Raw genomic sequence first — 55531 nt, 5'->3', positions numbered from 1 at the left:
AAGCCGCCAGCGGACAGCAGCGGCGTGCAGGCGACGGGCGTGATCCTGCCCTTGACGATCAGCTCCACGGTCGACGCCGCCAGTGCCGGCGCGGTCGAGGGCAGCAATAGCAGTGAAGAAAAAACCAGGCAGTACTTGTTCATTCAGCGGATTCCAGTGATTAGAGGTAGATGATTTCAAGGGTGCCGGAACCATTGATGTGCACCACCGTGCGCAGGTCCATGGACTGGGTGGGGGCCAGGTACGCCTTGATACGCACGGTGCCGGCCAGGTTCTGCAGGGCAATGGGGCCGCGGGTGTTGCCGGCGCTGTCGGTAAAACCCATGAGGCTGTGGGCGGCGATGGGAATCTGCCGCGCACTGGAGGTGCTCCAGGCCTGGCCGCTGCTGGTGGAGTCGGTGCGGTAGAGCGTGCGGTAGGCGTCGGCGGTGAAGTCTGCCGGGTCGATGTTCAGGTAGTAGCGGCCGATCTTGTTCCCGCTGTTGTCCAGGTCCAGGCCATAGGCGGTTTCATCGGTGCCGCCGGTGGCCGTGCCGGAGCGGTTGTCGTGCATCAGCAGGGCAAAGGGGGTGGGCGCGTCGCAATTGACAGAGAACTGCAAGGTGCGGGTGGGCAGTGGGTTTTCGTGGGTGGGGCTCAGATCTTTCGCCAGCAACGTGCCGTAATCCACCAGGCCACCGTTGGACAGTTGAGGTTTGCACGCGGCGGGGGAGAAGTGGGCGCGCAGACTCACTTCGCGCGCGCTATGACGGCCATGGAACGTCCCGGAGGCTTCCCAGGTGGTGGCGTCCGTGACCCGTGTGGCGGCGATGTCGGCGAAGGCGCTGAAGGTCAATTGCACGGAAAAATGCTGGCCGTTGAGTAGCGTCTCGCCGTTGACCGGTGCGATGCCGTGGCCTGTGCGCCAGTTCAGCAGCGCGCCACGGGCCACCGGCGGCTGGCCGAGTGCGGGGATCAATCCCAGCTCCACGGCGGTGCCGTCCAGCACCGCGTCGCTGGCCTGGATCGCGTAGCTGCCATGCTCGGTGAACCGCAGCCGCTGCGAAGTGGCCGCCAGCGCCTGATAAAACAGGCTCATGTCGGTCGGCTGCGCGCAGCTCACATTCAGGCTGACGCGGCGCTCACCCAACGGGCGCTCAAGGGTGCTGTCCTGTTGTGCGATACGGCTCATCAGGCCGAAATCCAGCAGCGATTCATTGAGGTTCAGTTGGCACTCGTCCTCGGCAAGGGCGTTGCTGGCGACTATCAGCAGCATCACGCTCATGGCCAGGCGGGACAGGGTAGAAGCGGTATTCATGGTGAGGGTCCTCATGATTTATCGCAGCGTGCGGACGCGGTTTCGAAATACACCTGGGGGTCGCTCTTTTCCGGCAACTCGAAGCGCAGGGCGCAACGCGCCATGCCAGGGGCGCTGACCCACAATTGCGGTTGCTCCAGCACATTGGGCAGGAACACCTGGCCGCCATCCTGGACCAGGGTCACGAACTCCCCGCCAGCGGTACTGACGGACGCCCCGCGCGGCAGGGGGGTGCCCTGTTCGGTGCGCGCGTGCAGCAATACCCGACGTGTGCGGGTCACGCCAAATTCGACCCGATCCACGGCCCCGCGCCCGGCGGCGATCATTGCCAGGCCGTTGTTGATATCCGCATTGCGTGGCAGCGAGCGGGTCTGGACTTCCACCGGGCTGCGGCCGTAAGCGCTGACCTGCGGCACCACGGCCTGGCCTTGCCAGTCGGTCCACACCGGGCCGCTGGGGGTGCTCAGTTTGATGCCGCTGATGTCGCCCACCGATGCCACGGCGAAGGTGTCGCGCACTGGGTAGGGCGATAATGTGACGCCGCCGCCATGCATCACCAAACCGCCTCGGGCGCTGCCTTGGTAGCTCGAACGTTCGGCGTCGGAGCGGCTGTAGCTGAAGTCCAGTTGGCTATAGCGCGGCAGGGCGGAGAGGCCCAGCGTGGTTTCCACCTGTCGATCGCGGGTGTCGTGTTCGGCACTGACGCGGTAGCTCAGTTGATCGTCGATCTGCTCACTCAAACCCAGCCCGGTGCGGTGTTCGCCACCGGAGTTGCGCACCCAGCCGCGGGCCCGGCGGCTCTCGCCCAAGGGCACGCTGATGTTCAGGTACACCGCATTGTCTTGTTGCTGGCGGCCGCCCATCTGCCATTCGCCGCTGGCCGACAGCGACACCCCGCGCACGCTGGTGCCCCAGGAGACCAGGCCCCGGCTGCTGCTGTCGCCATCAAAGCTGCTGGAGCGTGAAGCCCCCGCACTGAACGCGCCCAACCACGGGTGGGACCATCCCAACGTCGCGCTTTGTTGATCGCGATAACGCGAGCGCCGTTGCTGAGTGGTCTCGGGTTCGTAGGTGGCTTCTTCCAGCTCCCGATAGCCCGCCGTGCGCCAGGAATTGGCCACGCTGAACGACCACTGATCATTCAGGCGCTGGGCCCATGACAGGTCGGTCTGCAGCCCGCGAACCTTGTCCCGTGCCTGGGTATCGGCGAGTTGGCTGGACAGCTGGATGTGACTGTCCAGCCACGGCAGCCAGCCCAGGCTCAACCCGCCCGCGCGGTATTCGCTGGACGCCAGCACGCCGCTGCCCAGGGACAGTTGCGGGTGCACGGCGCCGGTCCAGCCTGCGCTGACCACCCAAGGGTCACCGCCCTGGGCATTGCCGATGTTGCGCACGCGCCCCGCTGCGACCGAATAGCCCGGTGCTGGCAAACCAAGGCCGAGCATGGCCGCCGGGACGGTGAAACGCCGCTCGCCACCGCTGCTTTCGCGGACGGTGACTTCGACGTCGGAGCGCGAGTTCAAACGGCGCACGTCCGTCAGGGAAAACGGCCCGGCGGGGACCACTGTGGAGTGAATCAACGCGCCGTTCTGCCGCACCTCGACCTGCGCCGGGCTGTTGGCGATCCCCTCGATGGTCGCGCCCTGGCCCTGCTCTTGAAGGGCCTGTTCGGTGAGGACCTGCACCCCGGTGATCTGCGCGCCGGACAGCACTGGGTTGTAGAGGTTGATCTGCCCGAGTTGCAGCACGGCCTGGTGGCTGGCGAACGTGCGCTGGGCGTAGGCCTCCAGGTGCGTGCTGCGCGACAGACCGTCCTGCCAGGTCTGTACCTGGCGGCTGCGCACGATCCAGTCGCCGGCGTTGAAGCCGACTTCGGTATTGGCCGAGCCGAAACGGCTGTCACCGTCACCGAAGCGGTTGTAGAACCCGGTGAGGTCGTAATTGAGCAAACCGGCAACCCCACCGGTTTCATAGCCCGAGACGTCTTGTTGCGCAGGCCGCAACGCCTCGGTCGGCACCACCAGCGACACCGTCAGGCTGGCCGGGTCGGGCTCCACCAGGCTTTGTGGGTAGCGTTCCAGAAAGTCATGGCAGGGGCCGTCATCTGCGGGGACGATCAGGTTGGCGGCGTCCAGCAGGGCGCGGTCAAAACACAGTGCCCCCTGCTGATCAAACCCCACCTCCAGCCGCCCCCGGCGCTGGCCGTTGACCCGCAGGCTGACAGCATGTCGGCCTGCGGCAAAGCGCGGTGCGTCGAGCAACAGGCTGGCCAATTGTGGATCAATGCCCCGCTGGTGCAGGGTCGTGGCATCAAACCCCGGTCGTGCTTCGGCCCAGGATGCTGCGGGCCAGAGCACACACGCCAACAGCATGGCCGGGCGAGTGATGCGGGCAGGTGTGTCGGGCACGGCTTCGCCGTCACGGTCGCTAAATACTGTTTTCACGAAAGGCACTCAAGTGATGGGCGTCTGTGCGCCCTGGTGACGGTCTTCGAGCCGTCACTTCGTTATGCAGGCGCCGGGCGCCTGGTGTATGCCGTCAGGTCAGAGGGGCTTCGTAGGCGGCTACCGCAAAGCCATACACCGTGGCCGGTTGCAGCCGTACGGTGCTGGCCGGGCCGCCGGTGGCCGGCATGCTCAGGGTTTCTCCCGGCAACACGTAGGTGCGCGGCAGCATCGCCTTGCCATCACCGGGCAGCAGGCGCAGTTCCTGGGCCAGGCGCACCACATACGGGCTGTCGTTGCGCACCTGCAAAGTGGCGCCGTGCTGCGACCAGCTCAGTAGCGTCCACGGTGTGCGATTGCGCGCCAGGCCTTTGGGATGAATGATCACCGGCAAGTTCTGGCGCACCGTCACGCCTACCCGTGCATGCCCGGCTTCAGTGGCCGGCCGGCCCTGGGGCATGCCTTCAAAGATTGCCCGCTTGAGTCGCTGGGTGAGCAACGGTTGCTGGCTTTGCAGGATGAAACGCACCAGTTGCGATTTGGACGGTTCGACCCGCGACAGTGGCGGCGTGACCACCAGTAACGACTCGGTGTCCTCGGGAACATCTTCCAGGGTGACGTGCAGCAAGGCGAGTTGGCTGTCGGTGTTGGTCACCGATACGGCGGCTTCGCCATCGGTTTCGTAAATGATCACCACGGAGGTGTCTGGGACCATGCCATCGGCCTGTGCATAAGTGGCCGGCAGCAACGTCAGGGCAGCCAGGCAGGCCGCGGTTTTCAACAATGTCGTCGTCATGACGGGGTTTCCCATAGGGGCAGCATAAAGAAGTCAGAGGTAGCGCAAATCCAGGACGATGGAGCCATCGAGCGGCACTTCCTGGTTCAGGGTCAGGTACTGGGCCAGGTTGATGGCGGTGTCGATTTGCAGTTGGGCGCTCAACTGGCCGATGAAGTCGGGCTGGCGATCACCGATGGGGGCAAAACCGACGTAGGTCCTGGGGGAGGCATTGGGGTGCGGTGCCCAGGTTTCGCCGTTGTCGCTGGAAGCCAGCGCTTGCATGGGTTGCGCATCGCCCAACGGGTTGCGATAAGACAGCGCCACCGACCCCAGGCGTTCGGCGGGCGCGTGGATGTTTCTGCCCAGGCTGTAAAGCCCGGGGCCCAAGGCGGACTCGGCTCGGTTGTCGATCCCAACCAGGGCAAATAGCATGGGCCTGGCGCACTGCACATTCAGCGCCAATGCCCGGCTGGGCAGTAGGGTGAACTCGCTGGGACTGAGGGTGTGAGCCGGGATTTTGCCGTGATCGACCGTGCCCTCGTCAGACAGCGTCACGTGGCAAGCGTCCGGCGTCAGCCGACCGGTCACCGTGATGTCGACAAACGACGCGGCAAAGGCCGCCGTGGCGTTCGTCAGTAAAAGGACTGTCGCCAAGAGGCGAGGGTAGGTAGTCATCGGTTTGCGCCACTGGCCGACGTGCAAACGGCCGAAACGGAAGAAATGCCCATGCCTGCCTGTTCCCGCCAGGCATGGGCGCCCAAGGCTTACAGGTACTTCACTTCCAAGGTGGCCGAGCCGTCGAGCGTCACCTCGTTGCTCAGGTCCAGGCCATCGGTGCGGGCGATGGAGGTGTCTACTACCAACTCCGTCACCAGTTCCTTGATGGAGGCCGGTTGGGTGGCGTCGTCCAGGGTGGCCAGCGCCATGTACAAGCCGGCGTCCCAGAACTTTTCGCTGTACCAGGTGTTGCCGCCATCCGAGGAGGCAATCGGTTGCATCTGTGCGCCGTCGGCAACGGCGTTACGCAGCATCAGCTTGTACCAGCCCAGCTTCTGGGTGCCGTTGATCAGGCCCAAGCCGTAGTCGGAAGAGGAAATGGATGAACCAGCACGGTTATCGATGGAGTGCAGGGCAAACTGAATGGGCGCATCGCACACCACCACCAGGGTCATGACATGGGTCCCGATGTGTGTAGGGTTGTCCGGACGCAGGTCTTTTGCGGAAATCTTGCCGTGGTCGATGATCCCGCCACTGCTCATGTTTGGCGTGCAGGCGCTAGGCACGATCAGGCCCTTGACGGTCAGGTCGACGGTAGACGCGGCGTAGGTGCTGGCGGAGCCGAGCAGCAGCAGGCTGGTGGTGAGGGTGGTTAACAGGGCTTTCATAGGGGCGAGTTCCTTTCGAGTGAGTCTGTGTGTGGCACTTACAAGTAGCTGACCTGGACCGTGGCGTGCCCGTCGACGGGCACTTCATCCGTCAGCGTCAGGCTATCGGCGGGGGCGATGTGGGTGAACAGGCGGATTTCAGCGTCGAAATCCTTCACCGCGATCGGCACCAGTTGGTTGCCCACCGCGACGGCGGTCAGCAGGGTGTGCGTCAGCAGGCTGGTTGGTAGCCACGTCACGCCGCCGTCTTGTGAGGTGATGGTGCGTACCGCGACACCATCAGCCACGGGACCATAGAGATGGAAAACCGTGCCGCCGAGCTTTTCGCCTTCCTGGGTCAGGCCCAGCCCATGCCAGTACTGGTGGTTGGCAGAGGAGCCGGCGCGGTTGTCGACGGTGGTCAGGGTGAAGAACGTCGGTGCTTCACAACGCACGCTCAATTGCATGGATTGGTTGGGCAATGAGGTGTATTGCCCGGCGTTGAGGTCCTTGACTGCCATTTTTCCGAAGTCGATTGTGCCGCCGCCGGAGATCAGTGGCGCACAGGCGCTCGGGGTGATGGTGCCTTTGACCGTGAGGTCGGTGTTGCTGTCGGCCATTACCGGCGGCGCGAACAACAGTGTCAACATGAGTCGGGAGGCAAAAGCGTTCATAGGCAAAGGGTTCTTTACAAGAGGGGTCTACGTAGCGTCGACCGGGTTACAGGTACTTCACTTCCAGTGTCGCTGAGCCGTCCAATGCCACTTCATTGGTCAAGGTCAGGTCTTTTGCTGGCGCGATAGCGGTGTTGAGTACGATTTCCACGGCTGCATTCTTGAGGGGGTGAGGTGCCCAACCGCTCTCACCGTTGAAATCGCCGAAGGCAAACAATCGATTCGGTTCTACCGCATCGTCCTCATAAAGCTCTGACCACCGCCCGTCAGTGAACATCGTCAGCATGATCGAGGGGATATCGGTGACGGGATTGCGCAGCGTGATGTAATACCGCCCCAGCTTCTCTGTTCCGTTGATCAGACCCAGGCCATAGGCACCGGCGCGCATTGAGGAGCCTGCACGGTTGTCGACGGGGTTGATGCCAAACAGCGTGGAGGCTTCACAACTCACGGTCAGTTGCAGGGTTTTGACCTCAAGCAGGGTTTGGCTCTCTTGACTCAGGTCTTTGGCGGAGATTTTCCCAAAGTCGACGGCGCCAGGCAGGTTGGGGGTACAGGCGCTCGGCGTGATCAACCCCTTTACTGTCAGGTCTACGGAGCTGGCGGCGAAGGCCGATGTTGTGCTGGCGAGTAACAGGGCGGTGCCCACCAGATTCAGGGACTTGTTCATTGTTCAGATTGTTCCAGTGCAAGGTCGGCTGTTTAAGGCGTGCGCAAGCCTTTACCAGTCCCGTTGAGGGGCAGGTTGCAAGGTGGCTTGGCGCGCTGTGTCGAGGCTGCCGCAGTGCGGCGAGCCCGTTCCCTCTGATCGGGGTGGGGCGCAATGTAGCGAGGGGAGGGGCCGCGAGAAATACAACTTTTACGACAATGCCGAGGGGGCCTGAAAGTCAATCGGGTCCATGTCGGAATAGATGCGAGATCATGTAGGAAAATTGGTTTTTCGTAGTTGTTGCATCGTCTTAGAAGTGGTCATGAAGATATTTTAGTCTGGCGATAACGGTCATATGAGTGTGCTTAGGCGCATCTCTGACTCTTGCGCCAGCGCCAACCGGGCGCTGGCGAACCGATCGCAACACTGAGGTGACCATGGAGACTGGCGTATCGTTGAGCGCAGTGCTTTCCCGTGAATTGACTCCCTCGACCGCGCTGCCACCACACTGGCAGCATTTGAAGGTGCTGGTGGTGGAAGACCACTCCGCCTACCGCGCCTTGATGGGGTGGTTTCTGCATAAACTGGGGCTTGGCCATCAGCTGGCCGTCGATGGGCTGGACGGCCTCGCGGCGCTCGCCGAATACCCCTACGATCTGGTGATCAGCGACTGCCAGATGCCCGTCATGGACGGCTACAGCATGAGCCGGGCGATTCGACGGCGCGAATGCGCGAATGCGTCGGCACGCGTACCGATTATTGCCTTGACCGGCAACTTGGTAGACGACGATCCGCAACGTTGCCGCGAAGCAGGCATGGACGCCTGGCTGCTCAAACCATTGACCTTCGATCAACTGCGTGAAGTGCTGGCACTGTGGCTTCCCGGCCCGCCCGTTGCTGCACCGGTTTATCGGCTGTCAGCGCGTTGGCCAACCCGTGCCGGGCTGATTGATACCTTTGGAGATGCCCAAGTGGTGAGCCAGATGCTGGCCAGCCTGCTCTGTGAAGCCCAGGAGGACAGCGCTGCCTTGTTTCAAGCCCGACTGGCCTCGGATGTCCCTTCGACTGTCGAACGCCTGCATCGCCTGGTGGGAAGCCTGGCGTTTCTCGGCGTGGCTGAACTGGAGGGGCGAGGCATGAGCTTGATCGATCAAGTCCATGCTCAGGGCATCAGGCAGAGCACGCCTGCGTTGGAAGCCTTTGAGCGGGAGCTGCGTGACTACCTCACGTACTTGGGTTCCCTGTGAAGCCATTGCTGTTTGTAGGAAAAATAAAGCCTGAATTGCAGTCTATGGATGTAGGGTTTTTCTTTTTATTTTGTAGGCCTGCATAGAGCAGCTACGAAACGTTGATCGCAACGCAAACGCCTGGATTTAGACGGTTGTTGAGGGCCGCGGGCGAGGGTATTTTGCGCTGAATCAAGTTGCCATCATCTGTGGGTGTTTATGCTTCGCGTGATTATTGCTGACGACCATCCCATCGTGCGTATCGGGCAGCGAGTGGTGGTCGAGGCCAATGGCAGGTGCAAAGTGGTCGGCGAGGCCGATGGGCCTGACCAACTGCTGCGTTTGCTGGAAACGACCCCCTGTGACGTGCTGGTGACCGATTTCGCCATGCCGGGTGGCCAGCAGGCCGACGGGTATGGCTTGTTGAGCCTGTTGCACCGCCAGTACCCGAAGTTGCCGGTGATTCTGGTCACGATGTTCGCCAACGTCGCCACGTTGCGCGCCTCCTTTGCCCATGGGGCCCAGGCGATTGTGGCCAAAAGTGCCTCGGCCAAAGAGTTGCCGCTGGCGATCAATTCGGTCAGCGCAGGCCAGACCTTTGTCAGCGAGTGCTTGCGGGTGCAATTGATACAGGCTGGAACCGGCGACCAGTCGCAACAGCCACAGTTGTCGGGCAAGGAACGGGAGGTGGTGCGCATGCTGGCCAGTGGGCTGACGGTCAGCCAGATCGCCGCTCGGGTCAATCGCAGCATCTCGACCATCAGCAAGCAGAAAAGTACGGCGATGCAGCGTCTGTGCATCTCTACCGATGTCGACTTGTTCGCCTATGCCCGCAGTTGCGGCATGGTGCCGTAGGTGCACCGGCATTCGCCGGATAAATGCCGATAGTGTTCAACCGCGCCAGGGCTTATCGTACCGAGCCCTGAACCTGATGGATGGAAGCTGCCCATGAGTGACGCCCACACCGCGCTGATCACCACGTTCTACAGTGCGTTTCAACGGCTGGATGCCGAGGCCATGAGTGCCTGCTACACCGAGGATGTACTGTTCAGCGACCCGGCTTTCGGCGAGTTGCGCGGGCGCGATGCCGGCGACATGTGGCGCATGCTGACCACGCGGGCCAAGGATTTTTCGCTGACGTTCGACCAGGTTCGCAGCGATGACACCACGGGCAGTGCCCGTTGGGTGGCGACTTACCTGTTCAGCCAGACCGGCAATATTGTGGTCAACGATATCCAGGCGCGTTTTGTGTTTCGTAACGGCAAGATCTGCGAGCACCACGATCACTTCGACCTGTGGCGTTGGTCGCGCCAGGCATTGGGCACCAAGGGCCTGCTGCTGGGCTGGACGCCGCTGGTGAAAAACGCCGTGCGCGCCCAGGCGAACAAAGGCTTGAAGGCATTCCAGGCCAGTCGTTGATAAGCTTGGCGCTCCTCTGGTGTGTTGAAGCTTGCCGTGACTGATCCCGCTGAACCCAAACCCTGGTACGTCTACCTGGTGCGCGCCGCCAACGGCGCGCTGTATTGCGGCATCAGCAATGACCCGCTGCGCCGGTTCGCCTCGCACCAGAGCGGCAAAGGCGCGCGGTTTTTCCTGAGCAGCCCGGCGGTGGCGCTGGTGTATACGGAGCAATGCGCGAGCAAGGGCGAGGCGCTGCGCCAGGAGCGGTTGATCAAGAAACTGAAGAAGAGCGCCAAGGAATGTCTGGCGGCGCAGGGCTCATTGATCTGACTGATAGGCTCCCATCACGCCACCAGAGCCGGTTGCACGCTAAGCTGCGGGTTCATTTACCCCGTGGACCCCAGCATGCCTGAGCTAATCCTGCACCACTACCCAACGTCTCCTTTCGCGGAAAAAGCTCGGCTGCTGCTGGGCTTCAAAGGTTTGTCCTGGCATTCGGTGCATATCTCGCCGGTGATGCCCAAGCCAGACCTGACAGCCCTCACCGGCGGCTACCGTAAAACCCCAGTGCTGCAAGTGGGCGCCGATATCTACTGCGACACCGCCTTGATCGCCCGCCGCCTGGAGCAGGAAAAAACCGCGCCCGCGCTGTTCCCGCTCGGCCAGGAAATGATCACCCAAACCTTTGCTACCTGGGCCGACAGCGTGGTGTTTGCCCACGCGGTGAGCCTGGTGTTTCAGCCGGAATCGGTGGCGGTGCGCTTCGGCAAACTGCCGCCGGAAGCGATCAAGGCGTTTCTCGCCGACCGCGCCGCGCTGTTCAGCGGCGGCACCGCGAGCAAGTTGCCAGCCGAACTGGCCAAGCACCAATGGCCAGCGATCATGGCGCGCCTGGAGCAGCAATTGCAGCGCGAGGCCGGGGACTTCCTGTTTGGCGAGCCGTCGATTGCCGACTTTGCCCTGGCCCACCCGTTGTGGTTCCTCAAGGCCACGCCGGTGACTGCGCCGTTGGTGGATGCTTATCCGGCTGTGTCTGCATGGCTGGGCCGCGTGCTCGGTTTCGGCCACGGCACGTCCAGCCAGATGACGGCCGAGCAGGCCTTGGAGATTGCGCGCGACGCCACACCGGCAGCGTTGCCGGACGAAGTGTTCGAGGACTTGAATGGCTTTAAGGCCGGCCAGCAGGTGAGCATCAGCGCCATCGACTACGGCGTCGACCCGGTCGCCGGCGAATTGCTGTTTGCCGGGCGCGAAGAACTGATCCTGCGCCGTACCGACCCACGCGCCGGCACCGTGCACGTGCACTTCCCTCGCTTTGGTTTTCGCCTTCAGGCGCACTAACTGAAAATATTTGCAAATAAACGTGAGGTAAACCGGCGGCCCATCCGTGTAGTGCTTGAAACTGCGATCTATTCGCATTAACAGCGTTTTCTACACGGGTTCTCACAGCATGAAGTCGACGGCGGGCGGTTTGGTTAAACAGTGGCTGGGAGCCTCGGTACTGGCGGTATCGGGGCTGGCCTTGCTGCCCCTGTGTGTGGCACAGGCGCAGGAGCAGCAAAGCGCCCAGTTCAAGTTTGCCCTGGCTGCCAAACCGCTGCCCCAGGCCCTGAGTGATTTCAGCCGGGTCACCGGTATCAGTGTGATCTACACCGATGAAGCGCCCTACGGCCTCAGCGCCCCGGCGGTCAGCGGGCAGATGAGCGCGACGCAGGCCTTGCAACGCCTGCTGGGCAACTCCGGGTTCACCTTCCGCCAGATCGACCCCCGCACCCTGGCGCTTGAGCCGCTGCCGACCGACGGCGCGGTCAACCTCGGCGCTACCACCATCAGTGGCATCGGCCAACCCCAGGACAGCACCAGCTACCAGCCGCCGCCCACCAGCTCGGTGATGCGCTCCCGTGCCTTGCTGCTGGAAACCCCGCAGACCGTCAACGTGGTCCCCGCCCAAGTGCTGCGCGACCAGACCCCGCGCAATCTGGATGACGCCCTGGGCAACATCAGCGGCATCACCCAGGCCAACACCCTGGCCAGCACCCAGGACGCGGTGATGCTGCGCGGCTTTGGCGACAACCGTAACGGCTCGATCATGCGCGACGGCATGCCGGTGGTGCAGGGCCGTGCGTTGAACGCCACGGCGGAGCGTGTCGAAGTGCTCAAGGGCCCGTCCTCGCTGCTGTATGGCATCCAGGACCCGGGCGGCGTGGTGAATATCGTCAGCAAAAAGCCCGAGCTGACCCAATCCACAGCCCTGACCGTGCGCGGCTCCACCTTCGGCAACGGCAAGAACGGCAGCGGTGGCAGCCTCGACACCACCGGGCCGATCGGTGACTCGGGCCTGGCCTATCGCCTGATCGTCGACCATGAAGACGAAGACTACTGGCGCAATTTCGGCACCCACCGCGAGTCGCTGGTGGCGCCGTCCCTGGCCTGGTACGGCGATTCAACCAAGTTGTTGTTCGCCTACGAACACCGCGAATTTCTCTCGCCGTTCGACCGCGGCACCGCCATCGACAAGTCCAACCACCCGCTGGACATCCCGGCCACTCGCCGTCTGGACGAGCCGTTCAACAACATGGAAGGGCGTTCCGACCTGTACCGCTTTGAAGCCGACCACGACTTGAACGACGACTGGAAAGCCCATTTCGGCTACAGCTGGAACCGTGAGACCTATGATGCCAGCCAGGTGCGTGTCAGCGCGGTAAATACCAACGGCACCCTGACCCGCAAGATGGACGGCACCAAAGGTGCGATCACCACCGACCGTTTCGCCACGGCCAGCCTGGAAGGCAAGGTCAATGTGCTGGGCATGCAGCATGACCTGGTGTTCGGCCTGGACGACGAGTACCGCAAGATCTACCGCGCCGACCTGATTCGCCAGAACTCGCGCGGTACGTTCAACTACAACAACCCGGTGTACGGCAACGAAGTCGCGGGCACTACCGTCAGCGCCGCCGACAGCGCCCAGACCGACCTGTTGCGCAGCGACTCGCTGTTCTTCCAGGACGCGATTCACCTGACCGACCAGTGGATCTTTGTGGCCGGTGCGCGCTATCAGATGTATGACCAGTACGCCGGCAAGGGCGTGCCGTTCAAGGCCAACACCGACGGCAACGGCCAGGCCTGGGTGCCGCGTGCCGGCCTGGTGTATCGCTACACCGATGAGTTGTCGTTCTACGGCAGCTACACCGAGTCGTTCAAACCCAACTCCACCATCGCCGCCTTGGCCGATGGCAGCACGTTGACCGGTGACCTCACGCCGGAGGAATCCAAATCGTGGGAGCTGGGCGCCAAGCTCGACATCCCCGGGCGCATCACCGCCAGCGCAGCGTTGTTCACTATCGACAAGCGCAATGTGTTGGTGTCGGTGGGGTCCCTCGCGAACACCGTCTACAGCATCGCCGGCCAAGTGCGCTCCCGTGGCCTGGAGCTGGACGCCAGTGGCCAGTTGACCGATCAGTGGAGCGTGATCGGCAGCTACGCCTACACCGACGCCGAAGACATCAAGGACAAGGACCCGACGCTGGAAGGCAACCGCCTGCAAAACGTGGCCAAGCACACCGGCTCGCTGTCGGTGGCCTACGACTTCGGCAACATTTTCGGCGGCGACCAATTGCGCGTGGGCACCGGTGCACGCTACGTCGGCGAACGCGCCGGCGACGCCGCCAACGACTTCAACCTGCCGGGCTACACCGTGGCTGACGCCTTCGCCACCTACGACACCAGGATCGACGGGCAGAAGGTCAAGTTCCAGGTCAACGTGAAAAACCTGTTCGACCGCGTTTACTACACCTCGGCGGCCAGTCGCTTGTTTGTGTCCATGGGCGATGCGCGGCAGGTATCGGTGTCCAGCACCCTGGAGTTCTAAAACCTGGCGAGCTCCCTATGGCAAGTGTGCTCCTTGTTGTGGGCAGGCTTCCTCTGGTGAGCGGGCTTCCTCTGGTGAGTGGGCTTCCTGTGGTGAGCGGGCTTCTTGTGGTGAGCGGGCTTGCCCCGCGTTGGGCTGCGAAGCAGCCCCAAAACAGACTCCATGGTGTTCCTGAAAGAACGCGACGGCATCATTAAGGGCGGCTTCGCCACCCAACGCGGGGCAAGCCCGCTCGCCACAAAGGTACGGAGCTGTTAGCGTTGCGGCCATTAATGGCTTTGCGGAACACAGTACTGATGCACTTTGGACGATGGCTGCACCTGCTGTGCCTGAGCGTTTTACTGGGCGGCTGCGCGAGTGTTTCGCAGCCTTCCACGCCTTCAACCCTGGATCAGCTGTTGGCCGATCCTGTCCTCAACGGCGCCACGGTTTCTATCATGGTGCGCGACGCCCGCAGCGGCAGTACCCTCTATCAGCACAACCCGCGCACCCGTCTGATTCCGGCTTCCAACCTTAAGTTGCTCACCACCGCTGCGGCGATGGATGTGCTGGGGCCGCAATACCGTTTTTCCACCCAGCTGTTGAGCAACGGCACCCGGCAAGGCGAGCGCCTGGCCGGCAACCTGTACCTGCGCGGCCTCGGCGACCCGACCACGCAGTTCGTCGACTACCAGGCATTGGCCGCCCAGTTGGCGAGCCGGGGCGTGCGCCAGGTACAAGGCGACCTGGTTTTCGACGACACCTGGTTCGACGCCGAGCGCCTGGGCGTGGATTGGGCGCAAGACGATGAAAGCACCTACTACGGCGCGCAGATTTCGGCATTGACAGTGTCTCCCAATGCGGATTTTGACGCGGGCACCTTGCTTGTCACCGCGAAGGCGCCCGTCGCGCTCGGCCAGCCAGTAAGCGTGATGCTGAGCCCGTCCACCGACTACGTGCAACTGAGCAACCGTGCCGTCAGCGGCCCCGGCAACAGCTACGCCATTACCCGCCAGCACGGTACCAACCTGCTGCAACTCAGCGGCGCGCTCGCCCCGGGCAAGCAAAGTCGGCAGTGGGTGAGTGTGTGGGAACCGACGCAACTGGTGGCCAATCTGTTTGAGCAGGCCTTGGCGCAGCAGGGCATCCAGGTGCTGGGCCGGCGCGTGATCGGTGGCGCCAGCCCCGCGACGGCGACAGTGTTGGCGGAGCATCAATCGGCGCCGTTACAGGACTTGATCACACCGCTGCTCAAGCTCTCGAACAACAACATGTCCGAAGCGTTGCTCAAGGCCATGGGCCGCAAAACGGCCAACGCGGGTACGGCGGCGGCGGGCGTGGTGGCGGTAGCGGCGTTCATGCAGCGCCAGGGCCTGGACCCGGCGACGCTCAGCCAGGTGGATGGCTCAGGTTTGTCGCGGCGCAATCTGGTCTCGTCGCAGAACCTGACCGACCTGCTGCTGGCTAGCGCCAAACAGCCCTGGTTCGATGCCTGGTACAACGCCTTGCCGATTGCCGGCAATGCCGACCGTATGACCGGCGGCAGCCTGCGCTATCGACTGCGCGGGACGGCTGCGGAAAACAACCTGCACGCCAAGACCGGCTCCATGGCCGGCGTATCATCGCTGAGCGGCTATATCACCGATGCCGAGGGACGGCGCCTGGTGTTTTCGATGATCAGTAATAACTACGTCAGCGACGCAGCCCCTGTCCGCGCCCTCGAGAACCGCATGGCGTTGGCGCTGGCCCAGTGGCACGACTAGCTCAGGGCTGGTAGCCCATCCGCCAACTCACGGCCTGGGTCGCCGCCAGCAAACGCTGCGCCGCCGGGCCATCTTCGTCGGCGTGGAACAGCGAGGTGGGGCCGACCACGGTCATCACCGCCGCCACGTGCCCGACCGCGTTGAATACCGGTGCCGACAGCGCATCCACCCCCGGCATCAGCAGGCCATGCACAAAGTGCAGGCCGCGCCGGCGGATTTGTTCACAGGCCATGGCGTAGGCCTGGTCGTCGGCGAGGGCATGGGCGGTGCCGGCCTGGATTTCACGCTCCCGCAACTCGACGGTTTCCCGCGACGGCAGGAAGGCACTGAACACCAGCCCGGTGGACGAACTGAGCAGAGGCAACACCGACCCCAATTGCGTCACCACCGTCACCGCGCGTACTGCCGGTTCGATCTGCACCACCGTCGCGCCCTGGTTGCCCCATACCGCCAGGAAGCAGGTTTCATTCAACTCGTCGCGCAGCTCTGCCAGGGGCATCGCGCCGACTTTCAGCACGTCCATGCTGCCCAGTGCGGCCAGGCCCACGCGCAATGCTTCGCGCCCCAGGCCGTAATGGTTGGTGGCGGCGTTCTGTTCGGCAAAACCCGAGGCGATCAGCGCCTGTAAATAACGATGCACCTTGCTCGCCGGCATCTGCACATGATCGGCCAGCCGCGACAACGACGTGGAGGGCGACAGTTCGGCCAGGGCCTTGAGGATGTCGGTGCCTACTTCGGCCGATCGGACTTTCTGTTTACCGGTGTCGCGGGGCTTTTCCATGGAGGGGCGAGAATCCGAGAGATGAATGGGCGTCTTTATAGCTTGACGGTCGATAGTGATCAAATTACGTTATGCGTAACTGGATTACGATAAAAACAACTTCCGCCTTGAGGATGATCCATGAACCTCGAATACCTGTCGGGCTTCGGCAATGAATTCGCCAGCGAAGCCCTGCCCGGCGCCTTGCCGGTCGGCCAGAACTCTCCGCAAAAAGCACCCTACGGGCTGTATACCGAACTGTTTTCCGGCACCGCCTTCACCATGGTGCGCAGCGAAGCCCGCCGCACCTGGCTGTACCGCATCCAGCCATCGGCCAATCACCCGGCGTTCGTCAAGCTGGAGCGGCAGCTGGCCGGCGGCCCGTTGGGGACGGTGACGCCCAATCGCCTGCGTTGGAACCCGTTGGATATTCCGAGTGAGCCGACGGACTTTATCGACGGCCTGGTCGGCATGGTGGCCAACTCAGGGGCGGAAAAACCCTCAGGCATCAGCATCTACACCTACCGCGCCAACCGCTCGATGGACCGCGTGTTCTTCAATGCCGACGGCGAACTGTTGATCGTGCCCGAGCAGGGCCGCCTGCGCATCGCCACCGAACTGGGGGTGCTGGACGTCGAGCCGCTGGACATTGTCGTGTTGCCCCGTGGCCTCAAATTTCGTGTCGAACTGCTGGATGCACAGGCGCGCGGTTACGTCGCCGAAAACCATGGCGCGCCGCTGCGCCTGCCGGACCTGGGGCCTATCGGCAGCAACGGCCTGGCCAATCCGCGTGACTTCCTCACCCCGGTGGCCCACTACGAAGACCTCAGGCAACCGACCACGCTGGTGCAGAAATTCCTCGGTGAACTGTGGGCGTGCGAGCTGGACCATTCACCACTGAACGTGGTGGCCTGGCACGGCAATAACGTGCCGTACAAATACGACCTGGGCCGCTTCAACACCCTTGGCACCGTGAGTTTCGATCATCCCGATCCGTCGATCTTCACCGTATTGACATCGCCCACCAGCGTGCACGGCCTGGCCAACCTCGACTTCGTGATCTTCCCGCCGCGCTGGATGGTGGCCGAGAACACCTTCCGTCCGCCGTGGTTCCACCGCAACCTGATGAACGAGTACATGGGCCTGATCCAGGGCGCCTACGACGCCAAGGCCGAAGGCTTCCTGCCCGGTGGCGCGTCGCTGCACAGCTGCATGAGCGCCCACGGCCCGGACGGCGAGACCTGCACCAAGGCCATCAACGTGGACCTGGCACCGCACAAGATCGATAACACCATGGCCTTCATGTTCGAGACCAGCCAAGTGCTGCGTCCCACTCAGTTCGCCCTGGAGTGCCCGCAACTGCAACCTTCCTATGACGCGTGCTGGGCCTCGTTGCCCGTCACCTTCAACCCGAACCGGAGATAACCCATGACGCAGCCAACCCCTACCCGCAGTTGGGTAGCCTCCGCCAATGGTCACCGTGATTTCCCCCTGCAAAACCTGCCGCTGGGTGTGTTCAGCATCAACGGCTCGGTGCCGCGCAGTGGCGTGGCGATTGGCGACGCGATCCTCGACCTGCACGCCGCCGTGGATGAGTTTGAAGGCGAAGCCCGCCGCGCCGTTGATGCGACTGCGGGCGGCCAGTTGAACGCCTTTTTCGAGCTGGGCCGTGGCCCGCGCGTGGCCTTGCGCGAGCGCCTCCTGGAGCTGCTCGCCGAGGGCAGCAAGCTGCAGGCCCGTGAAGCGCAGGTGCTGCACCGCGCCGCCGATTGCCAGATGCACCTGCCGGCGAAGATCAACGACTACACCGACTTCTACGTCGGCATCGAGCATGCGCAAAACGTCGGCAAACTGTTCCGCCCGGATAACCCGCTGTTGCCGAACTACAAGTACGTGCCGATCGGTTATCACGGCCGCGCCTCGACCATTCGCCCCTCGGGTGCTGACGTCCGTCGCCCCAAAGGCCAGACCTTGCCGGCCGGCCAGACCGAACCAAGCTTCGGCCCCTGCGCGCGCCTGGACTACGAACTCGAGCTGGGCATCTGGATCGGCCAGGGCAACGCCATCGGCGACTCGATTGCCATCGGCGATGCAGCCGAGCATATCGCCGGTTTCTGCCTGCTCAATGACTGGTCGGCGCGGGACATCCAGGCCTGGGAATATCAGCCGCTGGGCCCGTTCCTGTCCAAGAGCTTCATCACCAGCATTTCACCGTGGGTGGTCACGGCCGAAGCCCTGGAACCGTTCCGCAAAGCACAGCCGGCGCGGCCCGAAGGCGATCCGCAGCCACTGCCGTACCTGCTGGATAAGCGTGACCAGGCCGCTGGCGCCTTGGATATCGAACTTGAGGTGCTGTTGACCACCGCCGCCATGCGCGAACAGAACCTGCCGGCCCATCGCCTGGCCCTGAGCAACAGCCTGCATATGTACTGGACCGTCGCGCAATTGGTGGCGCACCACAGCGTCAACGGCTGCCAATTGCAGGCCGGCGACCTGTTTGGTTCGGGGACGTTGTCGGGTCCTGAGGCCGGGCAGTTCGGCAGCCTGCTGGAGATGACCGAAGGCGGCAAGAAGGTCATCGAGCTGCCTTCCGGCGAAGTGCGCCGGTTCCTGGAGGATGGCGATGAAGTCATCCTGCGCGCCCGCTGCAACCGTGAAGGCTTCGCCTCCATCGGCTTCGGCGAATGCCGTGGCACTGTGGTCTCGGCGCGCTAGGAGGGCAGGGCGATGGAACTCTATACCTACTACCGCTCTACGGCGTCCTACCGGGTGCGCATCGCCCTTGCGCTCAAGGGCCTGGTTTTCACTGCGGTGCCCATCAACCTGCTGGTGCCGGCGGGTGGCGCCAATCGCCAGCCCGAATACCTGGCCATCAACCCCCAAGGTCGCGTTCCGGCCTTGCGCACCGATGACGGCGAGCTGCTGATTCAGTCCGCGGCGATCATTGAATACCTGGACGAACGTTATCCACAGGCGCCGCTGCTTTCCAAGGACATGGCCACCCGTGCCCATGAACGCGCAGTGGCGTCGATCATCGGCTGCGATATTCACCCGCTGCACAACTCCAGCACCCAGAACCTGTTGCGTCAGTGGGGACATGACGAGGCGCAGGTGCTGGAGTGGATCGGGCATTGGATCAGCCAGGGGCTGGGTGCGGTGGAACAGTTGATTGGCGATAAGGGCTATTGCTTCGGCGAGCAGCCGGGGATGGCTGATGCCTTCCTGATTCCCCAACTGTATGCGGCGGAGCGCTTCAAGGTGCCGTTGGGGGCGTATCCGCGCATCGGCAGGGTGGCGGCGTTGGCGGCGCAGCATCCGGCATTTATCCAGGCCCATCCGGCCAATCAACCCGACACTCCTGAGTGATCGTGCCCACGCAGAGCGTGAGCACAATAATAAAAACAGGTACCTTGCGATGCACAATCAGATTGCCAGCTTTCGCGCGGCACTCGATGCCCGTCCGGTGTCGCGCTACCAGTGGTTGATTCTCCTGTTGCTGGCCTTGTTGCTGGTAACCGATGGCTACGATGCCCAGGTGCTGGGTTATGTGGTGCCGGCGCTGGCGTCGGATTGGGGGCTGGAAAAGGCCGCGTTCGGACCGGTGTTCAGTGCCAACCTACTGGGGCTGACCTTGGGCTCGTTGCTGGTGACACCCCTGGCCGACCGCTTTGGCGTACGCCGCATCCTGCTGGGCTGCGTGCTGATCTATGCCAGCCTCACGGTGTTGATGATCTTCGCCAGCTCGCTGACAACGCTGATGGCGGCGCGCTTTATTTGCGGTATCGGCATGGGCGGCGCGATGCCCAGTGCCATGGCGTTGATGTCGGACTATTCCCCGCCACGTTTGCGCACCTTGATGGTGACGTTGGCGGCGTGCGGCTTCTCGTTCGGCGGCGCAGCCGGTGGGTTTGTGGCCGCAGGATTTATCGACGGCTTTGGCTGGCAGGCGGTGTTTCTTGCCGGCGGCGTGACGCCGTTGCTGCTGTTCCCTTTCCTGGTGTGGCTGCTGCCGGAATCCCTGCCGCGCCTGCTGCGCGATGCGCCGCCGTATGCACGCTTGCATAAGGTCACCGCGCGCGTGTTGCCTGGGTGGCGTGCGCCGCTGGAGGGCGAGGAAGAAAACCGCCACGAGCAGGGCAGCCCGTTGACGGTGGTGGAGCTGTTTCGCCATGGCTATGCACGCCCGACCGTGCTGATCTGGGCGACCTTCTTTGTCAGCCTGATCCTGCTGTATTTCATGATCAGCTGGTTGCCGTCGCTGCTGCTGGAAAGTGGCCTGGCGTTGAGTGAAGCCAACCTGGTGACCTCGATGTTCCTGTTCGCCGGCACCTTGGGTGCCATCGGCATGGCCTGGTTTGCCGACCGATTGAAGCGCAAGGTGCGGCTGTTGTCCGGCGTGCTGGCGGCAGCGGCGGTGTGTACCGTGCTGCTGGGGCTGAACCACGACAATCCGCGCTATCTGGTGGCCTGTGTGTTTGCCGCCGGGTTTTGCATCATCGGCGGGCAACTGACCCTTAATGCTTTCGCCAGCAATTTTTATCCGGCGCATGTACGCGCCACCGGTACGGGTTGGGCATTGGGTGTAGGGCGCTTCGGCTCGATCCTGGGCCCGTTGCTGGGCAGCATGCTGCTGGCGATGCATATTCCGGTGCAGCAGATTTTCTTCTTCTGCGCGATTCCGGCGGTGATCGCGGCGTTGTTGATCATTCAAGTGCGCTCGCCCGCGCCTGACGCGCCGAAGAGCTCTTTGCACGGCGATATCCTCAAGGTACCGGCCAATCACTGAAGATGTTGCATCTACATCGAGCAGGATCACTGTGGTGAGCGGGCTTGCCCCGCGCTGGGCTGCGTAGCGGCCCTAAAAATCGTGGGAGCGCTTCGCACTCCAGCGCGGGGCAAGCCCGCTCACCACATAAGCCCGCTTGCCACAGGGAAATAGGCGCTTGAGAGCAGTGGGTTCAATGCACCACGGAGTTGGGCGGCAGGTGCCCCAGGCGTTCAGTCAGGCGCAAGCGTTGGATCGGGTCTTCGCTGAGCATCAGCGCGTGTTCAAGGTCGAAGCGCTCGGCGTTGGGGCAGTCCAGGCGTTGATACAGGCTGGCCCGTGCGAGGTAATCGGCAGCGCTGGCATTGCCCAGTTCCAGCACGCGCTCGGCGTCGATCAGCGCGGCCAGGGGGTTGTCATTGGCCAGGTGCAACTGGCGCAGGTTGCGGGACAGCCGTTGCAGGATCGAACGGGGTTCGGCGGTGTGCAAGTGGTCGACCTGCAACTTGAGGTTGGGGCCATACTGGCGTTGCAGCAGCTCGCGGCAATCGTTGGGGTACAGGCGTCGTCCGCCGCAGGGGTCCAGCAGGTGATCGGCACCGGGCACCCGCAGCAGGAAGTGGCCGGGAAAGTTGACGCCGACCATGGGAATGCCCAGGCGTCGCGCCAGCTCCATGGCAATCAACCCCATGGCCAGGGGCTGCCCGCGTTTGCGTTGCAACACCTTGTCCAGCAGGGCGGCGGCGGGGCGCAGCGGGGTGAAGTCATCCTGGGCGAAGCCGAGGTCATTCATGCGTCGCAGCAAGGGTTGGCCCAGTTCATCCGCCGGCAGCAGGGGCATGCCCAGGCTGACCTGTTGCTCGAGCAGTTTCAGGTCCTGCATGATCAACGCCGGCTGCACCGCCGGGTCATGCTCGGCGGCGATCCACAGCGCGGCTTCAAACAGCGCGGGGGGCGAACGTTCCAGGCAGGCGAAAAAAGCGTGACGGGGATTCATTGCATTCTCCGGCGAATGCCCCCGTTTTAGCCTTGCTGGGAATTTTCGTCCAGTGGCTTAAGAAATATCCTATCCGCTTATGTCACAAGACCTACAAAACCGGACGGCTTATTCCAGCGCACTTCGGCAGTTTTCTGCCGCAAGCCTATACTTGGCGACACAAGAAGTGATTCGGGAGCTCGACGATGTTTGCTCTCATGCACAGCACCCGCCTTGAATCGCTGCACCTGAGCATCGACCCGGTGACGGGGTTGAAGGCGGTCATAGCCATCCACAACAGCCGCCTGGGCCCAGCCTTGGGTGGTTGTCGCTACCTTGCCTACCCCGACGATGAAAGCGCCGTGGCGGACGCCGCGCGCCTGGCCCAAGGCATGAGCTACAAGGCCGCCCTGGCCGGGTTGCCGGTGGGTGGCGGTACGGCGGTGATCCTGCGCCCCGCCCATGTGGAAAACCGTGCGGCGCTGTTTGAAGCCTTCGGTCGTTGCATCGAGCAACTCGACGGTCGCTACATCACCGCCACCGACAGCGGCACCTCGGTCGCCGATATGGACTGCATCGCCCAACACACCCGTTTCGTTACCAGCACCACCGCTGCCGGCGACCCGTCGCCCCATGCCGCCATGGGCGTGTTCGCCGGGATCCGCACCACCGCCATGGCCCGACTGGGCAGTGACAACCTCGAAGGCTTGCGCGTGGCAATCCAAGGGCTGGGCAACGTGGGTTACGCCCTTGCTGAACAACTGCACGCCGCTGGCGCCGAACTGCTGGTCAGCGACATCGACCACGGCAAGGTGCAGCTGGCCATGGAACAGCTCGGCGCGCATCCCATCGCCAACGACGCCTTGCTCAGCACCCCGTGCGACATCCTCGCCCCCTGCGGCCTGGGCGCCGTGTTCAACCGCCAGAGCGTCGGCCAGCTCCGCTGCGCCGCCGTCGCCGGTTCCGCCAGTGCACAACTGACCAACCTGCAAGTGGCCGACCAACTCGAAGGCCGCGGCATCCTCTACGCCCCGGACTACGTGATCAACTCCGGCGGCCTGATCTACGTCGCCCTCAAGCACAGCGGCGCCGAGCTGCCGACCATCACCGCGCACCTGTCCAATATCGGCACGCGCCTGACGGAAATATTCGCCCACGCCCAGGCCGAAAAACGCTCACCCGCACGGGTCGCGGACGAACTGGCCGAGCGATTGCTCTACAAATAGACCACGCATTAAAAAGGCCCTGAATCCATGATTCAGGGCCTGTTCAATTCGGGCTTTATTCCGCCGGTGCGTTCAGCAACTCGGACAACGCATCCGGTTGGCTCTTGAACGCCTTGGCAAACACATCGCGATTCTTCGCCATGTAGATCCCGGCTTCCTCCACCTGCTGTTCGCTCAGGGACGGCACGGCTTTTTGCAACACTTCTGCGAGCAACTCAGCGAGTTCAAGCATCTTGTCATGACGGTCAGCTTCGGCTTTATCCATGAACAAACGCTCCAGATCTCGGCTGCTGCGGTATACCACTTCGACGGCCATTCACCACCTCACATGCCTTCACGATAGTTGTCTTTTGCGACTACTGTATTTATATACAGCTAAAAGGGTAAGCCAAACCGTGGGGTTTGGGTAGCAGTTTTTTAATGTAGCCGGGAAATAGGGGTTTGCTACACCGGAAATTTCTGACAACTTGCCGGGGTTGCGCTGGAATTGTCCGGTGGCTTACTTTCACCGGGCGCTGCAAATGCAGCTAGCGGGCTTGGCGGCCCAACAAGGAAGCGCAACAACACCCCTATAAGACTGCAGGCGTTTTTTGCATTTGCATTCTTGTGTCATGGCGGGTTGCGCATGGACCCTTCGGGGTGCCGGGTTGTTCCTTACCGGTCCGCCAACCTTGTGCAATCCGTCACCCAACCTGCTTGGCGGCAGGCGGTGATGGTTTCTTAACTAAGGAACTAATCTATGAAAAAAATCACTCCCAACCCCCCGTCCACCGATTCGACGCTATTCAGCGTCACGCCTGAAGCTGACACAGAAACCTTACTGGCTAACGCCAGCGAAACCCTGAACAGCGCCCGTGAAATGGCTAATATGCTGGCATTCGACCTTGAAGGTCCGCAGCGAAGTCTGGTATTGGCCATTCACCAATTGGTTGAGATTGGCGGTCTGTTAGTCGACCAAGCGCTAGAGAAAGTCGCACCAGTTTGATGCCAAGCCCTCTGACCGTTCCTACGTTTATGGGAACGGTCAAAAAATAGTCACAAATGGCTTCGATTTTTCCTGTTACTCACTTCAGCGCTCGGAGCACGACAGTAAAAACTCCAGCGACTAGACTCCTTCTTCATCGACAACGGAGGCTTTTATGGACACTTCCTTTTCCTCAGGTATCCCCGCAGATACCGAAGAGCAGGCCGACAGCTATGACCGCTGGTTTCGCGCCAAGGTACAGGCCGCTCTTGATGATCCAAGCCCTGGCATTTCTCATGATGAAGTGATGGCAGAGATGCGCGCGTTAATTGAATCCAAACGCAAGAAAGGCGATGCTGATTGAGTGGGGTCCCGCAGCGCGGGTGCAACTCCGGCAAATTACTGATTACATCAGCGACCGCAATCCAGTTGCTGCGCTTGAGCTAAACCAAGCAATAGAAGCCTCCGTGCTGGCTCTTTCTCGTAGGCCCCATCTTTACCGCCCTGAGCGTGTCATCGGCACGCGAGAGATGGTGGTACACCCGAATTATCTGGTCGTTTATAAGGTGACAGACAACATTCGGGTCATCTCGGTTTTACACGCCCGCCAGCGATATCCTTGAAAAATCCGCTTCTCGGATGGGCAAAGTATCTACTCTGCTCATCCTCCCACGTGCCTCATGTCACCCCGCCATCATCTTATACCCGCCTCTGGCCTTTTTTCTGCATGCAGAACAACCGTCACGTCCAACCCGCATTATCCGGTCGAACCGACCTAAGGAAGCACCATCGTGAAATTTAATTGGGCCGAAAAGCTGCGCCATCAAGTTCATGGGCTGGCCGAGTCCCTGGGTAACCTGTTTGTCGAGTCGTTCCATTACCTGGCGTTGTTCGCCATCGGTGCGGTGACCGCCTGGGCAGCGGTGATGGAATTCCTGGGGATGCTGGAGAACGGGCACATCAAGATCGATGACATCCTGCTGCTGTTCATCTACCTGGAATTGGGCGCGATGGTCGGGATTTACTTCAAGACCAACCACATGCCGGTGCGTTTCCTGATCTACGTGGCGATCACCGCGCTCACGCGGCTGTTGATCTCCAATGTGTCCCACCACAACCCGCCCGACCTCGGCATCATCTACCTGTGCGGCGGGATTCTGCTGTTGGCGTTTGCGATTCTGGTGGTGCGCTACGCGTCGTCGGCGTTCCCGTCGGTGAAGGTCGAAGGCCCGCGTCGCAAGGGCGAGGCGAACCTGGAGACCGAGAAGGGCGAGCTTTAAAGCCCGACGCTGAAGGGCAGGGGGCGGGTCGGTGGCCGCTGCAGCAGTTTGTGGCTGTCGCCGTCCGTCATCACCGCCAGGATCTCCATGGCGCTGTGGCCCTGCTCGATGGCGATGCCGAATTGAATGCTTTGCACCAGGCGTTTGAGCCGTTGCGGGTCGTTGCGTTGTTCGGCACTGATCATGCGTTTGGCCACTACGCCCGTCTCGTCCGAGAGGGTGAGCATGATGCTGCCGTCGAGCCGTTGGATGCTCAGGTTGACGCGGTATTTTGGGGTGAAGGTGTCGGTGATGATCTGAAAAGGATTGTCCATGGTGCGTTACCGCCTGATAAGAACATGCAGTCATTGACGACCGGTGTCGTGATTAGTTCGCGTTGCCTGACCACCGGCCACTCCGTCGCTGAGGTTGTACAAATTCCGTTTACCTCATGAGCTGTACAGCAAAGGGCGTGCCGTACAGCGATCTGTCAAACAATGAGCTCCTTATGTGTGTGTGGGCTTGCTCCCGATAGCGGTGCATCAGTCAATGAATACTTGGCTGATGCACCGCTATCGGGAGCAAGCCCCCTCCCACATGGGTTCTATGTTGTTATTGAAATCGGTGATCCGTTTCAGGGCAACACGGAAAAAACGATCGCTGACAGCGCAATCAGCACTCCACCCAGCTGACCGCCAGGCCGCCCCGTGAAGTTTCTTTGTACTTGTCGTGCATGTCGGCGCCGGTATCGCGCATGGTGCGGATCACCCGGTCGAGGGAAATGAAATGCTTGCCGTCACCGCGCAGGGCCATTTGCGTGGCGTTGATGGCCTTGACCGCGGCGATGGCATTGCGCTCGATGCACGGCACCTGCACCAGACCGCCGACCGGGTCGCAGGTCAGGCCGAGGTTGTGTTCCAGGCCTATTTCGGCGGCGTTTTCCAGTTGCTCGGGGGTGGCGCCGAGGATGTCGGCCAAGCCGGCGGCGGCCATGGCGCAGGCTGAACCGACTTCGCCCTGGCAACCGACTTCGGCACCGGAGATCGAGGCGTTTTTCTTACACAGAATGCCGACGGCTGCGGCGGCCAGGAAGAAATTGACCACATCGTCGTCAGATGCGTCGGCATTGAACTTCATGTAGTAATGCAGCACCGCCGGGATGATCCCCGCTGCGCCATTGGTCGGCGCCGTGACCATGCGCCCGCCCGCGGCATTTTCTTCGTTGACGGCGAGGGCGAACAGGTTGACCCATTCCATGGCCGACAAGGTCGAGGTGATCACATTGGGTTTGCCGATTTCCAACAGGCTGCGGTGCAATTTCGCTGCACGCCGTGGCACGTGCAGGCCACCGGGCAGGATGCCTTCGTGGCGCAGGCCTTGTTCCACGCATTCGCGCATCACCGACCAGATATGCAGCAGGCCGCTGCGGATCTGTTCATCGCTGCGCCAGGCGCGTTCGTTGGCCATCATCAATTCGGAAACCCGCAGGCCGTGTTTGTTGCACAGGGCCAGCAGCTCGACGGCGCTGGAGAAGTCGTAGGGCAATTGCACATCGTTGGCCGGCGCGAGGCCCGAAGCCGCTTCAGCGGCTTCGATGATGAAACCGCCACCCACCGAATAATAGGTCTGCTCGCTGAGCAGGCCGTTGTCGCCGTAGGCGTGCAGGGACATGGCGTTGGGGTGGTAGGGCAGACTTTCGTCCAGCAGCAGGAGGTCTCTTTGCCAGTTGAAAGCAATTTCCTGTTGACCGGCCAGCAACAACCGTCCGGACTCGCGCAGCTGTTGGATTCGCGTGTTGATCGAAGTGGGATCGACCTGATCCGGCCATTCGCCCATCAGGCCCATGACGCAGGCGCGGTCGGTGGCGTGGCCGACACCAGTGGCGGACAGCGAGCCATACAGGCGCACTTCGACCCGGCGCGTTTCACTCAGCAGGTGCTGGTCGCTCAGGGCCCGGGCGAAGGTCGCCGCCGCGCGCATGGGGCCGACGGTATGGGAGCTGGAAGGGCCGATGCCCACCTTGAATAGATCGAAAACACTGATAGCCATGCTAAAGCCTTACAAGAAATGGAGTAGGAATCGCTGCCATGTTTTGTAGGACGAGCGCAATTGGCGCGATACTGAGCCTCTAGATCGGCACTGACCAACGAATTATCCTAAGACACCCTTTAGCAGGACTAAACTCTATGGCTCGCCCTCTCCATGGCCAGACTTATGTCTGGTTGCACGTGTTTTCCTGCGCTGCCCGGCATCTGTCGTTCACCCGCTGCGCCGAAGAACTGCACATCACGCCGGGGGCGGTGAGCCAGCAAATCCGCCAGTTGGAGGAGCGCCTGGGGTTTCGGCTGTTTCATCGACGGGCACGGGGGGTGGAGCTGAGTGCCGAGGGCCAGCGCCTGGCGGCAACGGTGGGGGAGGCCTACGGCAGCATCGACGCCGAGTTGCAGCGGCTGGATGCGGGGATGATCAGCGGCACGCTTCGCCTGCGCTCGATTCCATCATTTCTCGGCAAATGGCTGACCCCACGCTTACCGCGCTTGCAGCAGCGCTTCCCGGATATCCAACTGCGTATGGTTGCCGAGGACAGCAGCATCGCCCTGCACGAGGGCGACTTTGACCTGGCCATTGACCTCAACGACGGCAGCTACCCCGGCCTGTTATCCACAGCCCTGCTGGATGAGCAGATTTTCCCGGTCTGCGCCCCCAGCCTGTTGCGGGGCCGACCGCCCTTGCACGGGCCGGCCGATCTCGTGCATTTCCCGCTGCTGCATGACATTACCGCTTGGCGTGGGAGTTACGAGTATGCGGAGTGGGAGTTCTACCTGAATGCCATCGGCTATCACGTCGCCGATGTACGCCGTGGCCACACCTTCAACCGCAACCACCTGACCATCGAAGCCGCCATCGCCGGCATGGGCGTGGCGATTGCGCGACGCACCTTGCTCAACGATGAGCTGGAACGCGGTACCTTGATTGTGCCGTTCGGCCTCGCGGTGCCCAACTATAAACGTTATGTGTTGCTATATGCGCCGGGCGCCCTGAGCCATCCGGGCGTACGCGCGGTGCATGACTGGCTGGTGGAGGAAGCAGGGATTTTTCGCGCCTTGCACCCGCTGGGGGAGGGGCAATTGTGAGGATTGCGGGGCGTAAGAAGATGTAACTAACTCCCCACCCTAACAGCGTTTCTGCTCGTCGTCAGGGTTAATTTGTAATGTGGGATTTATCTTTGCAAAGGGGTTGAAATGTTTCTCTAGCTGCTCAATTGTGTAATCAAGAGGTCATGGTTTCACCACCCCGGTGTTGCAGTTTGTGACCTCTCGCGAGCTAGCTGAAATAAGGGAAGAACTATGCAAATCCAAGTCAATAGCGATAACCATATTGAAAGCAGCATCCGACTGGAGGAGTGGGTACGTACTACCATTGAGAGCACGCTCGAACGTTATGAAGAAGACCTGACCCGAGTGGAGGTCTACCTGCGGGATGAGAACGGCGATAAGCCCGGTCCCCACGATTTAAGTTGCCGACTGGAAGCGCGGCCAAAAGGCCATCAACCGCTGTCGGTGTCCGCCAAGGGCGATACCCTGGAACAAGCGATTGACAGCGCGGCCACCAAGCTGGATCACGCATTGGAACATCTGTTTGGTCGACTGCAAGGCAAGCCCCGCGCTGCCGCGAAAAACCAGCCCATCAACAAAGTGAACGAAGACGCGCTGGAACAGGAATTCCTGGAAAACGAAAACGCGGTCATCAACGGCTGACGTTCTTTTCACCCCCTGCAAACGGGCCTGCATCTGCAGGCCCGTTTTCGTTCAGGCGCCGCGTCGGAAAAAATACCGGCTCAACAGCGCCAGCCCCCCAGCCCCCAACCCGGCAAACAGCATCGCCCAACCGGCGCCGTGGCGCAGTGCCGCCTGGGCATCGTTGGCTGCCAGCCCCATCGACTCCAACTTTCCTGCGGCAATGTTCTGGCTGATGGCCGGCCACTCCATTGCCGTGGTGGCGGGCAGCATCTCGGCCAGCTGATGGCTGATCCCCAGCAACAGCACCAGGCCCATCAGGGCAATGTTGAGCGCCAGGGTGATCAGCCGCGCACTGAGGTCGATGCCGGAGGCCATGCCCGCGCGGTCGGCCGATACCGAGCCGGTGGTGGTATTGGTGGTGGGCGAGTTGGTCAGCGCCAGGCCTGCGCCGGCGATCACGCAACTGAGCAGCACCAGCCCGATACGTGGGTGCTCGGCGCCGTTGACGGCGGCCATGGCCAGAAAGCCCGCGCCCATCAGGCCCAGGCCGAGGGGGATGATGCGTTCGGCGCCATAGCGCAGGGCCAGGCGCTCGGCCAGTGGCGGTACCAGCAAGGTCGGCAGGGTATAGGCGAGCAGAGCGGCGCCGGTGGTCAAGGTGTCGTAACCCAGGCCTGCCTGAAAGTACAACGGCAGGTAGATCATGAACGGCCAGAAGCTGAAGTTCATGCCGATCGAACCCATCAACGCGCCGTTGAACCGCTGGATGCGGAACACCGAGAAGTCGAACATCGGGTGCGCACTGCGAAGCTCGACCGTGATGAACAGCAGCAGGCCGAGCACCGACAACGCCGCCCAACCGAGCATGGCCGGTGTGCCGAAACCGTGTTCGCTGCCTTGGGTGATGAAGTACACCAGGGCAAACACCGACAGGGTCAGGGTGAGCATGCCGGCGATGTCCAGGCGATGGGCGGCCGGGTCGCGGGATTCCTGCACGCTGATGCGCAGCAGCACCAGGGTGAACAGGGTGAGCGGCACATGTACGAGGAACACCCAACGCCAATCCGCCACCGCCAGGATCAATGCGCCGATCATCGGCCCGAAGCCCAGGCCCACGCCGGCAATCACGCCCCATATCGCAAACGCCCGTGCCCGTGCTGCCGGTTCGCGGAACAGGTGCGAGAGGATGGCGAATTGGCAAATCATCATCGCCCCGGCACCGATGCCCTGGATAAACCGCGCCGTGATCAGCAGCGAGGCATCCTCGGCCAGCCCGCAGGCCAGTGAAGCCAGGCCAAACACCCACAGGCACAGCACCAGCATGCGGCGACGGCCAAAGCGGTCGGCCAATGTGCCCGCTGCCATCAGCACGCTGGTGCAGGCCAGGGTGTAGGCGTTCATGATCCACTGGGCGTCCTGGAAGCCCGTGCCCAACTCCCGCTCGAGCGTCGGCAGGATCACCGGCACGCTGGAAATCTCCAGGCCGAACATCAGGGCGACAAGGCACACGGCCGTGAGGGCCAGCCCATTCCTGGCGGTACGCGGGGGGCTGGCGGTAGTTAACGTGGCGGCGGGTGGCATGGGATTCTCCTGTGGATGAAGTGTCGTGTTATTTTCAGGGGAATCTGTTTCGTTATTCGTGATAAGTTTTCCGCTAATAGGGGAATTCAGAGCGACAATAGAGCCATGACGACACCGCGTTTTGATGGCGTTGAGCTGTTTCTGCACATCGTCGAAAGCGGCAACCTGACCGGGGCCGCCGAACGGCTGAACCTCACCCGCTCTGCGGTCGGTAAGGGCCTGGCGCGATTGGAAGCGCGCCTGGGCACATGCCTGTTGCAGCGCTCCACCCGCCGCCAGCGTCTGACCGAGGACGGCCAGGCGTACTACGAGCATTGCCTGCGCGCGTTGGCGGAACTCGAGGCGGCCGAATCGGTGCTGGAAAGCGGCCGGCAACACCCACGCGGCCGCTTGCGGGCGAGTTTGCCACTGGCCTTCGGGCATCACTACGCGGCCCCGGCATTGTGGGGGTTGATGGCGCGCTATCCGGAACTGGAGATCGAGATCAGCTTCGCCGATCGGCTGGTGGACCTGGCACAGGAAGGCTTCGACGTCGCTGTGCGGATCGGCCCGCTGCCCGACACCGACCGCCTCAGTGCACGTCGCCTGGGCGAACAGGCCGTTGGGCTGGCGGCGTCACCGGCGTACTTGCAGCGCGTCGGGCCGATTGAATGCATCGAAGACCTTGCCGGCCATCGCGGCATTGCCTATCGCAGCACGACCTCGCAGCGCAATCCCGTGGCCTCGCCGTTGATGATGGACGACCTCCAGGCGGTGGCCGATGCCGCCATCGCGGGCGTCGGCCTGGCCTGGTTGCCGAGTTGGTTGATTGCGCACTATGTGCTGCGGGGGCAGTTGGTCGCAGTGTTGCCCGGCTATCGCGAGCAACCTGCGCCGATCCATGTGATCTGGCCGACAGCCGTGCATATGCCGGCCAAGACGCGTTGTGCAATCGACGCTCTGGTCGCCGCCACCCCCAGTTGCCTGGCGGGCAGTTAGAACGCGATAGAGGTCTGCACGTACAGCGTACGCGGCTCACCCACGTATTTGCCCTTGTTGTTGTCGTCGAACGAGCGGGTGAAGTACTGCGTGTTGAAGATGTTCTTCACGCCGACCGCCACATTCAAATCCGAAAGTTGCGGGCCGAAGTCATAGGCTGCGCGGCTGCTGAACAGCATGTAGCCGGGGATTCGACCGTTGGCGCCGTCAGCACTTTCTGCCTGAGTGTTGGCGTTGTCGGCGAACTGGCTGCTCTGATAGCTGCTGTCCACATTGAGTTTCCAGCGCCCTTCGGTGTAACCCACGCCAAGGGTGCCCTTGTGCTTGGACGAGAAGGGCACGCGGTTGCCTTTGTTCGGGCCGTCTTCGCGGATGGTGGCGTCGACGTAGGCGTAGGTAGCGTACACATCGAAACCGGCCAACGCCGGGCTCAAGCCATCGAGGGCGTAGTTGACGCTGGTTTCAATACCCTGGTGGCGCGTTTCGCCGCGGGCGATAACCGAATCGTTGGTCTGGTTGCTTTCATACTGGTTGTCGAAGTTGATCAGGAACGCGCCGATCTCTGCGCGCAAGGTGCCGTCGTCATAGCGGGTACCCAGTTCCCAGGTGCGGGCTTTTTCCGGTTTCACTTCACCGCTGGTCACACGGTTGGGCATCTGGCTGTACTGCACGCTGCCGAATGAACCTTCGGTGTTGGCGTACAGGTTCCAGTCGTCAGTCAGGTGATAGAGCACGTTCAACGCCGGCAGCGCGGTGTTGTAGTCGCCTTTGTATTTGACGTTGGTCAGGTTGTTGCTCTGCTGGGACTCGATCATCTCGTAGCGGATGCCCGGGGTGATGGTCCACTTGCCGATATCAATCCGGTCATCGACGAAGAACGCATTGGCTTCGGTGCCGCCGCGGGTGTCGCGGTCGTTGCGGCTGTCGGTGCTGGGGATTTGCTGGTTGTTGGCGGAAATCGGCGTGCGGTAGCGCAACTCGTGGCCGGCTTCGTTGATGTAGCGGTAGCCGACGCCCACTTCATGGCTGGTCGGGCCGAGGTCAAAGCCTTGGGCGAAACGGGTTTCCACGCCGCGCACCCAATACTCACGCGGGGACAGCGACAGGAAGGTGCCCTGGTCCAGGTAGCCGCTGCGCAGGGTCTTGGTGAAGAAGCTGTTGACGGTGAATTCGCGGCGGTCCTGCTCGTAGCGATAGCCGATGTTGAACATCGTACGGCGGCCCCAGAATTTGTCGTAGGGACGGGTGGACTGATATGGATCGGCCTTGTAGTCCGCGACGTTCAAGCCCCCAGGCATATCGGCCTGGCCTTCATAGTACTGCGCCATGGCGTTGAAGCTGTTGGCGTCGTCGAGCTGGTATTTGCCTTTGAGGATCAGGTCGTCGATGCGCGTGTTGCTGTTTTCGCGCCAGTCGCCGCCACGGGTGCCGGAATACAAAATCGCGCCGCCCAGGCCATTCTCGGCAGTGCCGCCGGCCAGCAGGTTGCCGGTGGTCTTGAAGCCGTCATGGCTGGAAGACGGGCTGGTCTCGGTCTGCAAGCCACCTTTGACGGTGGGTGCATCCGGGATCGCGCGGGTCACGAAGTTGACCACGCCGCCGACGTTCTGCGGGCCGTAGCGCACCGCGCCGCCGCCACGCACCACGTCCACGGCGTCCATGTTGCCCATGCTGATCGGCGCGAAGGACAGCTGCGGCTGGCCGTACGGCGCGAAGGGCACAGGGATGCCGTCCATCAGCACCGTTGAGCGCGAGGCCAGGCGCGGGTTGAGACCGCGAATGCCGAAGTTCAGCGCCATATCGTGGCTGCCGGTGCCGTTATTGTCCGGAGCGTTGACGCCGGGTATGCGGTTGAGCACGTCCTTGGCCTGGGTGGCGCCCTGGCGTTCGAACTCTTCGCGGCGGATCACGTCACGGGCGCCGGGGTGTTCGAAGACATTGGTTTGTGCCGCATCGCCGAGCCAGTCGCCGACCACGCTGGAGGTCGCCAACTCGACAGCCGCCGGCGCCGTTGCCGGTTGCAGGCTGTAGGCGTTGTCGCCTTCGGCGCGGGCTTGCAGGCCGGTACCTTCCAGCAGCTTCTGCAGGCCTTCGGCGGCGCTGTAGCTGCCGGACAAACCACGGCTTTGCATGCCCGCCGTGACTTCGGAACCGAAGGAAATCAACACGCCGGCTTCACGGCCAAACTGGTTCAGGGCTGCTTCCAGCGAGCTTGGGGCGATGTGATACGGCTTGGTATCGGCCGCCATCACGCAAGGCAGTACGGTCAGGCTGAGGCTGGCGCCCAGCAGCAGTTGGCGCAAGGTGCGGGCGAGAAGGGTGGGTTGCTGGGGCATGGAGGGCGGTCCTGAGAAGGAAGGATCAAGGTGGCTTTCCTTCTCTGTCACGCGAGGTGCGGAAAACGGCTCACGGTGGCTGAAAATAATTTATGCACGTGCCTGGACGCTCACCCAATAGCGGGTAAAACGCCGCACCTTGACCGGCAGGCTGACCTCCAGCAGGTCGAGGATGCGTTCGCTGTCGTCCAGCGGGTAGCTGCCGGACAGCAGCAGGTTGGCGACTTGCGCATCGCAAATGAGCTGGCCACGGCGGTAGCGACCCAGTTCGGCGAGAAAGTCCTCCAGGCGCATATGCGCGGCCATCAGCATGCCGTCGGCCCAGGCGCCGCTGTTGGCGTCGGTAGGGCGCGGAGTGTCCCAGCCTTTACGGGTGAAATTGACCTGGCGCGCCGCTTCGACCGTCAGGGGCAGGCCGCTGTAGGTGTTGGGCATCACCTCGACGCGGCCGTCCAAGACCGCCAGTTGGGTGTGGTCGTTGAACTGGCGCACATTCAGGCGCGCCGCCTGGCTGCTGAGCAGGCCCTGGCCGGTCAACACCTGCAGCGGCGTGCTGCCGGCATTGCCGGTGAGCAGGATCTCGCCTTCGAGCAGGCGGATCAGCCGTTGCCGGCCGTCGAAGTGCACATCCACGGCGCTGCCGGTATTGAGTTGCAACTGGCTGCCGTCGGCCAATTGCACCTTACGCCGTTGGCCGACGGGGCTGCGATAGTCGGCGCTCAACGGCGGCAGGATATGCTGCTGGCGCAGGCTCCAGGCGGCGGCCGAACCGGCGCCGAGGATCAGCAACAACTTCAGCGCCTGGCGCCGGCTGCTGGACTTAGGTGCGTTCAACGCCGCATGGACCAGGGGCGAGGGCATGCCGCGCAGGCGCTGGTTGACGCGCTGGATATGGTTCCAGGCGCGCTGATGTTCGCTATGGGCATTCAGCCATTGTTGCCAGGCCGCCTGCTGGCGTGGGTTGAGCGCGCCTTGCTGCATTTCCATCAGCCAGTGCACGGCCTGTTCGGCAACCTGGGTCGAGACATTCATAGGGCGAAATAGCAGCGCATGGCGGCTTTATTCAGGTGGCGTTTGACGGTGGCGATGGAGATGCCCAGTTCGGCGCCGATCTGCGCATACGTCAGGCCGTCGAGCTGGGCCAGCAGGAACGTGCGTTTGACCTGGGTGGGCAAGCCATCGAGCAACTGGTCCAGCTCCAGCAGGGTTTGCAGGATGATCGCGCGCTCTTCTTCTGATGGCGCTACCTGCTCAGGCATCTGCGCCAAGGCGTCGAGGTAGGCGCGTTCCAGGTCCTGGCGGCGGTAGAAGTTGAACAACACACGCTTGGCGACCGTGGTGAGGAACGCGCGGGGCTCGACCAGCGTCGGCGCCTCCCGTGCGGTCAGGACCCGGATGAAGGTATCCTGTGCCAGGTCTGCAGCACTTTCCGGGCAGCCGAGCTTGCGTCGCAACCAGCCGGTGAGCCAGTGGTGATGGTCGTTGTAGAGCACTTCGACAGTGTTGGACGGCTGCAACGCAAACACTCCACAAGCATGGGCATGCTTTAGAGAACAAGAATTGTTCGCATTGTAGGGCGCCGCCAACCGTTCGGCAATGCGTGAAGGCAGGTGTTTCATCCGTTCTGTTTTGCTTATGAGAATATTTATCATTAATATTGCGCGCTGATGAACCTGGCGCCTCCCGCATGAAAAGCAAAACCTCACTGCCTGCTTCCTATCGTCTCGCTGTCACATCGCGGGTGCTCGCCGCTGTGGTTGGCGGTTACCTGATGGCGTCCCTGGCCAGTATCTGCCTGGCACTGTGGATGCCTGTCTCCCGCGCCGATGCGGTGATCACCGGGATGATGAGTTCGTTCGTGTTCTACCTGTTGGCGGTGCTGTGGTGCTTCGCCTGCCGTACGGCATGGCGCGCGTGGTGCGGCGTGATGCTGCCGAGCGCGGCGTTCGCCACCTTGGCAGGCCTGGGCTTGTGGATGGCACGCACATGAAAGAGGGCTTTCGTCAGGCCATGGCCTGGTTGCATACCTGGGCCGGGCTGATCTTTGGCTGGCTGCTGTTTGCGATTTTCCTGACGGGCACCCTGGCCTATTTCAAGGATGAGATCAGTCACTGGATGCAGCCCGAAGTGCAGGCCCATCCCCTGGATGATGCGCGCAGCCTGAGTGTCGCCCAGGACTACCTGCAGAAGGTCGCACCCACGGCCGCACGCTGGTTCATCACCTTGCCGGATAGCCGCGACCCTGGCCTGTCAGTGATGTGGCAAGACAAAGTCGACCCCGGCAAACGCGGCAATTTCATTCAGAAAACCCTCGACCCCGTGAGCGGGCAGGCCGTAGAGGCCCGGGAAAGCATGGGCGGGGATTTCTTCTACCGCTTCCACTTCCAGCTGCAAATGCCTTACCCGTGGGGCCGCTGGCTGTCGACCATTGCAGCGATGGTGATGTTCGTGGCATTGATCACGGGCATCATCACCCACAAGAAAATCTTCAAGGACTTCTTCACCTTCCGCCCCCGCAAAGGCCAGCGTTCCTGGCTCGACGGGCATAACGCGGTGGGTGTGCTGGTGCTGCCGTTTCACCTGATGATCACCTACAGCAGCCTGGTGATTTTCATGAGCATGGTGATGCCGGCGCCGATCGTGGCCTCCTATGGCAACGACACCCGGGCCTTCTTCAATGACGTGTTCCCCGCCACCAACAACGCGCCGGCGCTGGGCCAGCCAGGCCAATTGCTGTCATTGCTGCCGATGTACGAGCAGGCGAGGGCGCAGTGGGCGGGTGGGCATGTCGGGCGGCTGGCGGTGAACAACCCGAGTGATGTAAACGCTTCGGTGAACCTGTTCCGTGCCAGCTCCGACCGCGTGGTGCATGACTTCGGCAGTACCGTGTCGTTCAACGGCAACACGGGTGAGTTGTTGCGGGTCAGTGCTGAACAATCGCTGCCGGCGGCGATCGGCGGCAGCTTCTATGGCCTGCACATGGGCCATTTCGCCGGTCCGGTGCTGCGCTGGTTGTACTTTATCTGCGGCCTGGCGGGCACGGCGATGATCGGCACGGGACTGGTGATCTGGCTCGGCAAGCGGCAACTCAAACATGCAAAAAGCGGCGTGATGCCGTTTGAACTGCGGCTGGTGGAAGTGCTGAACATCGCCAGCATGTCCGGGCTGTTGATCGCCATTGCAGCCTTCTTCTGGGCCAACCGTTTATTGCCGGTGGGCTTTGCCGAGCGCTCCGATTGGGAAGTGCAGGCCTTCTTTATCGCCTGGGGCCTGAGCCTGTTGCACGCGATCCTGCGCCGGGGCCGCCAGGGTTGGGTTGAGCAATTGAGCTTCGCAGCACTGCTGTTTGCCGCAATCCCGTTGCTTAATGCCCTGACCACGTCGCAGCACTTGGGCGCTTCACTGGCGACGGGCGACTGGGCCATGGCGGGCTTCGACCTGACCTGCCTGGCCAGCGGTGTGTTCCTCGCCTGGGCAGCCTGGAAGATGCAGCACCGCAAGGCCCCGCAGCCCAAGACCGAACGGGCGCGGCCGCTGCAGCTCAAGCAGGAGGCGAACTGAATGCTCCTCGCGCTGCTGATGTGTTACGCCGGGTTTACCGCCTTGTGCCTGTCCACCGACCGTCACCACGGCGAACTGCTGCACAGCAGGCCATCACCTCGGCGGCGTATTGCTTTGCGCGTCATCGGTTGGCTGCTGCTGACCGTCTCGATCTGGCCCGCCGTGGCTGTCGCCGATTGGGGCCAGGGTCTGGTGGAGTGGTGCGCGGTGTTGATGCTCAGCGCCCTGTTGCTGGTGCTGTTGTTGCCGTATCGGCCAAGGCTGGCCTTGATCCTGGCAGGCGTCGGCCTGCTGGCCTGCCCTGTTGCTGCCTTCGCAACGTTCTGAGCCGCCGCCATGATGATCGGCACCCCACCCGATTCCCAGGACAGCCCCCAGGCTGACGCGGCGGGTGGGCGCGCGCATTTCCTGCAGGTGTTCTTGTCCCAGCGTTCGCAGATGGAAGCGTTGGTGAGCCGCCGTGTCGGGTGCCGCGCCACGGCGGCCGACCTGGTGCAGGACCTGTTCCTGCGGTTTTGGCGTCGGCCATTGGTGCAGGTCGAAGAACTCAGCACCTACCTGTTGCGCTGCGCCGGCAATATCGCCATCGACCACCTGCGCAGCGAAGGCGCGCGGGTGCGCAGCAGTGAAGGCTGGCTGCCGGAACAGCAGGATAACCAGGGCTCCGAACCCCAGGCGGCGCTCGAGGCGGGCAACGACCTGCGGCATGTCGAAGCCGCCCTGCGCAGCCTGCCGGAGCGCACCCGGCAGATCTTCCTGCTCAACCGCATTCACGGGCGCAAGTACGCGCAAATCGCCAAGGCCATGGGCCTGTCCCAAAGCGCCGTGGAAAAACATATGATGCGTGCCCTCGAAGCCTGCAAAGCCAGCCTTCGCGAACCATCGCCATCGCGCACGCCAGGGAAAGCACCGTGAATCCGACCCCCACACCTGACCAGGAACAAGCCGCACTGGCCTGGCTGAGCCTGTTGCACGACCAGCCCAGCAGTGGCGACCAGGCCACGTTCAGCCGCTGGCTAAGGGCAGATTCTGCGCACGTCGAAGCCTATGCCCAGGCCCAGGTGCTCTGGGAGTTGAGCGAAGTGCCGGCACGCCAACTGGCGGATGAAGACGCGCTGGCATTGCAGGGTTACCTCAATGCGATGAACACCCCGACGCGCTCGCGGGTGGTGCGCTGGTCCGGCGCATTAGCCATGGCGGCGTGCCTGGTGTTGATGGTGTCCATGGGCGCCGGTTGGCAGCCTTCGCGGTGGATCGATGACTTCGGCGCCGATTACGTGAGCGCACCGGGAGAAGTGAAGACCGTCACCCTGGCCGATCAATCCCGGGTCACGCTGGATGCGGACAGCGCCATTGCCGTGGACTTCAGCGACGGTGAGCGGCATATCCAATTGCGTCGCGGTGCAGGTTTTTTCAGCGTCACCCACACCGGCGAGTCCTTTGTGGTCGAGGCGGGCGGCGGCGAAGCGCGGGTGCTGGGGACGCAGTTCGAAGTGCGCCTGCAACCGGCGGGGGCCGAGGTGACGGTGTTGTCGGGACGGGTGGGCGTGACCGCGTCGAAACAGGGCCCGCAGCAAATTCTGACGGCGGGCCAGCAAGTGGCCTACGCCGATGGCAGCGCCGATCCCTTGCACGCGGTCGACAGCGAATCCCGCCTGGCCTGGCGGGATGGCTGGCTCAACTACTACAAGGCGCCGCTGGCGGAGGTGGTCAAGGACTTGGGGCGTTACTACCCTGGCCGCATCCTGCTGCTCAACGAAGAGATGGGTGCCAAGCGCGTCAGCGGCAGCTTCCCGAGCAAAGACCCGCAGGCGGTACTCAACGCCTTGCAAGCGGTATTGGGGTTCGAGCAGCACAGCCTGTTGGGGCGGGTAATCGTGGTGCGCTGATTATTTCAGCGCGGCCATGATCGCGTCAGGGTTGTAGTCGCGAATCAGCGTCCCGTTAACGTCCACAAACGGAATCCCGCCACCACCCAGCGCCTCATACGCCTTGCGCGCCTGGGCGTCCTTCTCGATATCGACGGCCTGGTACGGAATGCCCTTCTGGTCCAGGAAGCGGCGGATCTGCTTGCAGTAGCCGCACCACTCGGTGGCATACAGCACCACCCGCGCCGAGGCTCGCGTCTGCTCCGGGACCACCTGGGAGGGGTTGAACAGCCGCTCGATCTTGCCCCAGTTCTGGATAACCACCACCACCAGCAACACCAGCAGGACTTTCTTGAGGACCCCGCCGAGCATCAGTTGCGGCGCTTGAGCTGGTCGGTCAGTTGGGTCGGCAGGCCCTTGATGATCAAGGTGCCGGCGGCCTCGTCGTACTCGATCTTGTCGCCCAGCAAGTGTGCTTCAAAGCTGATGGACAAGCCCTCGGCGCGCCCGGTGAAGCGGCGGAACTGGTTGAGGGTGCGTTTATCCGCCGGGATTTCCGGCGACAGGCCGTAGTCCTTGTTGCGGATATGGTCGTAGAACGCCTTGGGCCGATCTTCATCGATCAAGCCCGACAGCTCTTCAAGGCCCATGGGCTCGCCGAGCTTGGCCTGGCTGCTGGCGTAATCGACCAGAGTCTTGGTTTTTTCGCGGGCGGATTCGTCCGGCAGGTCTTCGCTTTCGACGAAGTCGCTGAAGGCCTTGAGCAGGGTGCGCGTCTCGCCCGGGCCATCGACGCCTTCCTGGCAGCCGATGAAGTCGCGGAAGTATTCCGAGACCTTCTTGCCGTTCTTGCCTTTGATAAACGAGATGTACTGCTTGGACTGCTTGTTGTTCTGCCACTCGGACACGTTGATACGCGCTGCCAGGTGCAACTGGCCCAGGTCCAGATGGCGCGACGGGGTGACGTCCAGCTCGTCGGTTACCGCCACGCCTTCGCTGTGGTGCAGCAGGGCGATGGCGAGGTAGTCGGTCATGCCTTGCTGGTAGTGGGCAAACAGCACGTGGCCGCCGGTGGAGAGGTTGGACTCTTCCATCAGTTTTTGCAGATGTTCGACGGCGGTGCGGCTGAACGTGGTGAAATCCTGGCCACCCTCGAAATATTCCTTCAACCAGCCGCTGAACGGGTGCGCGCCGGATTCGGCATGGAAGAAACCCCAGGCCTTGCCTTGTTTGGCGTTGTAGCTCTCGTTGAGATCGGCAAGCATGTTCTCGATGGCGGCCGACTCGGCAAGCTCGGAGTCGCGGGCGTGGAGAACTGCAGGTGTGCCGTCGGGTTTTTTGTCTATCAGGTGGACGATGCAATGACGGATCGGCATGGGCTTCTCGGCTGGTTGAAGGGGAGCGGTCGGCCTCCCCGAAAAGTCGCCCAGTGTACCGCACCCATTGGTCAAGACACGCGTCGAAGGGCATTTTGGGTGCTCTCGGACGAGGCATATGCCTTTTTTTCACGGTTTAGAGCGATAAAGCTGACCAAATGGGTAGGTAGAGGCGGATATTTCCCCGTCTCTGTGCTAGTTTTGCCCCGTCTTACGCCAAGTCTCGGCGATAAGCGTGCATTCAGCATCTGTCAGGTCGAACCAATCCCCGTTTCAAGCATCTATAACCCCGATCTCCGTGGTTATAGCCGGGGGTGCCAGGCCATGACGGTCGGGCTCGACGGCTGACACTGCACTCTGCAATCCATATGAATTTGATAGGGAAGGAACACCACAATGGCTATTACTAAAGACCAACTGATCGCTGACCTGGCTGAAGCAGTAGACGCACCGAAAACCACCGTGCGCGCTCTGCTGGACCAACTGAGCCAAGTTGTTGCTGACCAGCTGGAAAACGGCGGCGAAATCACTCTGCCAGGCGTTGGCAAACTGAAAGTGACCGAGCGTCCTGCCCGTACTGGCCGTAACCCTTCGACTGGCGCTGCCATCGAAATCGCTGCCAAGAAAGTTATCAAGCTGGTTGTGGCCAAAGGCCTGACCGACGCTGTTAACAAGTAAGACGCAGCAAAAAAAACCGTGCTCCGGAGCGATCCGGGCACGGTTTTTTGTTGCCTGGGATTTGTCTCTATCGCACCCAGCGCTGGCGCCAGATCTGCTGTTCGTTCTTGGTCTGGAAGGTCCAGGCCACGAAACGGCTCTGCTTCTGACCCTGGGACATTTCCACCACCTGGCTTTCCAGCACGCCGGCTTTTTTCAGGGCGGTCTCGATCGCGGGCAAGTTTGACGCTTTTGACACCAGGGTGCTGAACCACAACACCTTGTGGGCAAAGTGCGCACTCTCGGCGATCAATTGCGTCACGAAGCGCGCTTCACCGCCTTCACACCACAACTCGGCCGATTGGCCTCCGAAGTTGAGCACCGGCAATTTGCGCTTGGGATCGGCCCGGCCCAGGGCGCGCCACTTGCGCTCGCTGCCCTTGGTGGCTTCGTCCATGGACGCATGGAACGGTGGGTTGCACATGGTCAGGTCAAAACGCTCACCCGGCTCCAGCAGGCCCAGCAGGATGTGCTTGGGGTTTTCCTGCTGGCGCAACTGGATGACCTTGCTCAGGTCGTTGGACTGCACGATGGCCTTGGCGGCGGCCACGGCGATAGGGTCGACCTCCGAGCCGAGGAAGTTCCAGCGGTACTCCATATAGCCAATCAGCGGGTAGACGCAGTTGGCGCCCATGCCGATGTCCAGCACCTTGACGATTGAACCGCGCGGGATCTTGCCCTCGTTGACACTGGCCAGCAGGTCGGCGAGGAAGTGCACGTAGTCGGCACGTCCCGGTACCGGCGGGCACAGGTAATCCGCCGGGATGTCCCAATGCTGGATGCCATAGAAGGCCTTGAGCAACGCCCGGTTGAACACCCGCACCGCGTCCGGGCTGGCGAAGTCGATGCTCTCTTTGCCATAGGGGTTGATGATCACGAATTGCGCCAGTTCCGGCGTGGTCTTGATCAACGCCTGGAAGTCGTAACGGCCTGTGTGGCGGTTGCGTGGGTGCAGGGTAGCCTCTTTGCGCGGCGCGACGGGTTTGGCCGTGGCTGCGGTCTTAGGCTTCTTGCGTGGAGGTTTGGGCGTAGTGGGGGCGGTCATGATGATTCTGGTGTTGGCTCAAAGTGGCGGCCATTGTCACACATTCCCGAGGATAACTCGGTCAAATGTGGGAGCAAGCCCCCTCCCACATTGACCGCAAGCACAAAAAAAGAGACCCGAAGGTCTCTTTTTTCACACGGATTGCCCCTTAGAGGCTGGAAATCCGCGCATGTTGCTCCGCCAGCTTGCCCAAAGCCTGTTCGGCCTCGGCCAGCTTGGCGCGTTCCTTATCGATCACTTCAGCCGGTGCCTTGTCGACGAATGCCGCGTTGGACAGCTTGCCGCCCACCCGCGCCACTTCACCTTGCAGGCGCAGGATTTCCTTGTCGAGACGGGCCAGTTCCGCGCCCTTGTCGATCAAGCCGGCCATCGGCACCAGCACTTCCATCTCGCCGACCAGCGCGGTCGCTGACAGTGGCGCTTCGGCGCCATCCGCCAATACGGTGATCGATTCCAGCTTCGCCAGCTTCTTGAGCAGCGCATCGTTCTCGGTGAGACGACGCTGGTCTTCGGCGCTGGCGTTCTTCACGAATACCGCCAGTGGCTTGCCCGGGCCGATGTTCATTTCGGCGCGGATGTTGCGCGTGCCGAGCATCAGGGTCTTGAGCCATTCGATGTCGCTTTCGGCCGCCTCATCGATACGTGCTTCGTTGGCCACCGGCCAAGGTTGCAGCATGATGGTCTTGCCGTCTTTGCCGGCCAGCGGCGCGAGGCGCTGCCAGATTTCTTCGGTGATGAACGGCATGAACGGATGCGCCAGGCGCAGGGCGACTTCGAGCACGCGTACCAGGGTGTGACGGGTGCCGCGCTGACGTTCGATCGGCGCGTTTTCGTCCCACAGCACGGGCTTGGACAGTTCCAGGTACCAGTCGCAATACTGGTTCCAGATAAACTCGTACAAGGCCTGTGCGGCCAGGTCGAAACGGAACTGGTCGAGTTGACGGGTCACTTCGGCCTCGGTGCGCTGCAGCTGCGAGATGATCCAGCGGTCGGCCAGGCTAAGTTCGATGGCCTCGCCGTTCTGGCCGCAGTCTTCGCCTTTGTCCAGCACGTAGCGCGCGGCGTTCCAGATCTTGTTGCAGAAGTTGCGATAGCCTTCGACGCGGCCCATGTCGAACTTGATGTCGCGCCCGGTGGACGCCAGCGAGCAGAAGGTGAAGCGCAGCGCATCGGTGCCGTAGCTGGCAATGCCGTCGGCGAATTCGTCGCGGGTCTGCTTCTCGATCTTCTTCGCCAGTTTCGGCTGCATCAGCCCCGAGGTGCGTTTCTGCACCAGGGTTTCCAGGTCGATGCCGTCGATGATGTCCAGCGGGTCGAGGACGTTGCCCTTGGACTTGGACATCTTCTGGCCCTGGCCATCCCGCACCAGGCCGTGCACGTACACGGTCTTGAACGGTACCTGCGGCGTGCCGTCCTCGTTCTTCACCAAGTGCATGGTGAGCATGATCATCCGGGCAACCCAGAAGAAAATGATGTCGAAGCCGGTGACCAGCACGTCGGTGGAGTGGAATTTCTTCAGGAATTCGGTCTGCTGCGGCCAGCCCAGGGTGGAGAACGTCCACAGGCCCGAGCTGAACCAGGTGTCGAGTACGTCGTTGTCCTGTTGCAACGCCACGTCCGGGCCGAGATTGTGCTTGGCACGTACTTCGGCTTCGTCGCGGCCCACGTAGACCTTGCCCGACTCGTCGTACCAGGCCGGAATACGGTGGCCCCACCACAGCTGGCGGCTGATGCACCAATCCTGGATGTCGCGCATCCACGAGAAGTACATGTTTTCGTACTGCTTGGGCACGAACTGGATACGGCCGTCTTCCACGGCAGCAATCGCCGGCTCGGCCAGTGGCTTGGTGGACACGTACCACTGGTCGGTCAGCCACGGTTCGATCACGGTGCCGGAGCGGTCGCCCTTCGGCACTTTCAGGGCGTGGTCGTCGACGCTGACCAGCAGGCCTGCAGCGTCGAAGGCAGCAACGATCTGCTTGCGCGCTTCGAAACGGTCAAGGCCGGCGTATTCGGCCGGGATCTTGCCGTCGATGCTGCCGTTCAGCGTACCGTCCAGGTTGAACACCTGGCAGGCCGGCAGCACGGCGGCATTCTTGTCGAAGATATTCAACAACGGCAGGTTGTGGCGCTTGCCGACTTCGTAGTCGTTGAAATCGTGGGCCGGGGTGATTTTCACGCAGCCGGTGCCGAATTCAGGGTCGCAGTAATCGTCGGCGATGATCGGGATGCGGCGGCCTACCAGCGGCAACTCGACGAACTTGCCGATCAGTGCCTGGTAGCGCTCGTCGTTCGGGTTGACCGCGACGGCGGCGTCGCCAAGCATGGTTTCCGGACGGGTGGTGGCGACGATCAGGTAATCGTTGCCCTCAGCGGTCCTGGCGCCGTCGGCCAGCGGGTACTTGAGGTTCCACAGGAAACCTTTCTCGTCGTGGTTTTCCACTTCAAGGTCGGAAATCGCCGTGTGCAACTTGGTGTCCCAGTTGACCAGGCGCTTGCCGCGGTAGATCAGGCCGTCTTCATGCAAGCGCACGAAGGCTTCTTTCACCGATTCCGACAGGCCGTCATCCATGGTGAAGCGCTCGCGGCTCCAATCCACGGACGAGCCGAGGCGACGGATCTGACGGCTGATGTTGCCGCCGGACTGGTCTTTCCATTCCCAGATTTTTTCCAGGAATTTCTCGCGACCCAGATCGTGACGGTTCTGGCCAGTGGCTTCGAGTTGGCGCTCCACCAGCATCTGGGTGGCGATACCGGCGTGGTCGGTACCCGGCTGCCACAGGGTGTTGCGGCCCTGCATGCGGCGGAAACGGATCAACGCATCCATGATCGCATTGTTGAAGCCATGGCCCATGTGCAGGCTGCCAGTGACGTTCGGTGGCGGAATCATGATGGTGTAGGACTCGCCCGCGCCTTGCGGAGCGAAATAGTTCTCGGACTCCCAGGTGTTGTACCAGGAAGTTTCAATAGCGTGCGGCTGGTAGGTCTTATCCATGCGCGGCGGGACCCTAGTTGGCATATATTCAGGAAAGCCGGCAAGTATAACGGGGGATAGGGCGCAGGGCGAGGCGAAGGCGGGCTTAAGGTGCAGGCAATCAAATGTGGGAGGAGTTTGCCACCTCCCACAGGGGATCTATGGACGGTTTAAGACTGGTACTGGCTGAGCAGCCGCTCCATCCGCGCATCCATCCGGCGCTTGATCTCGGTTTCGATATGGGGGGCAAAGTCGTCGATCACGTCTTGCATGATCAATTGCGCAGCGGCACGCAGTTCGTTGTCCAGGTGCAGCAGCAGGGCGTCGGGGCCCTTTTCAGCCGCAGCAGGGGCAGCGTCCACCACAACGGGGGCTTCGACAACCGGTTCCGGGGCGACCTGCTTGCCGCCGACCATGTCGAACAACAGCGGAATCTGTACCTCGCCATCGGCCTGTTCGGTCAATAGCGGCGGTTGCAAGTCATCATCACCCAGCAACTGACGGATCGACTCGAGGTCGTCCAGCAGGTGGTCATCTTTTTTTGTCGGGTTGGGAGTGTCCATCATGTACTCAAAGTCGTTGTAGCCGGTGATCTTGCAAAGGATAGCCCTGTTCGCGGTAGAAACGGAAACTCTCCCGCGCGGCCTGACGAATAGCCGGATCTTCCACCACCACTTCCGCCACACGGGCGAAGGCCTTGGCAAAAGGCGGTACTTTCAGGTCCAGGTTGACCAGCAGGTCCTGGTGATTGCCGCAACTGTCCCCCAAACCCAGGACAACCTGGCCTTCGGGTTCTGATTCTGCGGGGCCGTGGGGCACGAAGCTTTCGCCCTTGAAACGCCACAGGCGGGCGTCGAGCTCGTCGCGTTGGGCGGCATCGCTGCAATGCAGGTAGATGCGGTGGCCCATGCGCCAGGCTTTTTCGGTGAGCTTGCAGGCGAAGTCCAGGCGCGCGAGCGGATCGGCGCTGGGCAATATATAGAAGTCGACTTGGGTCATTGCGGTTCCTGGGCTGCCGCGCCTGCCGCCGTCATAATGTAGGAGCGAGCTTGCTCGCGAAGAACCTGAGAACAATGCGTTCATCCAAGATGAACGCGTTATCGTTGACGCTCTTCGCGAGCAAGCTCGCTCCTACAGTTGACCGCGGCAGGCAGCTGGGCAGGTGTTTAGGCTTTGGCGCGGTCCAGCAGGTATTGGGTCAGCAATGGCACCGGACGGCCGGTGGCGCCCTTGTCCTTGCCGCCGCTGGTCCAGGCCGTGCCGGCGATGTCCAGGTGCGCCCAGTTGAAGTTCTTGGCGAAGCGCGACAGGAAACACGCAGCCGTGATGGTGCCGGCTTTCGGGCCGCCGATGTTGGCGATGTCGGCGAACGGGCTGTCCAGCTGTTCCTGGTACTCATCGAACAGCGGCAGTTGCCAGGCGCGGTCGTCGGCGGCCTTGCCGGCGCTGAGCAGTTGCTCGATCAACTCGTCGTTATTGCCCAGCAGGCCCGAGGTGTGGGAACCCAGGGCAACGATGCAGGCGCCGGTCAGGGTGGCGATGTCGATCACGGCCTGTGGCTTGAAGCGCTCGGCGTAGGTCAGGGCATCGCACAGCACCAGGCGGCCTTCGGCGTCGGTGTTGAGGATTTCCACGGTCTGGCCGCTGAGGGTGGTGACGATGTCGCCCGGACGGGCCGCGCCGCCGCTCGGCATGTTTTCGGCGCAGGCCAGAATGCACACCAGGTTGATCGGCAGCTTCAGTTCCAGCACGGCGCGCAGGGTACCGAACACGCTGGCGGCGCCGCCCATGTCGTACTTCATCTCGTCCATGCCCAGGCCCGGCTTGAGGCTGATACCGCCGGTGTCGAAGGTGATGCCTTTACCCACCAGGGCGTAAGGCTTCTCGGACTTCTTGCCGCCGTTGTATTGCATCACGATCAGGCGTGGCGGTTGGTCGCTGCCCTGGCCCACGGCATAGAACGAGCCCATGCCCAGTTCCTTGATCTTCTTCTCATCCAGGACTTCGACTTTCAGGCCCTTGAACTCTTTACCCAATGCCTTGGCCTGTTCGCCCAGGTAGGTCGGGTGGCAGATGTTCGGCGGCAGGTTGCCCAGGTCGCGGGTGAACGACATGCCATTGGCGATGGCCTGGGCGTGAGTCACGGCGCGCTCGACTTCAGCCTGGGCGGCCTTGATGGTCAGCAGGGTGATTTTCTTCAGGGCGCGGGGTTCGGTTTTCTGGCTCTTGAACTGATCAAAAATGTAGCCGCCGTCCACCAGGGTTTCGGCCAGCAGGCGGGTCTTGCCGTAGCTGTCACGGCCTTTTACGACGATTTCATCGAGTGCCAGTGCCGCATCGCTGCCGCCCAGGCCCTTGAGGGTGTTGAGGATGCCGCTGATGATCTTGCGGAACGGACGGTCGCCCAGTTCAGCGTCCTTGCCCACGCCCACCAGCAATACGCGGTCGGCTTTCAGGTTAGGCAGGCTTTGCAGCAGCAGGCTCTGGCCGACTTTGCCGGCCAGGTCGCCGCGCTTGAGAACCGCGCTGATCGCGCCGCCGCTGAGTTCGTCGAGCTGCCTGGCGGCTACGCCGAGCTTGCGGCCTTCGCCGATGGCGACCACGAGGGTGGCGGTTTTCAACGTTTCGGGGCTAACGCTTTTTACAACCAATTCCATTTTCGGGTCCCTTATATAAGGTCTGAGAGCCTGGCGTCTGTACGCAGGCTTTAAAGCGTGGCGGCTGTGTAAACCACCAGCGACAAAGGCCGCAGTTTGAACCTCGCCGACGGAGCCTGACAACCCTTTGTGCCTGCGCATGAGGTTGCGCAGTGACAGGCGCGGTCAATCACAGGATAATGCGCCATCTTTTTAGCCGGCCCGGTGCAAACGGGCTGACTCGGTATGCTTGCTTGTTTGGCCGCCTTAGCCTGACAACCCTGGAGTGTCTGGTTTGATCGTCTTCCGTTATCTGTCCCGCGAAGTCCTGTTGACCCTGAGTGCCGTGAGTGCGGTCCTGCTGGTCATCATCATGAGTGGTCGTTTCGTCAAATACCTGGCCCAGGCTGCCTCCGGCGCCCTGGACCCAGGCTCGCTGTTCCTGATCATGGGCTTTCGCCTGCCGGGATTCTTGCAACTGATCCTGCCGCTGGGCCTGTTCCTCGGCATCCTGCTGGCCTACGGCCGCTTGTACCTTGAAAGTGAAATGACCGTGCTCTCGGCCACCGGCATGAGCCAGCAGCGCCTGCTGGGCATGACCATGATTCCGGCGGCCGGCGTTGCGCTGATCGTGGCCTGGTTGAGCCTGAGCCTGGCTCCCCAGGGCGCGATGCAGTTCCAGTTGGTGCTGAACAAACAGGACGCGATGACCGAGTTCGACACCCTCGAGCCGGGCCGTTTCCAGGCACTCAATGATGGCTCGCGGGTGACTTACACGGAAACCTTGACCGACGACCGCGCCAACCTGGGCGGTGTGTTCATCTCCGAGAAACGGTTTGGCCAGGACAAGAAAGACCGGGGCATTTCCGTACTGGTGGCCGATTCGGGCCGCCAGGAAGTGCGTCCTGACGGCAGCCGCTACCTGATCCTGGAAAATGGCTATCGCTACGATGGCAGTCCAGGCATGGCCGACTATCGCGCGATCAAGTACGACACCTATGGCGTGATGCTGGCCCGCCCGGATATCAGCGACGAAGTCACCGACCGCGACGCCATCCCCACGGCGGACCTGCTCGGCAGCAAGGAACTGCGCTCCATCGCCGAGCTGCAATGGCGGATTTCCCTGCCGCTGCTGGTGTTTATCGTGACCCTGATGGCCGTGCCGCTGTCGCGTGTCAACCCGCGCCAGGGCCGTTTCCTCAAGCTGTTGCCGGCGATCCTGCTGTACATGGCTTACCTCACCATCCTGATTTCCGCCCGTGGCTCCCTGGAGAAAGGCAAGCTGTCGCCGGTCCTGGGCCTGTGGTGGGTGCACGGCATGTTCCTGTTGATCGGCCTGGGGCTGCTGTATTGGGAGCCTATTCGTTTGAAAATGATGAGCCGTCGTGGCCAGAAGGAGTTGGCTCGTGGCTAAGCTCGATCGCTACATTGGTAGCAGCGTCCTGATCGCCATCCTGGCGGTACTGGGCATTATCCTGGGCCTGGCCTCGTTGTTCGCCTTCATCGATGAAGTCGGCAACGTCAGCGACACCTATACCGTATGGGACGTGCTCGGCTACGTGGCACTCACCGCGCCGCGTCGTCTCTACGACATGATGCCGATGGCCGCGCTGATCGGTTGCCTGATCGGCCTGGGCAGCCTGGCCAGCAACAGCGAACTGACCATCATGCGCGCCGCCGGTGTGTCCATCGGGCGTATCGTCTGGGCGGTCATGAAGCCTATGTTGCTGCTGATGCTGTGCAGCGTGCTGATCGGTGAGTACGTAGCGCCGCCGGCCGAAACCACCGCCCAGGCCAATCGAGCCCTGGCCCAGGGCTCGGGCGATGCACAAAGCGCCAAGCATGGCCTGTGGCACCGCCAGGGTGATGAGTTCATCCACATCAACGCCGTGCAACCGGGCGGGCTGTTGATCGGTGTGACGCGCTATACGTTCGACAAGGAACGTCACATGCTGTCGTCCAGTTTCGCCAAACGCGCGCAGTACGGCGACGAAAAATGGCAACTGACCGACGTCACCACGACTTACTTCCGCAATGTCGGCCAAGGCACCAAGGCCAGCACCGAAGTGATCAATGTGCCGAGTGAAGAGTGGGATATCGCCCTCAAGCCGGAACTGCTCAATACGGTGGTGATGATCCCCGAAAGCCTGCCGATCTCCGGGTTGTGGGGCTATATCCACTACCTGAAGGATCAAGGCTTGAATAACGGTCGTTACTGGCTGGCATTTTGGGTCAAGGTGTTGCAGCCGGTGGTGACCGCCGCACTGGTGCTGATGGCGATCTCGTTCATCTTCGGTCCGTTGCGCTCCGTGACCCTCGGCCAGCGGGTATTCACTGGCGTGCTGGTCGGTTTCACCTTCCGCATCGCCCAGGATCTGCTCGGCCCGTCGAGCCTGGTGTTCGGGTTCTCGCCGCTGTTTGCAGTGCTGGTGCCGACGGCCATCTGCGCCCTGGCCGGGTTCTGGCTGCTGCGCCGGGCCGGCTGATACCGCACCGTTGGATAAAAAATGCCCCGCTCGGATGAGTGGGGCATTTTTGTTCTGGTCAGCAAAGATGACGCCCGGCCTGAGCATCAGGTACAATTCCCGGCTATTTTTCAGCGGGCAATCTGCCTGCAGCCTTTTTGAGTGTTGATCCGTGAGTGATTTGAGTCATATCCGCAATTTCTCCATCATCGCCCACATTGACCATGGTAAGTCGACGCTGGCCGATCGATTCATCCAGATGTGCGGCGGCCTTGCCGAGCGTGAAATGGAAGCCCAGGTGCTGGACTCCATGGACCTCGAACGCGAGCGCGGGATCACCATCAAGGCCCACAGCGTTACCCTGTACTACACCGCCAAAGACGGTATCAAGTACCAGTTGAACTTCATTGACACCCCGGGCCACGTGGACTTCACCTATGAAGTCAGCCGCTCCCTGGCGGCCTGCGAAGGTGCGCTGCTGGTGGTGGACGCGGGACAGGGTGTTGAAGCCCAGTCCGTGGCCAACTGCTACACCGCCATCGAGCAAGGCCTGGAAGTCATGCCGGTGCTGAACAAGATCGACCTGCCACAGGCCGATCCGGACCGCGTAAAAGAAGAAATCGAAAAAATCATCGGCATTGACGCCACCGACGCCGTCGAGTGCAGCGCCAAGACCGGCCTGGGCGTCGACGAAGTGCTCGAGCGCCTGGTCAAGACTATCCCGGCCCCCACCGGCAACTACGAAGATCCGCTGCAGGCGTTGATCATCGACTCCTGGTTCGACAACTACCTGGGGGTTGTCTCCCTGGTACGCGTGCGCCACGGCCGTGTGAAGAAGGGCGACAAGATCCTGGTCAAGTCCACCGGCAAGATCCACCTGGTGGACAGCGTCGGTGTATTCAACCCCAAGCACACCGCGACCACTGATCTGAAAGCCGGTGAAGTAGGTTTCATCATCGCCGGCATCAAGGACATTCATGGTGCGCCGGTGGGTGACACCCTGACCTTGAGCTCCACCCCTGACGTCGACGTGCTGCCGGGCTTCAAACGCATCCAGCCGCAGGTCTACGCCGGCCTGTTCCCGGTCAGCTCCGACGACTTCGAAGACTTCCGCGAAGCCCTGCAAAAGCTGACCCTCAACGACTCGTCGTTGCAGTACACCCCGGAAAGCTCCGACGCCCTGGGCTTCGGCTTCCGCTGCGGCTTCCTCGGCATGCTGCACATGGAAATCATCCAGGAGCGCCTTGAGCGCGAGTACGACCTGGACCTGATCACCACGGCGCCGACGGTTATTTTCGAGCTGCTGCTCAAAAACGGTGAAACGATTTACGTCGACAACCCGTCCAAGCTCCCAGACCTGTCTTCCATCGAAGACATGCGCGAGCCGATCGTGCGGGCCAATATCCTTGTGCCGCAGGAACACCTGGGCAACGTCATTACCCTGTGTATCGAAAAGCGTGGCGTGCAGCACGACATGCTGTTCCTCGGTACCCAGGTGCAAGTGACCTACGATTTGCCGATGAACGAAGTGGTCCTGGACTTCTTTGACCGTCTCAAATCCACCAGTCGCGGCTATGCTTCGCTGGATTACCATTTCGACCGTTACCAATCGGCTAATCTGGTGAAACTGGATGTGCTGATCAACGGCGACAAGGTCGATGCCCTGGCACTGATCGTGCACAAGGACAACGCGCACTACAAAGGTCGCCAGTTGACCGAGAAGATGAAAGAACTGATTCCGCGCCAGATGTTCGACGTCGCGATCCAGGCCGCCATTGGCGGGCAGATCATTGCGCGAACCTCCGTCAAGGCACTCAGAAAGAACGTACTGGCCAAATGCTACGGTGGCGACGTCAGCCGTAAGCGCAAGCTGCTTGAGAAGCAAAAGGCCGGTAAAAAACGCATGAAGCAAGTGGGCAACGTGGAAATTCCACAAGAAGCCTTCCTTGCGGTGCTCAGGTTGGATAGTTAGGTCCTATGTCGCTAAATTTCCCGCTGTTGCTGGTCATCGCCGTTGCCGTTTGCGGTCTCCTGGCGTTGCTCGATCTGGTGTTCTTCGCCCCGCGTCGGCGGGCGGCTATCGCGTCCTATCAGGGCAGCGTCAGCCAGCCCGATGGCATGGTGATCGAGAAGCTGAACAAAGAGCCCTTGCTGGTTGAATACGGCAAGTCGTTCTTCCCGGTGTTGTTCATCGTGCTGGTGCTGCGCTCGTTCCTGGTGGAACCGTTTCAGATCCCGTCGGGCTCGATGAAACCTACCCTGGACGTGGGCGATTTCATCCTGGTGAACAAGTTCTCCTACGGGATTCGCCTGCCGGTGATCGACAAGAAGGTCATCGAAGTCGGTGATCCGCAGCGCGGCGACGTGATGGTGTTCCGCTACCCGAGCGACCCGAACGTCAACTACATCAAGCGTGTGGTAGGCCTGCCGGGCGACGTGATTCGCTACACCAGCGACAAGCGCCTGTTCATCAACGGCGAGTCGGTGGCCGAGAAGCTGATCGGTTCCGAACCGAACAGCCTGGGCAGTGCCGAGCTGTACCAGGAAAAACTCGGTGTGGTAGAGCACGAAATCCGCAAGGAAATGAGCCGCTACCGTGCCATGCCTGATGGTGAGTGGAAAGTGCCGGCCGGGCACTACTTCATGATGGGCGACAACCGCGACAACTCCAATGACAGCCGTTACTGGGATGACCCCAGCATTCCCAAGGACCTGCTGGGCATGGTTCCCGACCAGAATATCGTCGGCAAGGCCTTTGCGGTCTGGATGAGCTGGCCGGAACCCAAGCTCAGCCACCTGCCGAACTTCTCGCGGGTCGGGCTGATCAAGTAATACAAGCGGCGCTGTGCACACAGCGCCGAATGCTTTTCTGGGGCCTGGACATTTCCCGTCCCCGTGCAATACCAACCAGGATTTGAATTTGAACACTGCGTCAATCGTCGATGGCCGCCGGTGCCACCACACAGATATGGGTAAACCGTGACCGTTTCTCTAAGTCGTCTCGAGCGCCAGCTCGGCTACACCTTCAAGGATCAGGAATTGATGGTCCTTGCCCTCACACACCGCAGCTTTGCAGGGCGTAACAACGAACGCCTGGAATTCCTCGGTGATGCCATCCTCAATTTCGTCGCCGGTGAAGCTCTGTTCGAGCGCTTTCCCCAAGCCCGTGAAGGCCAGCTGTCGCGTTTACGCGCACGCCTGGTAAAGGGCGAGACCCTGGCCGTACTGGCCCGTGGTTTTGGCCTGGGTGAGTACCTGCGCCTCGGCTCCGGTGAGTTGAAGAGCGGCGGGTTCCGCCGTGAGTCGATCCTGGCCGATGCGCTTGAGGCATTGATCGGCGCGATCTACCTCGATGCAGGCATGGAAGCGGCCAAGGAGCGCGTCACCGCGTGGCTGACCTCCGAGATCGAAAGCCTCACGCTGGTCGACACCAACAAGGATCCGAAGACCCGACTGCAGGAATTCCTGCAATCGCGCGGTTGCGACCTGCCACGCTACGAAGTGGTGGATATCCAGGGTGAGCCCCATTGCCGCGTGTTCTTCGTGGAATGTGAAATCACCTTACTGAATGAAAAAAGCCGAGGTCAGGGTGTGAGCCGTCGTATTGCCGAACAGGTAGCGGCCGCTGCAGCACTGATTGCCCTGGGCGTGGAGAATGGCCATGACTGATTCAACCGCAACACGCTGTGGCTATGTTGCCATCGTCGGCCGCCCGAACGTGGGCAAGTCCACGCTGCTGAACCATATCCTCGGCCAGAAGCTTGCAATCACCTCGCGCAAGCCGCAGACCACCCGCCACAACATGCTGGGCATCAAGACCGAAGGCAGCGTGCAAGCGGTCTACGTCGACACCCCGGGCATGCACAAGGGCGGCGAGAAAGCCCTTAACCGCTACATGAACAAGACGGCCTCGGCGGCGTTGAAAGACGTGGACGTGGTGATCTTCGTGGTCGACCGCACCAAGTGGACCGACGAAGACCAGATGGTCCTCGAGCGCGTGCAGTACGTCACTGGCCCTTTGATCGTCGCGTTGAACAAGACCGACCGCATCGAAGACAAAGCCGAGCTGATGCCGCACCTGAGCTGGCTGCAGGAGCAACTGCCGAACGCCCAGATCATGCCGATCTCGGCCCAGCACGGCCACAACCTCGAAGCCCTGGAGCGCGTGATCGCCGGCTACCTGCCGGAGAACGAGCACTTCTTCCCGGAAGACCAGATCACCGACCGCAGCAGCCGTTTCCTCGCCGCCGAACTGGTGCGTGAGAAAATCATGCGCCAGATGGGCGCCGAGCTGCCGTACCAGATCACCGTTGAAATCGAAGAGTTCAAGCAGCAGGGCAAGACCCTGCATATCCATGCGCTGATCCTCGTCGAACGTGACGGCCAGAAGAAAATCATCATCGGCGACAAGGGCGAGCGCATCAAACGCATCGGCACCGAAGCGCGCAAGGACATGGAATTGCTGTTCGATTCCAAGATCATGCTTAACCTGTGGGTGAAGGTTAAGGGTGGTTGGTCCGATGATGAGCGTGCGTTACGCTCCCTTGGCTACGGCGACCTGTAAGGACACCGCAGGGCAAAAAATGTGGGAGGGGGCTTGCCCCCGATAGCCATGGATATCTACACAATTTTCCGTGGTCTGTGGCGAGGGAGCTTGGGCCCGTGGCGGCCTTCGGGCCGACCGCTTTTTGGGGTTTGGGGGAGTACATATCCGTTGCTGCGGTCACGGCGACTTAGGGTTCCGCCCTTACGGCGGGTCACTTTTGGAAGAGCCCAAAAGTAACCAAAAGGCTCTCGCCCCACCACTCGGTACCTCGCCTAGGCTCGGTATGCCCGAACGCAGGCTTGAATCCGTGGGCCG

General features: G+C 61.9%; 55 protein-coding genes (1 of these 55 cut by a window edge). 31 read left to right on the top strand and 24 right to left on the bottom strand.

Going from position 1 to position 55531, the window contains the following annotated elements; genetic code table 11:
• From BFQ01_RS03305 to BFQ01_RS03270, 8 genes are all read right to left on the bottom strand, one after another.
• Positions 1-143: the beginning of a DUF1120 domain-containing protein gene (locus BFQ01_RS03305; protein ID WP_065924220.1), read on the bottom strand. 508 nt of this gene lie to the left of the window's left edge; 143 of the gene's 651 nt are visible here — the first part of the coding sequence; it begins with the start codon at positions 141-143; its stop codon lies beyond the left edge, outside the window.
• 17 nt (positions 144-160) lie between these two features.
• Complete coding sequence (locus BFQ01_RS03300; RefSeq protein ID WP_065924219.1) at positions 161-1297, bottom strand: DUF1120 domain-containing protein; 1137 nt, start codon at positions 1295-1297, stop codon at positions 161-163.
• Positions 1298-1308: 11 nt separating this feature from the next.
• Positions 1309-3741 (bottom strand): fimbria/pilus outer membrane usher protein, encoded by a 2433-nt coding sequence (locus tag BFQ01_RS03295; protein ID WP_083244842.1) that lies wholly within the window; start codon positions 3739-3741, stop codon positions 1309-1311.
• 94 nt (positions 3742-3835) lie between these two features.
• Complete coding sequence (locus BFQ01_RS03290) at positions 3836-4537, bottom strand: fimbria/pilus chaperone family protein (protein ID WP_065924218.1); 702 nt, start codon at positions 4535-4537, stop codon at positions 3836-3838.
• Between the two features lie 33 nt (positions 4538-4570).
• Positions 4571-5194 (bottom strand): DUF1120 domain-containing protein, encoded by a 624-nt coding sequence (locus tag BFQ01_RS03285; protein ID WP_065924217.1) that lies wholly within the window; start codon positions 5192-5194, stop codon positions 4571-4573.
• A gap of 89 nt (positions 5195-5283) precedes the next feature.
• Positions 5284-5904: a DUF1120 domain-containing protein gene (locus BFQ01_RS03280; protein ID WP_065924216.1), complete on the bottom strand. Its 621-nt coding sequence runs from the start codon at positions 5902-5904 to the stop codon at positions 5284-5286.
• A gap of 38 nt (positions 5905-5942) precedes the next feature.
• A complete protein-coding gene (locus tag BFQ01_RS03275; RefSeq protein ID WP_065924215.1) occupies positions 5943-6557 on the bottom strand; it encodes a DUF1120 domain-containing protein in 615 nt (204 codons plus the stop codon).
• Between the two features lie 46 nt (positions 6558-6603).
• Positions 6604-7227: a DUF1120 domain-containing protein gene (locus BFQ01_RS03270; RefSeq protein WP_065924214.1), complete on the bottom strand. Its 624-nt coding sequence runs from the start codon at positions 7225-7227 to the stop codon at positions 6604-6606.
• Between the two features lie 416 nt (positions 7228-7643).
• On the opposite strand from BFQ01_RS03270, the gene BFQ01_RS03265 reads away from it, so the two are divergent.
• From BFQ01_RS03265 to dacB, 7 genes are all read left to right on the top strand, one after another.
• On the top strand, positions 7644-8453 hold the full coding sequence (locus BFQ01_RS03265) for a response regulator (protein ID WP_065924213.1): 810 nt from the start codon (positions 7644-7646) through the stop codon (positions 8451-8453).
• A 198-nt stretch (positions 8454-8651) separates the two neighbouring features.
• On the top strand, positions 8652-9287 hold the full coding sequence (locus BFQ01_RS03260) for a response regulator transcription factor (RefSeq protein WP_065924212.1): 636 nt from the start codon (positions 8652-8654) through the stop codon (positions 9285-9287).
• A gap of 93 nt (positions 9288-9380) precedes the next feature.
• Positions 9381-9851, top strand: coding sequence for a nuclear transport factor 2 family protein (locus BFQ01_RS03255; RefSeq protein ID WP_065924211.1), 471 nt, complete (start codon positions 9381-9383; stop codon positions 9849-9851).
• 36 nt (positions 9852-9887) lie between these two features.
• Positions 9888-10163, top strand: coding sequence for a GIY-YIG nuclease family protein (locus tag BFQ01_RS03250; protein ID WP_065924326.1), 276 nt, complete (start codon positions 9888-9890; stop codon positions 10161-10163).
• Between the two features lie 75 nt (positions 10164-10238).
• Entirely contained in the window at positions 10239-11174 is a 936-nt protein-coding gene (locus BFQ01_RS03245) for a glutathione S-transferase family protein (RefSeq protein WP_065924210.1), read from the top strand.
• Positions 11175-11283: 109 nt separating this feature from the next.
• Complete coding sequence (locus BFQ01_RS03240) at positions 11284-13701, top strand: TonB-dependent siderophore receptor (protein ID WP_065924209.1); 2418 nt, start codon at positions 11284-11286, stop codon at positions 13699-13701.
• Between the two features lie 296 nt (positions 13702-13997).
• Complete coding sequence (dacB, locus tag BFQ01_RS03235; protein WP_065924208.1) at positions 13998-15443, top strand: D-alanyl-D-alanine carboxypeptidase/D-alanyl-D-alanine endopeptidase; 1446 nt, start codon at positions 13998-14000, stop codon at positions 15441-15443.
• A 1-nt stretch (position 15444) separates the two neighbouring features.
• Here the strand turns inward: dacB and BFQ01_RS03230 are convergent, their stop codons facing one another.
• Entirely contained in the window at positions 15445-16224 is a 780-nt protein-coding gene (locus tag BFQ01_RS03230) for an IclR family transcriptional regulator (RefSeq protein WP_065924207.1), read from the bottom strand.
• 120 nt (positions 16225-16344) lie between these two features.
• Here BFQ01_RS03230 and hmgA point away from each other — a divergent pair, with 120 nt between their 5' ends.
• From hmgA to BFQ01_RS03210, 4 genes are read left to right on the top strand one after another with little or no spacing between them, the layout of a single operon-like run.
• Positions 16345-17628 (top strand): homogentisate 1,2-dioxygenase, encoded by a 1284-nt coding sequence (hmgA, locus tag BFQ01_RS03225; protein WP_065924206.1) that lies wholly within the window; start codon positions 16345-16347, stop codon positions 17626-17628.
• A gap of 3 nt (positions 17629-17631) precedes the next feature.
• Complete coding sequence (gene fahA, locus BFQ01_RS03220) at positions 17632-18918, top strand: fumarylacetoacetase (RefSeq protein WP_065924205.1); 1287 nt, start codon at positions 17632-17634, stop codon at positions 18916-18918.
• 12 nt (positions 18919-18930) lie between these two features.
• Entirely contained in the window at positions 18931-19569 is a 639-nt protein-coding gene (gene maiA, locus BFQ01_RS03215) for a maleylacetoacetate isomerase (protein ID WP_065924204.1), read from the top strand.
• 49 nt (positions 19570-19618) lie between these two features.
• Positions 19619-20989, top strand: a complete 1371-nt coding sequence (locus BFQ01_RS03210) for an MFS transporter (protein ID WP_065924203.1) — start codon at positions 19619-19621, stop codon at positions 20987-20989.
• A 172-nt stretch (positions 20990-21161) separates the two neighbouring features.
• Here BFQ01_RS03210 and BFQ01_RS03205 read toward each other — a convergent pair whose 3' ends face one another.
• Complete coding sequence (locus tag BFQ01_RS03205) at positions 21162-21965, bottom strand: SirB1 family protein (protein ID WP_065924202.1); 804 nt, start codon at positions 21963-21965, stop codon at positions 21162-21164.
• Positions 21966-22150: 185 nt separating this feature from the next.
• On the opposite strand from BFQ01_RS03205, the gene BFQ01_RS03200 reads away from it, so the two are divergent.
• Positions 22151-23170: a Leu/Phe/Val dehydrogenase gene (locus tag BFQ01_RS03200; protein WP_065924201.1), complete on the top strand. Its 1020-nt coding sequence runs from the start codon at positions 22151-22153 to the stop codon at positions 23168-23170.
• Positions 23171-23225: 55 nt separating this feature from the next.
• Here BFQ01_RS03200 and BFQ01_RS03195 read toward each other — a convergent pair whose 3' ends face one another.
• Complete coding sequence (locus BFQ01_RS03195) at positions 23226-23486, bottom strand: YebG family protein (RefSeq protein ID WP_012722374.1); 261 nt, start codon at positions 23484-23486, stop codon at positions 23226-23228.
• Between the two features lie 423 nt (positions 23487-23909).
• On the opposite strand from BFQ01_RS03195, the gene BFQ01_RS03190 reads away from it, so the two are divergent.
• The 4 genes from BFQ01_RS03190 to BFQ01_RS03180 all read left to right on the top strand — a co-directional run bounded on the left by BFQ01_RS03190 (position 23910) and on the right by BFQ01_RS03180 (position 25414).
• Positions 23910-24155 carry a DUF6124 family protein gene (locus BFQ01_RS03190; RefSeq protein WP_065924200.1) on the top strand — a complete coding sequence of 82 codons (246 nt, stop codon included), beginning with the start codon at positions 23910-23912 and terminating at the stop codon, positions 24153-24155.
• A gap of 154 nt (positions 24156-24309) precedes the next feature.
• Positions 24310-24498: a type II toxin-antitoxin system RelB family antitoxin gene (locus BFQ01_RS03185; RefSeq protein WP_065924199.1), complete on the top strand. Its 189-nt coding sequence runs from the start codon at positions 24310-24312 to the stop codon at positions 24496-24498.
• Positions 24488-24757, top strand: coding sequence for a type II toxin-antitoxin system RelE/ParE family toxin (locus BFQ01_RS31110; protein ID WP_083244841.1), 270 nt, complete (start codon positions 24488-24490; stop codon positions 24755-24757). The genes BFQ01_RS03185 and BFQ01_RS31110 overlap by 11 nt, the downstream gene beginning before the upstream one ends.
• A gap of 168 nt (positions 24758-24925) precedes the next feature.
• Positions 24926-25414, top strand: a complete 489-nt coding sequence (locus BFQ01_RS03180; RefSeq protein WP_065924198.1) for a phosphate-starvation-inducible protein PsiE — start codon at positions 24926-24928, stop codon at positions 25412-25414.
• Here the strand turns inward: BFQ01_RS03180 and BFQ01_RS03175 are convergent.
• Together BFQ01_RS03175 and BFQ01_RS03170 are read right to left on the bottom strand one after the other, a co-directional pair.
• Positions 25411-25728, bottom strand: coding sequence for a DUF3509 domain-containing protein (locus tag BFQ01_RS03175; protein WP_065924197.1), 318 nt, complete (start codon positions 25726-25728; stop codon positions 25411-25413). The genes BFQ01_RS03180 and BFQ01_RS03175 overlap by 4 nt on opposite strands.
• Positions 25729-26065: 337 nt before the next feature.
• Complete coding sequence (locus tag BFQ01_RS03170; RefSeq protein WP_065924196.1) at positions 26066-27442, bottom strand: L-serine ammonia-lyase; 1377 nt, start codon at positions 27440-27442, stop codon at positions 26066-26068.
• A 137-nt stretch (positions 27443-27579) separates the two neighbouring features.
• Here BFQ01_RS03170 and BFQ01_RS03165 point away from each other — a divergent pair, with 137 nt between their 5' ends.
• Both BFQ01_RS03165 and BFQ01_RS03160 read left to right on the top strand, forming a co-directional pair.
• Positions 27580-28527: a LysR substrate-binding domain-containing protein gene (locus BFQ01_RS03165; RefSeq protein ID WP_065924195.1), complete on the top strand. Its 948-nt coding sequence runs from the start codon at positions 27580-27582 to the stop codon at positions 28525-28527.
• 213 nt (positions 28528-28740) lie between these two features.
• Positions 28741-29151 (top strand): HPF/RaiA family ribosome-associated protein, encoded by a 411-nt coding sequence (locus tag BFQ01_RS03160; RefSeq protein ID WP_027604683.1) that lies wholly within the window; start codon positions 28741-28743, stop codon positions 29149-29151.
• Between the two features lie 51 nt (positions 29152-29202).
• Here the strand turns inward: BFQ01_RS03160 and BFQ01_RS03155 are convergent, their stop codons facing one another.
• Positions 29203-30714 carry an MFS transporter gene (locus tag BFQ01_RS03155; RefSeq protein ID WP_065924194.1) on the bottom strand — a complete coding sequence of 504 codons (1512 nt, stop codon included), beginning with the start codon at positions 30712-30714 and terminating at the stop codon, positions 29203-29205.
• 105 nt (positions 30715-30819) lie between these two features.
• Between BFQ01_RS03155 and BFQ01_RS03150 the strand changes: the two genes are divergently transcribed.
• Positions 30820-31692 carry a LysR family transcriptional regulator gene (locus BFQ01_RS03150; protein ID WP_065924193.1) on the top strand — a complete coding sequence of 291 codons (873 nt, stop codon included), beginning with the start codon at positions 30820-30822 and terminating at the stop codon, positions 31690-31692.
• On the opposite strand, the gene fecA is transcribed toward BFQ01_RS03150, so the two are convergent.
• The 3 genes from fecA to BFQ01_RS03135 form a co-directional block, all read right to left on the bottom strand.
• The gene (fecA, locus tag BFQ01_RS03145; protein ID WP_065924192.1) at positions 31689-34028 is read right to left on the bottom strand and encodes a TonB-dependent Fe(3+) dicitrate receptor FecA; all 2340 of its coding nucleotides are present in this window, start codon (positions 34026-34028) and stop codon (positions 31689-31691) included. The two genes, BFQ01_RS03150 and fecA, sit on opposite strands and share 4 nt — an antisense overlap.
• A 90-nt stretch (positions 34029-34118) precedes the next feature.
• Positions 34119-35060: a FecR domain-containing protein gene (locus tag BFQ01_RS03140; RefSeq protein WP_065924191.1), complete on the bottom strand. Its 942-nt coding sequence runs from the start codon at positions 35058-35060 to the stop codon at positions 34119-34121.
• On the bottom strand, positions 35057-35545 hold the full coding sequence (locus BFQ01_RS03135) for a sigma-70 family RNA polymerase sigma factor (RefSeq protein WP_065924325.1): 489 nt from the start codon (positions 35543-35545) through the stop codon (positions 35057-35059). Before BFQ01_RS03135 ends, BFQ01_RS03140 begins: the two co-directional genes overlap by 4 nt.
• A gap of 170 nt (positions 35546-35715) precedes the next feature.
• On the opposite strand from BFQ01_RS03135, the gene BFQ01_RS03130 reads away from it, so the two are divergent.
• Genes BFQ01_RS03130 through BFQ01_RS03110 form a run of 5 tightly spaced genes read left to right on the top strand, consistent with a single transcriptional unit; the run spans position 35716 to position 39478 of the window.
• Entirely contained in the window at positions 35716-36018 is a 303-nt protein-coding gene (locus tag BFQ01_RS03130; RefSeq protein ID WP_065924190.1) for a DUF3649 domain-containing protein, read from the top strand.
• Positions 36015-37589, top strand: a complete 1575-nt coding sequence (locus tag BFQ01_RS03125) for a PepSY-associated TM helix domain-containing protein (protein ID WP_065924189.1) — start codon at positions 36015-36017, stop codon at positions 37587-37589. The genes BFQ01_RS03130 and BFQ01_RS03125 overlap by 4 nt, the downstream gene beginning before the upstream one ends.
• Complete coding sequence (locus tag BFQ01_RS03120; RefSeq protein ID WP_065924188.1) at positions 37590-37916, top strand: DUF3325 domain-containing protein; 327 nt, start codon at positions 37590-37592, stop codon at positions 37914-37916.
• Positions 37917-37928: 12 nt separating this feature from the next.
• Entirely contained in the window at positions 37929-38504 is a 576-nt protein-coding gene (locus tag BFQ01_RS03115; RefSeq protein WP_370671243.1) for an RNA polymerase sigma factor, read from the top strand.
• Positions 38501-39478, top strand: a complete 978-nt coding sequence (locus BFQ01_RS03110; RefSeq protein ID WP_065924186.1) for a FecR family protein — start codon at positions 38501-38503, stop codon at positions 39476-39478. Before BFQ01_RS03115 ends, BFQ01_RS03110 begins: the two co-directional genes overlap by 4 nt.
• Here the strand turns inward: BFQ01_RS03110 and BFQ01_RS03105 are convergent, their stop codons facing one another.
• Positions 39479-39829 (bottom strand): glutaredoxin family protein, encoded by a 351-nt coding sequence (locus tag BFQ01_RS03105; RefSeq protein WP_065924185.1) that lies wholly within the window; start codon positions 39827-39829, stop codon positions 39479-39481.
• Positions 39829-40833 (bottom strand): nucleoid-associated protein YejK, encoded by a 1005-nt coding sequence (gene yejK / locus BFQ01_RS03100; protein ID WP_012722392.1) that lies wholly within the window; start codon positions 40831-40833, stop codon positions 39829-39831. The genes BFQ01_RS03105 and yejK overlap by 1 nt, the downstream gene beginning before the upstream one ends.
• Before the next feature lie 396 nt (positions 40834-41229).
• Between yejK and BFQ01_RS03095 the strand changes: the two genes are divergently transcribed.
• Positions 41230-41511: an HU family DNA-binding protein gene (locus BFQ01_RS03095; RefSeq protein WP_003188840.1), complete on the top strand. Its 282-nt coding sequence runs from the start codon at positions 41230-41232 to the stop codon at positions 41509-41511.
• Between the two features lie 67 nt (positions 41512-41578).
• Here BFQ01_RS03095 and rlmF read toward each other — a convergent pair whose 3' ends face one another.
• From rlmF to BFQ01_RS03070, 5 genes are all read right to left on the bottom strand, one after another.
• Positions 41579-42595 carry a 23S rRNA (adenine(1618)-N(6))-methyltransferase RlmF gene (gene rlmF, locus BFQ01_RS03090; protein WP_027604671.1) on the bottom strand — a complete coding sequence of 339 codons (1017 nt, stop codon included), beginning with the start codon at positions 42593-42595 and terminating at the stop codon, positions 41579-41581.
• Between the two features lie 148 nt (positions 42596-42743).
• On the bottom strand, positions 42744-45590 hold the full coding sequence (locus tag BFQ01_RS03085) for a valine--tRNA ligase (RefSeq protein ID WP_065924184.1): 2847 nt from the start codon (positions 45588-45590) through the stop codon (positions 42744-42746).
• A 149-nt stretch (positions 45591-45739) separates the two neighbouring features.
• The gene (locus tag BFQ01_RS03080; RefSeq protein ID WP_065924183.1) at positions 45740-46132 is read right to left on the bottom strand and encodes a DNA polymerase III subunit chi; all 393 of its coding nucleotides are present in this window, start codon (positions 46130-46132) and stop codon (positions 45740-45742) included.
• 7 nt (positions 46133-46139) lie between these two features.
• The gene (locus tag BFQ01_RS03075; protein ID WP_027604668.1) at positions 46140-46568 is read right to left on the bottom strand and encodes a DNA polymerase III subunit chi; all 429 of its coding nucleotides are present in this window, start codon (positions 46566-46568) and stop codon (positions 46140-46142) included.
• A 167-nt stretch (positions 46569-46735) separates the two neighbouring features.
• On the bottom strand, positions 46736-48226 hold the full coding sequence (locus tag BFQ01_RS03070; protein WP_065924182.1) for a leucyl aminopeptidase: 1491 nt from the start codon (positions 48224-48226) through the stop codon (positions 46736-46738).
• Between the two features lie 274 nt (positions 48227-48500).
• On the opposite strand from BFQ01_RS03070, the gene lptF reads away from it, so the two are divergent.
• The 6 genes from lptF to era all read left to right on the top strand — a co-directional run bounded on the left by lptF (position 48501) and on the right by era (position 55234).
• The gene (lptF, locus tag BFQ01_RS03065; RefSeq protein ID WP_065924181.1) at positions 48501-49619 is read left to right on the top strand and encodes an LPS export ABC transporter permease LptF; all 1119 of its coding nucleotides are present in this window, start codon (positions 48501-48503) and stop codon (positions 49617-49619) included.
• Positions 49612-50691, top strand: coding sequence for an LPS export ABC transporter permease LptG (lptG, locus tag BFQ01_RS03060; RefSeq protein WP_065924180.1), 1080 nt, complete (start codon positions 49612-49614; stop codon positions 50689-50691). The genes lptF and lptG overlap by 8 nt, the downstream gene beginning before the upstream one ends.
• 151 nt (positions 50692-50842) lie before the next feature.
• On the top strand, positions 50843-52642 hold the full coding sequence (gene lepA, locus BFQ01_RS03055) for a translation elongation factor 4 (RefSeq protein ID WP_027604664.1): 1800 nt from the start codon (positions 50843-50845) through the stop codon (positions 52640-52642).
• A 5-nt stretch (positions 52643-52647) separates the two neighbouring features.
• On the top strand, positions 52648-53502 hold the full coding sequence (gene lepB / locus BFQ01_RS03050) for a signal peptidase I (RefSeq protein ID WP_065924179.1): 855 nt from the start codon (positions 52648-52650) through the stop codon (positions 53500-53502).
• Positions 53503-53649: 147 nt separating this feature from the next.
• Entirely contained in the window at positions 53650-54339 is a 690-nt protein-coding gene (gene rnc / locus BFQ01_RS03045) for a ribonuclease III (RefSeq protein WP_027604662.1), read from the top strand.
• Positions 54332-55234 (top strand): GTPase Era, encoded by a 903-nt coding sequence (era, locus tag BFQ01_RS03040; protein ID WP_027604661.1) that lies wholly within the window; start codon positions 54332-54334, stop codon positions 55232-55234. Before rnc ends, era begins: the two co-directional genes overlap by 8 nt.
• Positions 55235-55531 lie beyond the last annotated feature (297 nt).

Source organism: Pseudomonas sp. 8 R 14 (genome assembly GCF_900005955.1).
Classification (GTDB): Bacteria; Pseudomonadota; Gammaproteobacteria; order Pseudomonadales; family Pseudomonadaceae; genus Aquipseudomonas; species Aquipseudomonas marginalis.
Note: the sequence above shows the minus strand (reverse complement) of the source record. Positions and strands in the feature narration are given on the sequence as shown.

Excerpts from the sequence above, each read along its gene's own strand:
- BFQ01_RS03300 (WP_065924219.1), bottom strand. The coding sequence starts at position 1,297 with ATGAATACCGCTTCTACCCTGTCCCGCCTGGCCATGAGCGTGATGCTG.
- BFQ01_RS03290 (WP_065924218.1), bottom strand. The coding sequence starts at position 4,537 with ATGACGACGACATTGTTGAAAACCGCGGCCTGCCTGGCTGCCCTGACG.
- BFQ01_RS03285 (WP_065924217.1), bottom strand. The coding sequence starts at position 5,194 with ATGACTACCTACCCTCGCCTCTTGGCGACAGTCCTTTTACTGACGAAC.
- BFQ01_RS03280 (WP_065924216.1), bottom strand. The coding sequence starts at position 5,904 with ATGAAAGCCCTGTTAACCACCCTCACCACCAGCCTGCTGCTGCTCGGC.
- BFQ01_RS03275 (WP_065924215.1), bottom strand. The coding sequence starts at position 6,557 with ATGAACGCTTTTGCCTCCCGACTCATGTTGACACTGTTGTTCGCGCCG.
- BFQ01_RS03270 (WP_065924214.1), bottom strand. The coding sequence starts at position 7,227 with ATGAACAAGTCCCTGAATCTGGTGGGCACCGCCCTGTTACTCGCCAGC.
- BFQ01_RS03265 (WP_065924213.1), top strand. The coding sequence starts at position 7,644 with ATGGAGACTGGCGTATCGTTGAGCGCAGTGCTTTCCCGTGAATTGACT.
- BFQ01_RS03260 (WP_065924212.1), top strand. The coding sequence starts at position 8,652 with ATGCTTCGCGTGATTATTGCTGACGACCATCCCATCGTGCGTATCGGG.
- BFQ01_RS03255 (WP_065924211.1), top strand. The coding sequence starts at position 9,381 with ATGAGTGACGCCCACACCGCGCTGATCACCACGTTCTACAGTGCGTTT.
- BFQ01_RS03245 (WP_065924210.1), top strand. The coding sequence starts at position 10,239 with ATGCCTGAGCTAATCCTGCACCACTACCCAACGTCTCCTTTCGCGGAA.
- BFQ01_RS03240 (WP_065924209.1), top strand. The coding sequence starts at position 11,284 with ATGAAGTCGACGGCGGGCGGTTTGGTTAAACAGTGGCTGGGAGCCTCG.
- dacB (WP_065924208.1), top strand. The coding sequence starts at position 13,998 with ATGCACTTTGGACGATGGCTGCACCTGCTGTGCCTGAGCGTTTTACTG.
- BFQ01_RS03230 (WP_065924207.1), bottom strand. The coding sequence starts at position 16,224 with ATGGAAAAGCCCCGCGACACCGGTAAACAGAAAGTCCGATCGGCCGAA.
- hmgA (WP_065924206.1), top strand. The coding sequence starts at position 16,345 with ATGAACCTCGAATACCTGTCGGGCTTCGGCAATGAATTCGCCAGCGAA.
- fahA (WP_065924205.1), top strand. The coding sequence starts at position 17,632 with ATGACGCAGCCAACCCCTACCCGCAGTTGGGTAGCCTCCGCCAATGGT.
- maiA (WP_065924204.1), top strand. The coding sequence starts at position 18,931 with ATGGAACTCTATACCTACTACCGCTCTACGGCGTCCTACCGGGTGCGC.
- BFQ01_RS03210 (WP_065924203.1), top strand. The coding sequence starts at position 19,619 with ATGCACAATCAGATTGCCAGCTTTCGCGCGGCACTCGATGCCCGTCCG.
- BFQ01_RS03205 (WP_065924202.1), bottom strand. The coding sequence starts at position 21,965 with ATGAATCCCCGTCACGCTTTTTTCGCCTGCCTGGAACGTTCGCCCCCC.
- BFQ01_RS03200 (WP_065924201.1), top strand. The coding sequence starts at position 22,151 with ATGTTTGCTCTCATGCACAGCACCCGCCTTGAATCGCTGCACCTGAGC.
- BFQ01_RS03195 (WP_012722374.1), bottom strand. The coding sequence starts at position 23,486 with ATGGCCGTCGAAGTGGTATACCGCAGCAGCCGAGATCTGGAGCGTTTG.
- BFQ01_RS03190 (WP_065924200.1), top strand. The coding sequence starts at position 23,910 with ATGAAAAAAATCACTCCCAACCCCCCGTCCACCGATTCGACGCTATTC.
- BFQ01_RS03185 (WP_065924199.1), top strand. The coding sequence starts at position 24,310 with ATGGACACTTCCTTTTCCTCAGGTATCCCCGCAGATACCGAAGAGCAG.
- BFQ01_RS31110 (WP_083244841.1), top strand. The coding sequence starts at position 24,488 with ATGCTGATTGAGTGGGGTCCCGCAGCGCGGGTGCAACTCCGGCAAATT.
- BFQ01_RS03175 (WP_065924197.1), bottom strand. The coding sequence starts at position 25,728 with ATGGACAATCCTTTTCAGATCATCACCGACACCTTCACCCCAAAATAC.
- BFQ01_RS03170 (WP_065924196.1), bottom strand. The coding sequence starts at position 27,442 with ATGGCTATCAGTGTTTTCGATCTATTCAAGGTGGGCATCGGCCCTTCC.
- BFQ01_RS03165 (WP_065924195.1), top strand. The coding sequence starts at position 27,580 with ATGGCTCGCCCTCTCCATGGCCAGACTTATGTCTGGTTGCACGTGTTT.
- BFQ01_RS03160 (WP_027604683.1), top strand. The coding sequence starts at position 28,741 with ATGCAAATCCAAGTCAATAGCGATAACCATATTGAAAGCAGCATCCGA.
- BFQ01_RS03155 (WP_065924194.1), bottom strand. The coding sequence starts at position 30,714 with ATGCCACCCGCCGCCACGTTAACTACCGCCAGCCCCCCGCGTACCGCC.
- BFQ01_RS03150 (WP_065924193.1), top strand. The coding sequence starts at position 30,820 with ATGACGACACCGCGTTTTGATGGCGTTGAGCTGTTTCTGCACATCGTC.
- fecA (WP_065924192.1), bottom strand. The coding sequence starts at position 34,028 with ATGCCCCAGCAACCCACCCTTCTCGCCCGCACCTTGCGCCAACTGCTG.
- BFQ01_RS03140 (WP_065924191.1), bottom strand. The coding sequence starts at position 35,060 with ATGAATGTCTCGACCCAGGTTGCCGAACAGGCCGTGCACTGGCTGATG.
- BFQ01_RS03130 (WP_065924190.1), top strand. The coding sequence starts at position 35,716 with ATGAAAAGCAAAACCTCACTGCCTGCTTCCTATCGTCTCGCTGTCACA.
- BFQ01_RS03125 (WP_065924189.1), top strand. The coding sequence starts at position 36,015 with ATGAAAGAGGGCTTTCGTCAGGCCATGGCCTGGTTGCATACCTGGGCC.
- BFQ01_RS03120 (WP_065924188.1), top strand. The coding sequence starts at position 37,590 with ATGCTCCTCGCGCTGCTGATGTGTTACGCCGGGTTTACCGCCTTGTGC.
- BFQ01_RS03115 (WP_370671243.1), top strand. The coding sequence starts at position 37,929 with ATGATCGGCACCCCACCCGATTCCCAGGACAGCCCCCAGGCTGACGCG.
- BFQ01_RS03105 (WP_065924185.1), bottom strand. The coding sequence starts at position 39,829 with ATGCTCGGCGGGGTCCTCAAGAAAGTCCTGCTGGTGTTGCTGGTGGTG.
- yejK (WP_012722392.1), bottom strand. The coding sequence starts at position 40,833 with ATGCCGATCCGTCATTGCATCGTCCACCTGATAGACAAAAAACCCGAC.
- BFQ01_RS03095 (WP_003188840.1), top strand. The coding sequence starts at position 41,230 with ATGGCTATTACTAAAGACCAACTGATCGCTGACCTGGCTGAAGCAGTA.
- rlmF (WP_027604671.1), bottom strand. The coding sequence starts at position 42,595 with ATGACCGCCCCCACTACGCCCAAACCTCCACGCAAGAAGCCTAAGACC.
- BFQ01_RS03085 (WP_065924184.1), bottom strand. The coding sequence starts at position 45,590 with ATGGATAAGACCTACCAGCCGCACGCTATTGAAACTTCCTGGTACAAC.
- BFQ01_RS03080 (WP_065924183.1), bottom strand. The coding sequence starts at position 46,132 with ATGGACACTCCCAACCCGACAAAAAAAGATGACCACCTGCTGGACGAC.
- BFQ01_RS03075 (WP_027604668.1), bottom strand. The coding sequence starts at position 46,568 with ATGACCCAAGTCGACTTCTATATATTGCCCAGCGCCGATCCGCTCGCG.
- BFQ01_RS03070 (WP_065924182.1), bottom strand. The coding sequence starts at position 48,226 with ATGGAATTGGTTGTAAAAAGCGTTAGCCCCGAAACGTTGAAAACCGCC.
- lepB (WP_065924179.1), top strand. The coding sequence starts at position 52,648 with ATGTCGCTAAATTTCCCGCTGTTGCTGGTCATCGCCGTTGCCGTTTGC.
- era (WP_027604661.1), top strand. The coding sequence starts at position 54,332 with ATGACTGATTCAACCGCAACACGCTGTGGCTATGTTGCCATCGTCGGC.